At 67.6% G+C, this 56964-nt stretch carries 51 protein-coding genes and 1 pseudogene (1 of these 52 only partly in view); 21 read left to right on the forward strand and 31 right to left on the reverse strand.

What is annotated here, in order from left to right:
* Positions 1-45: 45 nt before the first annotated feature.
* Positions 46-1419: a pyridoxal phosphate-dependent decarboxylase family protein gene (locus jaqu_RS14955; protein WP_043919807.1), complete on the reverse strand. Its 1374-nt coding sequence runs from the start codon at positions 1417-1419 to the stop codon at positions 46-48.
* A gap of 85 nt (positions 1420-1504) precedes the next feature.
* Complete coding sequence (locus jaqu_RS14960; RefSeq protein ID WP_043919808.1) at positions 1505-2290, reverse strand: isocitrate lyase/PEP mutase family protein; 786 nt, start codon at positions 2288-2290, stop codon at positions 1505-1507.
* A 224-nt stretch (positions 2291-2514) separates the two neighbouring features.
* Between jaqu_RS14960 and cysS the strand changes: the two genes are divergently transcribed.
* From cysS to jaqu_RS14980, 4 genes are all read left to right on the forward strand, one after another.
* Complete coding sequence (gene cysS, locus jaqu_RS14965; protein WP_043919809.1) at positions 2515-3885, forward strand: cysteine--tRNA ligase; 1371 nt, start codon at positions 2515-2517, stop codon at positions 3883-3885.
* A gap of 259 nt (positions 3886-4144) precedes the next feature.
* Entirely contained in the window at positions 4145-5752 is a 1608-nt protein-coding gene (gene cimA, locus jaqu_RS14970; protein WP_043919810.1) for a citramalate synthase, read from the forward strand.
* Positions 5749-6477 (forward strand): class I SAM-dependent methyltransferase, encoded by a 729-nt coding sequence (locus jaqu_RS14975; protein ID WP_043919811.1) that lies wholly within the window; start codon positions 5749-5751, stop codon positions 6475-6477. Before cimA ends, jaqu_RS14975 begins: the two co-directional genes overlap by 4 nt.
* Before the next feature lie 5 nt (positions 6478-6482).
* Positions 6483-7256, forward strand: coding sequence for a squalene/phytoene synthase family protein (locus jaqu_RS14980; RefSeq protein ID WP_043919812.1), 774 nt, complete (start codon positions 6483-6485; stop codon positions 7254-7256).
* Between the two features lie 128 nt (positions 7257-7384).
* Here the strand turns inward: jaqu_RS14980 and jaqu_RS14985 are convergent, their stop codons facing one another.
* Positions 7385-7960, reverse strand: a complete 576-nt coding sequence (locus jaqu_RS14985) for a flavin reductase family protein (RefSeq protein ID WP_084629906.1) — start codon at positions 7958-7960, stop codon at positions 7385-7387.
* Between jaqu_RS14985 and speB the strand changes: the two genes are divergently transcribed.
* Together speB and jaqu_RS14995 are read left to right on the forward strand one after the other, a co-directional pair.
* Positions 7954-8916: an agmatinase gene (speB, locus tag jaqu_RS14990; protein WP_043919814.1), complete on the forward strand. Its 963-nt coding sequence runs from the start codon at positions 7954-7956 to the stop codon at positions 8914-8916. The two genes, jaqu_RS14985 and speB, sit on opposite strands and share 7 nt — an antisense overlap.
* 17 nt (positions 8917-8933) lie before the next feature.
* Positions 8934-9986, forward strand: coding sequence for an alpha/beta fold hydrolase (locus tag jaqu_RS14995; protein WP_043919815.1), 1053 nt, complete (start codon positions 8934-8936; stop codon positions 9984-9986).
* Here jaqu_RS14995 and jaqu_RS15000 read toward each other — a convergent pair.
* On the reverse strand, positions 9983-10621 hold the full coding sequence (locus jaqu_RS15000; RefSeq protein WP_043919816.1) for a response regulator: 639 nt from the start codon (positions 10619-10621) through the stop codon (positions 9983-9985). The genes jaqu_RS14995 and jaqu_RS15000 overlap by 4 nt on opposite strands.
* Before the next feature lie 50 nt (positions 10622-10671).
* Positions 10672-12072 (reverse strand): cache domain-containing protein, encoded by a 1401-nt coding sequence (locus tag jaqu_RS15005; protein ID WP_043919817.1) that lies wholly within the window; start codon positions 12070-12072, stop codon positions 10672-10674.
* 224 nt (positions 12073-12296) lie between these two features.
* On the opposite strand from jaqu_RS15005, the gene jaqu_RS15010 reads away from it, so the two are divergent.
* From jaqu_RS15010 to jaqu_RS15025, 4 genes are all read left to right on the forward strand, one after another.
* Positions 12297-13379 (forward strand): TRAP transporter substrate-binding protein, encoded by a 1083-nt coding sequence (locus jaqu_RS15010; protein ID WP_043919818.1) that lies wholly within the window; start codon positions 12297-12299, stop codon positions 13377-13379.
* A gap of 156 nt (positions 13380-13535) precedes the next feature.
* Positions 13536-14477, forward strand: coding sequence for a TRAP transporter small permease subunit (locus jaqu_RS15015; RefSeq protein WP_043919819.1), 942 nt, complete (start codon positions 13536-13538; stop codon positions 14475-14477).
* A gap of 33 nt (positions 14478-14510) precedes the next feature.
* Positions 14511-16868 (forward strand): TRAP transporter large permease, encoded by a 2358-nt coding sequence (locus jaqu_RS15020; protein ID WP_043919820.1) that lies wholly within the window; start codon positions 14511-14513, stop codon positions 16866-16868.
* 64 nt (positions 16869-16932) lie between these two features.
* Positions 16933-18054: a PAS domain-containing protein gene (locus jaqu_RS15025; protein ID WP_052501001.1), complete on the forward strand. Its 1122-nt coding sequence runs from the start codon at positions 16933-16935 to the stop codon at positions 18052-18054.
* 56 nt (positions 18055-18110) lie between these two features.
* Here jaqu_RS15025 and jaqu_RS21690 read toward each other — a convergent pair whose 3' ends face one another.
* From jaqu_RS21690 to pobA, 7 genes and pseudogenes are all read right to left on the reverse strand, one after another.
* Positions 18111-19772 (reverse strand): hydantoinase B/oxoprolinase family protein, encoded by a 1662-nt coding sequence (locus jaqu_RS21690; protein ID WP_084629908.1) that lies wholly within the window; start codon positions 19770-19772, stop codon positions 18111-18113.
* Between the two features lie 45 nt (positions 19773-19817).
* Positions 19818-21869, reverse strand: a pseudogene (locus jaqu_RS21695) (hydantoinase/oxoprolinase family protein); the annotation flags it as partial.
* 25 nt (positions 21870-21894) lie between these two features.
* Entirely contained in the window at positions 21895-22734 is an 840-nt protein-coding gene (locus tag jaqu_RS15035) for a BKACE family enzyme (RefSeq protein ID WP_043919821.1), read from the reverse strand.
* On the reverse strand, positions 22731-23285 hold the full coding sequence (gene pcaG, locus jaqu_RS15040) for a protocatechuate 3,4-dioxygenase subunit alpha (protein WP_089268428.1): 555 nt from the start codon (positions 23283-23285) through the stop codon (positions 22731-22733). Before pcaG ends, jaqu_RS15035 begins: the two co-directional genes overlap by 4 nt.
* Entirely contained in the window at positions 23282-23977 is a 696-nt protein-coding gene (gene pcaH / locus jaqu_RS15045) for a protocatechuate 3,4-dioxygenase subunit beta (protein ID WP_043919822.1), read from the reverse strand. The genes pcaG and pcaH overlap by 4 nt, the downstream gene beginning before the upstream one ends.
* The gene (gene pcaC / locus jaqu_RS15050) at positions 23974-24348 is read right to left on the reverse strand and encodes a 4-carboxymuconolactone decarboxylase (RefSeq protein ID WP_043919823.1); all 375 of its coding nucleotides are present in this window, start codon (positions 24346-24348) and stop codon (positions 23974-23976) included. Before pcaC ends, pcaH begins: the two co-directional genes overlap by 4 nt.
* Positions 24345-25511, reverse strand: a complete 1167-nt coding sequence (gene pobA / locus jaqu_RS15055) for a 4-hydroxybenzoate 3-monooxygenase (protein WP_043919824.1) — start codon at positions 25509-25511, stop codon at positions 24345-24347. Before pobA ends, pcaC begins: the two co-directional genes overlap by 4 nt.
* Positions 25512-25619: 108 nt before the next feature.
* Here pobA and selD point away from each other — a divergent pair, with 108 nt between their 5' ends.
* The gene (selD, locus tag jaqu_RS15060; RefSeq protein WP_043919825.1) at positions 25620-27770 is read left to right on the forward strand and encodes a selenide, water dikinase SelD; all 2151 of its coding nucleotides are present in this window, start codon (positions 25620-25622) and stop codon (positions 27768-27770) included.
* Between the two features lie 55 nt (positions 27771-27825).
* Here the strand turns inward: selD and mnmH are convergent, their stop codons facing one another.
* The gene (gene mnmH / locus jaqu_RS15065) at positions 27826-28875 is read right to left on the reverse strand and encodes a tRNA 2-selenouridine(34) synthase MnmH (RefSeq protein ID WP_043919826.1); all 1050 of its coding nucleotides are present in this window, start codon (positions 28873-28875) and stop codon (positions 27826-27828) included.
* 177 nt (positions 28876-29052) lie between these two features.
* Here mnmH and jaqu_RS15070 point away from each other — a divergent pair, with 177 nt between their 5' ends.
* Both jaqu_RS15070 and cydB read left to right on the forward strand, forming a co-directional pair.
* The gene (locus jaqu_RS15070) at positions 29053-30507 is read left to right on the forward strand and encodes a cytochrome ubiquinol oxidase subunit I (protein ID WP_043919827.1); all 1455 of its coding nucleotides are present in this window, start codon (positions 29053-29055) and stop codon (positions 30505-30507) included.
* A 4-nt stretch (positions 30508-30511) separates the two neighbouring features.
* Positions 30512-31546 carry a cytochrome d ubiquinol oxidase subunit II gene (gene cydB / locus jaqu_RS15075; RefSeq protein WP_043919828.1) on the forward strand — a complete coding sequence of 345 codons (1035 nt, stop codon included), beginning with the start codon at positions 30512-30514 and terminating at the stop codon, positions 31544-31546.
* Positions 31547-31620: 74 nt separating this feature from the next.
* Here cydB and jaqu_RS15080 read toward each other — a convergent pair whose 3' ends face one another.
* From jaqu_RS15080 to jaqu_RS15095, 4 genes are all read right to left on the reverse strand, one after another.
* Positions 31621-32361, reverse strand: a complete 741-nt coding sequence (locus tag jaqu_RS15080) for a TrkA C-terminal domain-containing protein (RefSeq protein ID WP_043919829.1) — start codon at positions 32359-32361, stop codon at positions 31621-31623.
* Between the two features lie 87 nt (positions 32362-32448).
* Entirely contained in the window at positions 32449-33399 is a 951-nt protein-coding gene (locus jaqu_RS15085) for a polyprenyl synthetase family protein (RefSeq protein WP_043919830.1), read from the reverse strand.
* Positions 33396-33917, reverse strand: a complete 522-nt coding sequence (locus jaqu_RS15090) for a hypothetical protein (protein WP_043919831.1) — start codon at positions 33915-33917, stop codon at positions 33396-33398. Before jaqu_RS15090 ends, jaqu_RS15085 begins: the two co-directional genes overlap by 4 nt.
* A gap of 21 nt (positions 33918-33938) precedes the next feature.
* Complete coding sequence (locus tag jaqu_RS15095; RefSeq protein ID WP_043919832.1) at positions 33939-34250, reverse strand: hypothetical protein; 312 nt, start codon at positions 34248-34250, stop codon at positions 33939-33941.
* Between the two features lie 61 nt (positions 34251-34311).
* Here jaqu_RS15095 and jaqu_RS15100 point away from each other — a divergent pair, with 61 nt between their 5' ends.
* Entirely contained in the window at positions 34312-36222 is a 1911-nt protein-coding gene (locus jaqu_RS15100; RefSeq protein ID WP_043919833.1) for an FAD-dependent oxidoreductase, read from the forward strand.
* Here the strand turns inward: jaqu_RS15100 and jaqu_RS15105 are convergent.
* Positions 36177-37517 carry a hypothetical protein gene (locus jaqu_RS15105; protein ID WP_043919834.1) on the reverse strand — a complete coding sequence of 447 codons (1341 nt, stop codon included), beginning with the start codon at positions 37515-37517 and terminating at the stop codon, positions 36177-36179. The genes jaqu_RS15100 and jaqu_RS15105 overlap by 46 nt on opposite strands.
* A 210-nt stretch (positions 37518-37727) precedes the next feature.
* Between jaqu_RS15105 and jaqu_RS21700 the strand changes: the two genes are divergently transcribed.
* Positions 37728-37889, forward strand: coding sequence for a hypothetical protein (locus jaqu_RS21700; protein WP_161793880.1), 162 nt, complete (start codon positions 37728-37730; stop codon positions 37887-37889).
* Positions 37890-37902: 13 nt separating this feature from the next.
* Here jaqu_RS21700 and jaqu_RS15110 read toward each other — a convergent pair whose 3' ends face one another.
* From jaqu_RS15110 to jaqu_RS15160, 11 genes are all read right to left on the reverse strand, one after another.
* A complete protein-coding gene (locus tag jaqu_RS15110; RefSeq protein WP_043919835.1) occupies positions 37903-38490 on the reverse strand; it encodes a LysE family translocator in 588 nt (195 codons plus the stop codon).
* Positions 38484-39455 (reverse strand): Gfo/Idh/MocA family protein, encoded by a 972-nt coding sequence (locus jaqu_RS15115; RefSeq protein ID WP_043919836.1) that lies wholly within the window; start codon positions 39453-39455, stop codon positions 38484-38486. The genes jaqu_RS15110 and jaqu_RS15115 overlap by 7 nt, the downstream gene beginning before the upstream one ends.
* Entirely contained in the window at positions 39452-40435 is a 984-nt protein-coding gene (locus jaqu_RS15120) for a Gfo/Idh/MocA family protein (RefSeq protein WP_052501003.1), read from the reverse strand. The genes jaqu_RS15115 and jaqu_RS15120 overlap by 4 nt, the downstream gene beginning before the upstream one ends.
* The gene (locus tag jaqu_RS15125) at positions 40432-41322 is read right to left on the reverse strand and encodes a DMT family transporter (protein ID WP_236687870.1); all 891 of its coding nucleotides are present in this window, start codon (positions 41320-41322) and stop codon (positions 40432-40434) included. The genes jaqu_RS15120 and jaqu_RS15125 overlap by 4 nt, the downstream gene beginning before the upstream one ends.
* 4 nt (positions 41323-41326) lie before the next feature.
* Positions 41327-42208 (reverse strand): NAD(P)-dependent oxidoreductase, encoded by an 882-nt coding sequence (locus jaqu_RS15130; RefSeq protein ID WP_043919838.1) that lies wholly within the window; start codon positions 42206-42208, stop codon positions 41327-41329.
* 1 nt (position 42209) lies between these two features.
* Positions 42210-43052: a shikimate dehydrogenase family protein gene (locus jaqu_RS15135; RefSeq protein ID WP_043919839.1), complete on the reverse strand. Its 843-nt coding sequence runs from the start codon at positions 43050-43052 to the stop codon at positions 42210-42212.
* Positions 43053-43083: 31 nt separating this feature from the next.
* A complete protein-coding gene (locus jaqu_RS15140; RefSeq protein ID WP_043919840.1) occupies positions 43084-44064 on the reverse strand; it encodes a Gfo/Idh/MocA family protein in 981 nt (326 codons plus the stop codon).
* Positions 44061-45563, reverse strand: a complete 1503-nt coding sequence (locus tag jaqu_RS15145; protein WP_043919841.1) for a UxaA family hydrolase — start codon at positions 45561-45563, stop codon at positions 44061-44063. The genes jaqu_RS15140 and jaqu_RS15145 overlap by 4 nt, the downstream gene beginning before the upstream one ends.
* Positions 45560-47188, reverse strand: a complete 1629-nt coding sequence (locus jaqu_RS15150; RefSeq protein WP_043919842.1) for a TRAP transporter large permease — start codon at positions 47186-47188, stop codon at positions 45560-45562. The genes jaqu_RS15145 and jaqu_RS15150 overlap by 4 nt, the downstream gene beginning before the upstream one ends.
* 1 nt (position 47189) lies before the next feature.
* Positions 47190-48074 (reverse strand): TRAP transporter small permease subunit, encoded by an 885-nt coding sequence (locus tag jaqu_RS15155; RefSeq protein WP_084629904.1) that lies wholly within the window; start codon positions 48072-48074, stop codon positions 47190-47192.
* 110 nt (positions 48075-48184) lie between these two features.
* Positions 48185-49204, reverse strand: a complete 1020-nt coding sequence (locus jaqu_RS15160) for a TRAP transporter substrate-binding protein (RefSeq protein ID WP_043919843.1) — start codon at positions 49202-49204, stop codon at positions 48185-48187.
* Between the two features lie 163 nt (positions 49205-49367).
* On the opposite strand from jaqu_RS15160, the gene jaqu_RS15165 reads away from it, so the two are divergent.
* Positions 49368-50030 carry a GntR family transcriptional regulator gene (locus jaqu_RS15165; RefSeq protein WP_043919844.1) on the forward strand — a complete coding sequence of 221 codons (663 nt, stop codon included), beginning with the start codon at positions 49368-49370 and terminating at the stop codon, positions 50028-50030.
* A gap of 14 nt (positions 50031-50044) precedes the next feature.
* Here the strand turns inward: jaqu_RS15165 and jaqu_RS15170 are convergent, their stop codons facing one another.
* On the reverse strand, positions 50045-50908 hold the full coding sequence (locus jaqu_RS15170) for an NAD(P)-dependent oxidoreductase (RefSeq protein ID WP_043919845.1): 864 nt from the start codon (positions 50906-50908) through the stop codon (positions 50045-50047).
* Positions 50909-50987: 79 nt separating this feature from the next.
* Between jaqu_RS15170 and jaqu_RS15175 the strand changes: the two genes are divergently transcribed.
* The 5 genes from jaqu_RS15175 to jaqu_RS15195 are packed head-to-tail and all read left to right on the forward strand — an operon-like array spanning position 50988 to position 56483.
* Positions 50988-51728 carry an SDR family oxidoreductase gene (locus jaqu_RS15175; RefSeq protein WP_043919846.1) on the forward strand — a complete coding sequence of 247 codons (741 nt, stop codon included), beginning with the start codon at positions 50988-50990 and terminating at the stop codon, positions 51726-51728.
* Positions 51729-51770: 42 nt separating this feature from the next.
* A complete protein-coding gene (locus tag jaqu_RS15180) occupies positions 51771-53543 on the forward strand; it encodes an IlvD/Edd family dehydratase (RefSeq protein ID WP_043919847.1) in 1773 nt (590 codons plus the stop codon).
* 28 nt (positions 53544-53571) lie between these two features.
* A complete protein-coding gene (locus tag jaqu_RS15185; protein WP_043919848.1) occupies positions 53572-54420 on the forward strand; it encodes a fumarylacetoacetate hydrolase family protein in 849 nt (282 codons plus the stop codon).
* Positions 54413-55375, forward strand: coding sequence for a 2-hydroxyacid dehydrogenase (locus tag jaqu_RS15190; protein WP_236687871.1), 963 nt, complete (start codon positions 54413-54415; stop codon positions 55373-55375). The genes jaqu_RS15185 and jaqu_RS15190 overlap by 8 nt, the downstream gene beginning before the upstream one ends.
* Entirely contained in the window at positions 55368-56483 is a 1116-nt protein-coding gene (locus jaqu_RS15195; protein WP_043919850.1) for a mandelate racemase/muconate lactonizing enzyme family protein, read from the forward strand. The genes jaqu_RS15190 and jaqu_RS15195 overlap by 8 nt, the downstream gene beginning before the upstream one ends.
* A 2-nt stretch (positions 56484-56485) precedes the next feature.
* Here jaqu_RS15195 and jaqu_RS15200 read toward each other — a convergent pair whose 3' ends face one another.
* Positions 56486-56964, reverse strand: partial view of an alpha/beta hydrolase fold domain-containing protein gene (locus tag jaqu_RS15200; protein ID WP_052501002.1) — the 3' portion only. Its footprint extends 418 nt past the window's final position; 479 of the gene's 897 nt are visible here — the last part of the coding sequence; the start codon falls outside the window, past its right edge; its stop codon occupies positions 56486-56488.

The raw sequence follows: 56964 nt of genomic DNA on the forward strand, positions 1-56964 counted from the left end.
GCCCGGGGCGGGCGGGGCTCGATGCCCCGGCCGCCCCGCACCCCCTCAGCGCAGCCGTTCCACCGCCTGCGCCACTTCCATCACGTCCGCCTCGGTGCAATCCCACGACCCCACGCTGACCCGGATGACGAAGCGGCCCCGGTGGCGCGTCTGGGTCAGGTAGACCCGGCCTTCGGCATTGATTGCGGTCAGCAGGGCTTCGGTGGCGGCATCGCTCTCCAGCGCGAAGGAAAACAGGGCGAGGCGCGGCTCGGAGGTAATCTCGACACCTTCCATGGCGCGCAACCGCCCGGCCAGCGCCTCGGCCCAGGCGACGTGGTCCCGGATACGCCCGCGAATGCCGTCCAGCCCGTAGGCCCGCAGCACGAACCACAGTTTCAGCGCCCGGAACCGGCGCCCCAGGGGCACCGTCCATTCGTTGAAATTTGTGACGTCCTCGCCCTCGAGGGTGCGCAGGTAATCGGGGCGCAGCCCCAGCGTGTTCACCTGCGCCACCGGATCGCGCAGGAACTGAACGCAGCAATCGAACTGCGCGCCCATCCACTTGTGGGGGTTGAAGACGATGCTGTCGCAGCGTTCCGCCCCGGCCCAGAGCGGCCGAAACTCCTCGCAGACCATCGCCGATCCCGCCCAGGCGGCGTCCACATGGGTCGGCAGGCCCGCGCAGGCGGGCAGGCAGGCGGCGATGTCGTCGAAGGCGCCGACCCCCGTTCCGCCCGCGCAGAACACCACGCCGCAGGGCAGGTGGCCGGCCTCGCGGTCGGCCGCGATGGCGGCGGCCAGCGCGTCCGGGTCCATCGACAGGTCGTCGCGAACCGGGACTTTCACCAGGTTGTCCTGTCCGATCCCCGCCAGGCGGACTGCCTTGTCCACGCTCGAATGGGTCTGCGCACTGGCATAGACACGCAGGCGCGGCCCGCCCGACAGCCCCTCCGTCAGCCCGGCATAGTCCAGTGCGCGCTCCCGCATCGTCAGCACCGCGCAGAGCGTCGCCGTCGTCGCCGTGTCGTGGATCGTGCCGGTGACGTCGTCCGGCAGGCCCAGCGCGTCGCGCAGCCAGCCCACCATCGCCTGTTCCAGCTCGGTCGCGGCGGGCGAGGTCTGCCACAGCATCCCTTGCGCCGCGATCCCGTTGGCGAGTTGCTCCGCCAGCATCGAGGCGGGCGAGGCGTTGGCCGGGAAATAGGCGAAGAAGCGCGGATGCTGCCAATGGGTCGTGGCGCCGGGGATCAGCCGCTCGAAATCGGCAAAGATCTCCTCGACGGGCTCGGCGGCCTCGGGCGCCACACCTGGCAGTTGCGCTAGCAGGTCGCCCGGCGCCACCTGCGCGCGCACGGGGCGGTCGCGCAGGCCCGCATGATAATCGCGCACCCAGTCGGCGGCGCGCTTCGCCCAGAGGTTCAGATCGTCGTGGTCCATGGCCCGCTTGCTGCACCGGCTGGACCGGAGGGGCCAGCCCCCATGCACCGGTCCCCTGCATTTTCGGCCGGGTGAGGGATGCGGGTCAGGGCGTCCCCTTCGCCAGCAGCGCGTCGATCTCCGCCCCCGACGCACCCTTCGCGGTAAAGTCGCCCGCCAGCATCGCGCCCCCGGCCTCCAGGATCGCGCGATGCGTCACCCGCGACAGCGCCGAGCCCAGCGAGACCCGCGCCACGCCGATCTCGGCGAAGTCTGCCAGCGACAGCTGCGCCAAGGGGCCCACGGCCAACGCGTTCACCCGGCCGCCCACCTCCCGCACCAGACGGGCCAGATCGTCCGCCGACCCCGGAACCGGCGCATAGAGCACATCCGCCCCCGCCTCGCGCATGGCCTGGAGCCGGGCGATCGCCTCGTCCAGATCGTAGGCGCCGTGCATGACCCCGTCGGCGCGCGCGCACAGCACGAAGCCCTCCGGCCGTACCGCCACCGCCGCCTCGATCCGCGCGACCGAGGCCACGCGGCCATAAGGCGCGCCAGTCCCGTCGACATCCTCGATGCTGCACCCGGCCAGGCCCGCGCGCGCCGCCGCGGCGACCGTTTCGGCGGCATCCGCGGGCTCCGGCCCGTAGCCGTCCTCCAGATCGGCCAAGACCGGCACGTTCACCGCGCGTGCCAGTTCCGCGCCATGGGCGACCGCCTCGTCGCGGCCGACCTTGCCGCCGTCGCCGACCCCGCGCGTGAAGGCGAACCCCGCCGAGGTCGTGGCGATCGCCTGCGCTCCCATCGCGGTCAGCATCCGCGCGCTGCCGATATCCCAGGCATTGGCCAGCACGAAGGGCGCGCCGGGGCGGTGCATCTCGAGGAAGGTCATGGGCGTCTCCTTGGTCTTGCCGAACGGGTCTGCCGGACACCACCATGCGGGCCGCCCTTGCGCCAACCCGAAACCTGCGCCTTGCCCGGCCGCGTCCGCGCGTGCTAGGCCGCGCCCATGGGCAAGACCTGCATCATCTGCATCCGTCCCGCCCGCTGAGCGTAACTCGGCGGGCCCTCGGGGCACGCCTGCACGCCCCTCCCGCCACATGACAGGAGACGCCGGTGACGATCCGCCTGCGCAACTCGCTGACCCGCCGGGTCGAGCCGTTCACCCCGCTCGATCCCGATCACGTGCGTGTCTATCTCTGCGGGCCGACCGTCTATGACCGGGCGCATCTGGGAAATGCGCGCAATGTCATCCTCTTCGACGTTCTCACGCGCCTCCTGCGCCACGATCACCCGCGCGTGACCTATGTCCGCAACGTCACCGACGTCGACGACAAGATCAACGCCCGCGCCGCCGAGACGGGGCGCCCGATCCGCGAGATCACCGACGAGACGCTGCGCTGGTACCACGAGGACATGGAAGCGCTAGGCAACCTGCCCCCCGACCATGAGCCGCGCGCGACCGAGTGGATCGACCGCATGATCGAGATGACGGCCGCCCTGATCGCCAAGGGCCACGCCTACGAGGCGCAGGGCCACGTCCTCTTCGCGGTGGCGACCGATCCCGATTACGGCAGCCTGTCCAACCGTTCGACCGACGACATGTTCGCCGGCGCCCGCGTCGAGGTGGCGCCCTACAAGCGCGACCCGATGGATTTCGTTCTCTGGAAGCCGTCCACCGAAGCAGAGCCTGGCTGGGACAGCCCGTGGGGCAGGGGACGGCCCGGCTGGCACATCGAATGCTCCGCCATGGCGCGGGAGCTTCTGGGAGAGCGGTTCGACATCCATGGCGGCGGCGTCGACCTGATGTTCCCGCACCATGAGAACGAGATCGCCCAATCCCGCTGCGCCCATGGCTCGGTCATGGCACAGGTCTGGCTGCATAACGAGATGCTGCTGGTCGAGGGGCGGAAGATGTCCAAATCGCTGGGCAACTTCTTCACCGTCCGCGACCTGCTCGACCAGGGCGTCCCGGGCGAGGTCATCCGCTACGTCTTCCTGTCCACGCATTACTCCAAGCCGATGGACTGGACCGAAGCCAAGGCGAAAGAGGCAGAGACCCTCCTCCACCGGCATCTGGCACGGGTCGCTTCGGCCGATCTGTCGGCTGCGCGCGATCTTTCTGCGTCGCCCTCCCTTCTCGGCGCCTTGCGCGACGACCTGAATACACATGCAGCCCTGTCGGCGCTGCATGACGCCACGCCCGATCAATTGGCCCGCGACCTCGTCTTTCTCGGCCTCTATGACTGGGACTCGTTGAAGAACCGTTTAGGCGCGGCCTCCGATGCCGCGGCCGGGCTCGATGCCTGGGCCGACCGCCTGACCGAAGCGCGCGTCGCCGCGATCGAGACCAAGGATTTCGCCGCCGTCGACAGCATCAAGGCACAGCTCACGGCGGCCGGTGTCGAGATCCGAATGACAAGGACCGATATTCAGCTCTCGCCGGGCCCCGACTTCGACGCCACCAAGCTGGAGGGTGCCGAATGACGTCTCCCTTCTCTGCTTTCCAAATATCCCGGGGAGCGCGAGGGGCTGGCCCCTCGCTCCCGCCAGTGCCGTTCTTCCAGACGCGGGGGCACGCGGGGGCACCCAGGCGTCCAGAGATCGCTCCGGTGGACCGATCCGCCTGCAAGCGGGCGAAACTCCGGGCAGCAGGACGGTGCCCTCTGTGCAGACGGGGGGTGCACAGGGGGTGCACAGGGGGTGTACTGGACTTTCGGCAACACGTGCGTGGCGGACGGGCAACATGACCGACCGCATCCACCTCTTCGACACGACCCTGCGGGACGGTCAGCAGACTCAGGGGGTCCAGTTCTCGGCCGCCGAAAAGCGGGAGATCGCGACCCTCCTCGATACGCTCGGGATCGACCATATCGAAGGCGGCTGGCCCGGCGCGAACCCCACGGACTCGGAATTCTTCGACGCCCCGTCCAAGACCCGCGCCACCCTCGTCGCCTTCGGGATGACCAAACGCACGGGCCGGTCCGCGGCCAATGACGACACGCTCGCCGCGGTCCTGAACGCGGGCACTCCATCGGTCTGCCTCGTCGGCAAGACCCACGTGAAGCACGTCGCGCAAGCCCTTGGGATCACAAACGAAGAGAACCTCGACAACATCCGCGAAAGCATCGCGCATCTTGTCGCCCAGGGCCGCGAGGCGATCTTCGATGCGGAGCATTTCTTCGACGGTCATGCCCTCGATCCGGCCTATGCGCGCGCCTGCGTCGAGACCGCGCTCGAGGCCGGGGCCCGCTGGGTCGCGCTCTGCGACACCAATGGCGGCACCATGCCGGCGCAGATCGGAGAGGTCGTCGGCGACTTGATCGCAAAGGGAATTCCCGGCGACCGCCTCGGCATCCATACCCATGACGATACGGGTCAGGCCGTCGCCGGATCGCTCGCCGCGATCGACGCGGGCGCACGGCAGGTGCAGGGTACGCTCAACGGCCTCGGAGAGCGGTGCGGCAACGCCAACCTGACGACGCTCATCCCGACGCTTCTGCTCAAGGAACCCTATCGCAGCCAGTATGTTACCGGCGTTCCTTCACATGCCCTGCCAGAGCTTCTGCGCATATCCCGCCGCCTTGACGACATTCTCAACCGCGTCCCGCGCCGCGAAAGCCCCTATGTCGGCGCCAGCGCCTTCGCCCACAAGGCGGGCCTGCATGCCAGCGCGGTTGCCAAGGATCCCGCTCTCTACGAACATGTGTCCCCATCGGCCGTCGGGAATGCGCGCATCGTGCCGATGTCGAACCAGGCGGGGCTGTCCAATCTGCGGGAACGTCTTGCCGCCGCGGGCCTCTCCGGAAGCGATGCGCAATTGCAACGCATCCTCTCGGAGGTGAAATCGAGGGAAGACCGCGGCTACACCTACGACGGCGCCCAGGCGAGTTTCGAGCTTCTTGCGCGTAAGATGCTGGGAAAGCTGCCAGATTTCTTTGAGGTAAAAAGATACCGCGTTACCGTCGAGCGCCGCAAGAACCGCCGCGACGAGATGATCTCGCTCTCCGAGGCGGTGGTGGTCGTGAAGGTCGATGGGGAGAAGCGCATGAGCGTCTCCGACAGCATGGAATCGGGTGCCGATGCGGGGCCGGTCAATGCGCTGTCGAAGGCGCTGAGCAAGGATCTCGGCCGCTTCCAACAGCAGATTTCCGACATGCAACTCAAGGACTTCCGCGTTCGCATCATGCAGGGCGGGACCGAGGCCGTGACCCGCGTCATCATCGACCACGAAGATGCGTCGGGCCGTCGTTGGTCCACTGTCGGCGTCAGTGCGAACATCGTCGATGCCAGCTTCGAGGCCCTGCTCGACGCGATCCGCTGGAAGCTTTGCGCAGAGGGGGGCGCACGATGAATTGGGATGCCTTTTTTGCCGTCCATTCCGGCCTTTACCGCGAAGGTCCGGGTACGGCGCGTGACGTCGAATGGGCCTGCGCGCAGGCCTGTGTCGCCCCGGATGCCGCGATCTGCGATGCCGCCTGTGGTCCGGGGGCGGACATCTCCGCCCTGCGCGCCGCCGCGCCGCAGGGCCACGTCACCGCCTTCGATAAGCATCTGGGGTTCGTCGCCGAGGCCGCGATCCGCCACAGGCGGGACGATGCCGTGACGGTGACCCAAGGCGTCCTGCTTGGCCCCGACGACCTGCCGGACCCGGTCGATCTGGGGCCATTCGACCTGATCTGGTGCGCCGGGGCGATCTACATCACCGGCGTCGAGCCCGCGCTGAAACGCTGGCGCGGGGCCCTGAAACCCGGGGGCGCGGTCGCCTTCTCGGCGCCGGTCAACTTGGCAGAACCGACCTCCGAGATGCACGCCTTCTGGGAGCAGGAGGTCGATACCGAAGACAGCCTCGACGCCGCGATCCACGCTGCGGGCTTCGGCACGGTGGCCTCCAGCCGCGTGCCCTCCGAAGGGTGGGAGGCCTATTACGCCGGCGTCGAGGCGCGCTGCGATGATCTGAGCCGCTGCGAGGCGCCCGCGATCCGTCAGGCCGTCGCCGAGAACCGGCGCGAGGCAGAGAAATGGCGCGCGCTTCGCGACAAGTTGGGCTATGCGCTGCGGGTCGTGCGCCCTAGCTGACCGGAATGGACATCGACGCCGACATCGCCGCCTGCGCGGATCTCGTCGCGCGGGGCGACCCGCCGCGCTTCCGCGCGACCATGGCGGCCCCCGTCGCGCTGCGCCCGATGCTCTTTCCGCTCTACGCTTTCAATCTGGAGGTCGCCCGCGCGCCCTGGGTCACGCAGGAGCCGATGATCGCGCTCATGCGCCTGCAATGGTGGCGCGACGCTCTGGAAGAGATCGCGTCCGGGGCCGTGGTTCGACGCCACGAAGTGGTCACGCCCCTTGCCGCGGCGCTCGACGCGCAGGCCGCCCGCGCGCTCGACGATCTGGTGGCCGCACGCGAGGCGGATGTGCAAGCCGAGGCGCCGGCGGATCTCGACACGCTCGGCCGGTATGTCGACCGGACCGCCGGCACGCTGCTCTGGACGGCAGCCCGTCTGGCCGGGGCGCCGGACGAGGCGACGGCCCGCGACGCGGGCCTGGCGCAGGGGATAGCGGGCTATCTGGAGGCCGTTCCGGCTCTGGTCGCGAAGGGGCGCCACCCTCTGCCGCATGGGGACCCCGCGGATCATGCCGAGCGGCTTGCCGCGCAGGCTCTGGAGGCGCTAGCCCGCTTCCGCGCGGCCCGGGTTCCGGCCGCCGCGCGCCCGGTTTTTCTGGTCCTTCCCGAGGCCGAGAGCATCCTCCGCCGGATCGCCGCCGAGCCGGGCCGGGTCCTCGACCCGCCACCGCCGGAGCCGGGGTTGAAGACCCGGCTCGCGCTCGGCCTTCGCGCGGCCCTTGGCAAACCCTGAAGCCGGCTTTGCGAGGGACGGATACAAGGAAAGCACGCGGATCGAGGCGCACTATTTGCCTCATCCTGCCCGAAATATCCCGGGGGGTCTGGGGGCAGAGCCCCCAGCGCTCTCCGCCTGCTCCCGTCCTACGCCCGCTCGGCTCGCAGGTAACTGCGCATGCCGTAGATCAACGGCGTCCCGTCCTCCGAGACGCGGACGGCCCGGACGGCGCCTATGATGACATGATGCGTGCCCACCAGATCCGCCGATTGAACCTCGCAATCGAAGCCCGCCAGCCCGTGCAGGACAGGCGCGCCGGTCTCGAGCACCTCCCAGGGCAGGTCGGCGAACCGGTCCGCCGCGTCGGTGCGGCCGGCGAAGGTGTCCGCCACGTCCTGCTGGTGCGCTTCCAGCACGTTTATCGCGAAACATCCGTTGGCCAGGATCGGATCGGCCGCCGTGGCGCCCCGATTGATGCAGACGAGCATGGTCGGTGCATCGCCATCGGCGCTGACGCTTGTCATGGCCGAGACGGTCAGGCCCGCGCGCCCGGCGGGGCCATCGGTGGTCACCACGCTGACACTGGCCGCGCAGCGGCTCATGGCGTGGACGAAGCGGTCGCGCATGTCGTTCATCGCCTGCCACGTAACGCCTGCAACGCCGGTGTCGACCCCTTCCCGCAGGCGCGCTAACGAGAGTGGCAGGAGGACCGCCAATGGCATTGCTTCAGGACGCTCGGGATCAGGTCGATCGTGCCTTTACCGGCGGGTCCAAGGGCCTCGACATGGAGAACGCCTTCGGCGGCGCGCTATCGGCGTTCCGGCGACGGTATACGCGGGATCTGACAGACTACGACCTCGCCATCACCGGCGTGCCCTTCGATCAGGCGGTCACCCACCGGCCCGGCAGCCGCTTCGGTCCGCGTGCCGTCCGCGAGGCGTCGACGCTGCAGGTCTTCGACCCGCCCTGGGGCTGGGACGGCTTCTCTCCGCTCGAGGAGCTGGCGATCGCCGATTACGGGGATGCTGGTTTCGACTACGCGCAGGTCTCGGAGTTTCCCGGCGCCTTGCGTGATCACATCCGGGGGATCCTCGCGCAGGGGGCGGGGTGCCTGTCGATCGGGGGCGACCATTATGTCAGCTTCCCGATCCTTCAGGCCCATGCCGAGAAATACGGACCTCTGGCGCTGATCCAGTTCGACGCCCATTCCGATACCTGGCCCGACGACGACATGGACCGGATCGACCACGGCACGATGTTCTACAAGGCCGTGAAATCAGGCATCGTCGACCCGGAGCGGAGCATCCAGGTCGGCATCCGCACGGTGAATGCCGACCCGTTGGGCGTCGAGACGATCACCGCCCGCGACGTGCGGGAACTGGGCACCGCAGAGGTCGCGGCGCGCATCAGGGCGCGGGTGGGGCAGCACCCGGCCTACCTGACCTTCGATATCGACGGGCTGGACCCCGCCTTCGCGCCCGGCACGGGCACCCCGGTCTGGGGTGGACTGACCAGCGGGCAGGCGGCGGACATCCTGCGCGACATCGCCGGGATCAACCTGGTCGGCGGCGACGTCGTAGAGGTGGCTCCGCAATACGATCCGTCCGGGGGGACCGCCGTCGCGGCGGCCCATGTCCTGATGGAGCTGATCTGCCTCTGGGGCTGGACCCGCCGGTGAGGAGGGTCCTGATCTTCATGGCCGCCTGCCTGGCGGGGCTCTGGGCCGGGTTCCGGATCTCCCAGGGCCCGGCCGGAACGCCTCCGGCGGCCACCGAGTCGCAACAGGCGGCAGCACAGGCCTATCTCGCGCAGAACCTCGCTCCGATGCCCGACGGCTGGGACCGGGACCTGTTTCTGGCCGCCCCCGGCGTCACGCTGGAGGTCGGAACGGCGCCCGCTGCAGGTCCCGCCAAGGGGACGCTGGTCTTCGTTCCCGGCTATACAGCGCCGCTGGACATGTACGGGGCGGAGTTCTCGCGCCTGCGGGCGGCGGGCTGGAACGTGGCCGCCTTCAGCTATCGCGGGCAGGGACGCTCGGTTCGCCGTGGACCGGACCCGCAGATGGGATGGATGGGAGACATGGCCCATCTGGCCGCGGATCTGGCGGCCTATGTGCGGACACTGGATGGGCCGGTCGGCGTCATGGCCGTCTCGAAGGGGGGCCATATCGCGCTGAGGATGGCGATCGACGCAGGCCCCGATGTCCTGGGCTACGCCCTCGTCGCTCCCATGGTGGCGATCCGGACCGAACCGTTTTCACCCGGCCTGGCGCAGGGGCTGGCAATGGCGCTTCCGGTGATCGGCCTGGCCGACACCTACGCGCCGGCGCAGGGGCCGTGGGACGGGGCGGATGTCTTCGACGACCCCGCCGCTCTGGCGGAAGGCGGGACCTGCGCCCGCGATCCGGCCCGCGCCCATCTCCGCGAGGCGCTCTTCACACTCGAGCCGGGGTTGCGCGTGGGCGGGCCGTCGGCACGCTGGATCGCCGAGGTTTTCGAGGCCCAGGACGTTCTGCGCGATCGGGCCGGGGATATCGCCACGCCGGTCTGGATGGCGCTCGCCTCGGATGACGGCAGCGTCGTCACCGAAGCGTCGGAGGCGCTCTGCCGCGCGATGGGGGATTGCGTCTCGGTCGAGGTGCCCGACAGCCTGCATTGCATGATCGAAGACCGGCCAGAGATCCGCGACGCCGTGTTCGACGGGGCACTTGCGTTCTTTGAGGCCCGTCTGGCGGCGGACCGTCCCTAGCGCGACAACCCGGTCCCCTGGAGCACGCCGTGTTCCATCGCGTAGCGCGTCAGGCCGGCGGTAGAGCTGATGCCCAGCTTGCGCTTGAGGTTCTTGCGATGGGTCTCGACCGTCCGGACGGAGATATCGAGCGCGGCCGCCACCTCCTTGTTGGAACGGCCCTGGGCCAGATGCAGCAGGATCGTCTGCTCGCGCGAGGTCAGCGGCTCGGTCCCATCGGCCGGCTCCAGCGCGCTTTCGGCGCCGGGGCAGAGGTAGCGCTCCCCGGACAGGACGACGTCGATGGCACGCCGGATCTCTTGGCTGTCCTGATCCTTGAGGCAGTATCCGGCCGCGCCGTGGCGCAGGGCGGTGGCGACATATTCGCGGGTATCGTGCATCGACAGGATCAGAACCCGGATCTCCGGATGGCGGTCGCGCAGGATCTCGGTCGCCGACAGGCCGTCGACGCCCGGCATGTTGAGATCCAAGAGCGCCACGTCCGGGTGCAATTCGCCCGCGGCGGCGACGGCGGCGGCACCGTCCCCCACCGCGCCGACCACATCCAGATCGTCGTAGGTTTCCAAGAGGGCGCGGATGCCCTCGGCGACCATCGGGTGGTCGTCGGCGATCAGGATGCGGATCGGTCTGTCCATGGCGCGCGTCCTTAGCGGGGCGCACAGGCCCGGCGCAAGCGCCGCGTCGCTCACTCCGCGGCGTGGCGCGGGGTCTCGGCCTCGGGCGCCAGCAGGTGCGACAGAGGCACGGTCGCCTCGATCACGGTGCCACGTCCGTCGGGGCCGGACTTCAGTTCCAGTGTCCCGTCGAGCTGCTCGATGCGCTCGGCGATGTTGCGCAGGCCCAGCCCGCCCCGCGCGCGGCTGCCCAGCCCGATCCCGTCATCGGCGATGCGCAGGGTTGCGCCCTTGCGATGGCCGAAGACGCGCATCTCGACGCGGGTGGCATTCGCGTGGCGCTCGATATTGGTCAGCGCCTCCTGCGCGATGCGGTAGAGCGTCGTCTTCGCCTCGATATCGAGCCGGTTGCGGAAGACGACGGTCTGGAAGGCGACGGGCAACCCGGTGCGCGCCTCGAACGCATCGCACAGCGCCTTGAGCGCCGGGCCCAGGCCGAGATCGTCCAGGACGCCCGGCCGCAGGTCATGGCTGATGCGGCGGACCTCGCCGATCGCCCCCTGAAGGCCGTCCACCGCTCCGTCAAGCGCATCTCCGGCGCGGGGGTCGCCCTTGCCTGCCAGCCGCCGGGCCAGTTCCAGCTTGAACCGGATGCCCACGAGGATCTGGCTGATCCCGTCATGGAGTTCCCGGGCCACCCGGCCGCGCTCCTCCTCTTGGGTGTCGAGCACGCGTTGGGTCAGTTCCTTCAGCTTCACATCCGCCAGCCGGCGTTCTCGTACCGTGATCAGGAAGCCCGACAGGAACACGCCCAGCAGGGCCAGCCCCGTCACTGCCCCGATGGTGAGGAACGTGGCGCGCACCCGTTCGCGCAACTCGCTGCGTGCCGTCACCGTTCGCGCCAGAACGTCGTCCAGAAAGACGCCGGTGCCGATCACCCAGCGCCAGTCCTGAAGGCCCATCACATAGGAGAGCATCGCCGCTTCCTCGCCGGTCGACGGCTTGGGCCAGACGAAGGTGTGATAGCCCGACCCCTCGCGCGAGAGTTCGATCAGCCGGTCGGTGACGGGCGTGCCGGTCGCATCCTCGAGGCCGGACCAGTTGCGGCCGATGAGCCAGGTCTGCCGGGGGGCGACCAGATTGCCGCCATCGTAGTCGAAGACGAAGAAATACCCCTCCTTGCCGTAGGTCATCGCCGAAAGAATCTGCGTGACGCGCAGCTTGGCCTCCTCGTCGTCGGGGGCGGCGTTGCCGTAGATCGTCACGACCGCGTTGCGGGCCAGTTGGACGTAGTTGCGCAACTCCTCCCGCTTGGCGGCGACGAGCGTCTGTTCCAGCGCCGCGATTTCCTGGCTGGCGACACGTTCCGACTGCCACGCCACCAGAAGCGCGATCGCAGCCGCCGCCAGGATCAGCGGCGTCGCGGCGAGCAGCAGCAGCTTCGTGCCGTAAGAGGGGCGGGCGAGGGCCATGACGCGCGATCGAACATCAATCCGGCCGGATTTTCCAGCGGAACCGGCCTGACGGGTGCATCACTGGCCTGTGGGACCGCCCAGGTGCTGGCGGTCGCGGGGTCTGCGTAGTTTACGGTATTTGACTCGCCGTCACCGGTCGCTAGGGTCCGCGCACGCCTGAACAAAGGTTGCGCTTCGACCGGGAGGGTTGGGGCGCCGTAACAAGAAACGGGGAGGATGCAATGGACCGTCGTTCATTCCTTAAGAATTCCACCATCGGTGCCGGTGCTGCCGGCGCGACCGCGCTTGCCGCACCCGCCTACGCGCAGGGCAACCGGACCCTCACGCTGGTCACCACCTGGGGCCGTGGCCTCGCCGGTGTCCACGATTCCGCGCAGCGCGTTGCCGACACGATCACCGCCATGACCGACGGCACGCTGACCGTCGATCTCAAGGCCGCCGGCGAACTGGTCGGCGCCTTCGAGGTGTTCGACGCGGTGACCTCCGGTCAGGCCGACATGTATCACGGCGCCGACTACTACTTCGTCGGTCAGCATCCGGGCTACGCGTTCTTTACGTCCGTGCCCTTCGGCATGACCGCCCAGGAGCTGTCGAACTGGTACTACCATGCCGGCGGCATGGAGCTGCATGACGAACTCGGCCAGATCTTCGGGCTGAAGTCGTTCCTCGCGGGCAACACGGGCGCCCAGGCGGGCGGCTGGTTCCGCAACGAGGTGACCGGCCCCGAGGACTTCCAGGGCCTCAAGTTCCGCATGCCCGGCCTCGGCGGCCAGGCGCTCGGCAAGATGGGCGCTTCCGTCCAGAACCTGCCTGGCGCGGAAGTGTACCAGGCGCTGGCCTCCGGCGCGATCGACGGAACCGAGTGGATCGGCCCCTGGGCCGACGAGAAGGCCGGCTTCCAGGAGATCACCAAGACCTACTACACCGCCGGCTTCCACGAGCCGGGCGCGGGTCTGTCGCTGGCCACGAACCGGGACGTCTTCGACAGCCTGACCCCGGCCCAGCAGAAGATCATCGAGATCGCTTCGGCCGAATGCCACCAGTGGAACCTCGCGCAGTTCCTCATGAACAACGGCGCGGCGCTGGATCGCCTGCAATCCGCCGGCGTGACGGTCCGCGAATTCCCCGAAAGCGTCTGGGACGCCATGGGGACCGCGTCCACCGAGACGCTGGACGAGAACATGGGCGACGAGATCTTCGCCCGCATCCGCGAGAGCTACAACGACTCGATGCGGAAGTCCTCGAACTGGATCCAGCGCTCCGAGTCGGCCTACCGCGCGCAGCGCGACCGGGTGATGGGCTAAGGATCCACTCCGGGGCCTCGGTCCCGGACGACAGGATCGACATAGCGAGGGGATGGCCCGGACCGGGCCGTCCCCGTCCGTGCAAAGACCGGCGCGTCCCCTGCGGGGCGGGCCCAACCGACGGGGCCGAGGCCCCGCAGACGTTGGGGGGACGTCATGCTCGACGCAATCGTGGCCTTCTTCACCGGGCTGGCGCTGGCCGTCGCCCATCTGTTCCAGGCGATCTTCAATCCGGGCAGCTGGCTGGCCTGGATCGGGGGCCTGAACCCCGAGGGCGCGGATCCCGATCAGGTCATCGAGATCAAGCAGTCGCTGATGCGCCTCATCTATTACGGCGCCTCGACGGAGCTGTTCTTCGTCTGTCTCCTCGTATTTCTGATCATCACCGTCGCGGGCTATTTCAGCCGCCGCTTCCTCTGGGGCCTCGTGCGCGGGCTTGAGGCCGGGCTCAACTTCGTGGGCCGCGTCGCCGCCTGGGCGGGTCTGCTAATGGTGCTGCAGCAGACCATGATCGTCTTTCTGCAGCGGATCTTCCGGGTGTCCGAGATCAGCCTCGGGCCGTTCGGATCCACCTTCAGCTTCGATCTGAGCTGGTGGTCGGAAGAACTGAAGCTCTACAACGCGATGATCGTCTGCCTCTGCGTGGCGTGGACCTTCATTCAGGGCGGCCACGTCCGTGTCGACCTGGTCTATTCCGCCGTTTCGCATCGCACCAAGCGGGCCATCGACATGTTCGGCTCACTGGTCTTCATGGTGCCGGCGCTGGTCCTGATCTGGCTCTATTCCTGGTTCTTCTTCTGGCGCTCGATGATCACGCCGGCCACTTCGGCCAGCGATCCGCTCGACCGGATGCTGCTCAAGGCGCGCGCAGTCCGCTGGAATATCGAGACCATCGGCTTCAGCCCGAACGGGTTCAACGCCTACTTCCTGTTCAAGGTCCTGATCCTGCTCTTCGTGCTCACGGCGCTGTTGCAGGCCTGCGCATTCTTCTGGCGCAGCTGGCTGGAATACCGCGAAGGCGAGATGAGTGCGGGCCGCTATCTGGATCGCGACATCCTGGGCGATGAGACGGCCGAGAAGGCCGCGCAAATTCACTGAACCGGGTCAAAGAAGCCCAGGGGGGACGGATACATGCTTTTCGGACTGGACGGGGTCGAAGTCGGCCTGATCATCGTCTTCCTCTGCCTCTTCGGCGCGATCATGTCGGGCTTCCCGGTGGCGTTCTCGATCGCGGGCGCGGGTGTTGTCAGCTTCGGGATCATCGCCGCGCTGGATAGCGCCGGGATCCTGATCCACCAGGCCATCGACACGTCATCGGCGGAATACGCCGCATTGCTGGCCGAGGGCGTCGCGAGGGACGCGATCTCGACCTTCCGATACCCCGAGCTTCCGCGCATCGAGGAACCGCTGTTCCCTGGCGGCTGGGAGCAGGCACTGGACCGCAATATCGGCTTCATCGTCAACCGCATGAACGAACGCGTGATCGCCGGCGCGTCGATCGAGACGCTGCTGGCGGTGGCGATGTTCGTCATGATGGGCATCACGCTGGAGAGGTCCCGCATCGCGGACGACCTGTTGAATACGATGGCGCGGGTCTTCGGCCCGCTGCCGGGCGGTCTGGCCGTGTCCATCGTGATCGTTGGTGCCTTCCTCGCGGCCTCGACCGGGATCGTGGGCGCGACGGTTGTCACGATGGGTCTGCTGGCCCTGCCGACGATGCTGCGCAACAACTATTCGCCCGAACTGGCGACCGGCGTCATCGCGGCATCCGGGACGTTGGGCCAGATCATCCCGCCCTCCATCGTGATCGTGCTGCTGGGGACGCTGGCGGGCGACATCTATTCCACCGCGCAGGAGCAGCGCGCCGCCAGCGTCGGATGCTCCGACGCGCTGACCTATCTGGGCGAACCGGCGGTGGTCTCGGTCGGCACCCTGTTCCAGGCGGCCCTGCTGCCGGGCATCCTGCTGGCCTTCTTCTACGGCGCCTATGCCTTCGGTTTCGCCCTGCTGAACCCGTCCAAGGCGCCGCCGGTCCAGCTTGACGGCGGGCGGGGCAGTGCCACGACGCGCGCCGACGCACTGACCTGGTTCCTGGGCATCCCGATCGCAATCATCCTCGGCGCCATCCTGCTCGGCCAGTTCGGCATCATCGGCGCGCAGGGGATCAATGTCGGGTCCTTCTCGCAGGCCGGCGAGACGGCGAGCCTTCGGACCAACGTGTCCGCCGCGTGTCAGGCCGCCATGATCGAATTGCACGGCCAGGCCGCGTGGGATGCGGCCGTCGCGCAGCAGGCGGCCATCGACGCGTCGGGCGGCGTGCAACTCGCCCGGGAGCTCACGCCGGAAGAGATCGCCGAGCTTCGGGCCGCCGCCGTCGTCGGAGCCGCGCCTATCGGGATCGGCGTCGCGATCCTGTTTCTGGGTCTGGGCCTCGTGCTGTCCGTCGCGCGCGGGGTGAACCCGCTGGCCGATCCGCGGCCGCTCCTGATCGGCGCCGCGGGCATCCTGCTGGCGCTGGTGATCGACATCGCGCTGATCGGGCCGCTCACCTCGTCGGGGACCACATTCGTCCTGATGGCGATCCCGCTGGCGATCACGCTCTTCGGCGTCTGGCCGGCCTTCAAGCGTCTCGCCGACAACGAGCTGCTGCGGGTCGTCTTCCCGCCGCTGGTCCTGATCGTCGCCGTGCTCGGTTCGATCCTCGGCGGGATCACGAACCCCACGCCCGCAGCCGCGCTCGGGGCGTCGGGCGCGATCATGCTGGCCGCGTACCGCAAGCTGAAGGACGAGAACCGCACCGGCGCCACGATCCTGCTCGCTTCGCTGGCGCTGATCGTGATGCTTCTGTTCGGGATCAACTTCGACCTGCGCACCGGGCTCGGGACCACCACGGCCGCCGACTGGATCGCGCTGATCATCGCGCAGATCGCCTATCACGGCGCGTTCCTGGGGCTGCTTTACGCGTGCTACGTGCTGTTACGGACCGGCGTCCTGGGACCCGTCGTCCGCGAGACGGCCAAGGTGACGTCGATGGTCTTCACCATCCTGATCGGCTCGCAGCTTCTGAACCTCGTGCTGATCTCCTTCGGGGGCGAGCATTACATCCAGCAGTTCCTGCGTAGCTTCGACAACGAGATCGTGGTCTTCCTGATCGTGATGCTGGTCCTGTTCGTCCTGGGCTTCGTGCTCGACTTCCTGGAGATCATCTACATCGTCATCCCCATCGTCGGCCCCGTCATCTATGGCGGCACGCTGGATCCGAAATGGGTGACGATCATGGTTGCGGTGAACCTGCAGACGTCTTTCCTGACGCCGCCATTCGGGTTCGCGCTCTTCTACCTCAGGGGGGTCGCGCCGAAATCGGTGACGACGGGGCACATCTATCGCGGTGTCATCCCGTTCGTGCTGATCCAGGTGCTGGGACTGCTGACGCTCTACTTCTTCCCGCAGATCGTGACGATCGTCCCGGACCTCTTGCCCAACAACTGACCCTTTTCATTGGGTTGTTCCGCCTGCTAGTCCCTTCGGGGGCAATGCCGCCGGGATGGGGTGCATGAGGGATCAGGACGCGAGCAATCTTTATCTGGAGGCGGGCAAGCACATGCTGGCCGACCTCCCGCTGTCGATGGTGCTCACCGACCCGAACCGTCCGGACAATCCGATCGTCTACGTCAACAGGGCGTTCGAACAGACGACCGGCTACGCGGCAAGCCATGCGGTGGGGCGGAACTGCCGGTTCCTTCAGGCAGACGATCGCGACCAAGACGCAGTGCGCAAACTACGGGAGGCCGTCGCGGCGCAGAAGCCGACGACCGTCATCCTGCGCAACTACCGCTCCGATGGAGAGCAGTTCCTGAACCGCCTCATGATCGCCCCGGTCACCGACGAGGAGGGCCAACTCTTCGCCTTCGTCGGGATCCAGGTCGTCATCACAGAGAGCGGCGCGGACAGTGGGTCGCCCGAGGCCAGCGACTTCACCGACACGCTTCGCGAGATGCAGCATCGGGTGAAGAACCATCTCCAGATGGTGGCCTCGATGATCCGACTGCAATCGACGTCCGATGCACCGCCGGAGGCGGCCTTCAAGCTTCTGTCCCGCCGGGTCGAAAGCCTCGCCGCGCTCTACGACGAGTTTGCACGCCCGCCCACCGGGAGCCGCGGCGGGGCCTACGACGTGGTCTCGGCCGGGGCCTATGTCGGCCGCGTGGCGAGCACCGTCGCGGCGCTCGACGGGCGCTCCGGCATTCGCCTGACCGTGGACACCGATCCCGTCCACATGGATTCGAGCCGGGCGGCCAGTCTCGGGCTGCTCGTCTCCGAAGTTCTGTCGAATGCGATGCAGCACGGCTTCGACGACCGGGCCGAGGGTCTGGTCGAAGTTCGCCTCAAGCAGGCCGGCGGAGACCGCGTGCGACTGACCGTCACCGATGACGGATGCGGCCTCGGAGACAGCGATTGGCCCAATTCGGGGGGTATGGGCGCGCGGATCGTGCGCGGTCTCGCCGGACAGCTCGGCGGCGACCTGAACGTGGCGACCGGGGCGGGCGGGACCACGGTGACGCTCGATATCGTCAACGAGACGCGGACCTCGCTGGACACGGATGGCGACCGGATGATCACCGGTGACGGGCAGTCCGACCCGCAGCGGGCGCTCGACGACGAGAGCGACAGGTGACATGGGCCAGACGGAAACCGGTTTGCGCTCGACCGGTCTAGACAGGCTGACGTCTCTCAGAGCGTATCGCCCCGGGCCGCGCGGCTCAGGATCGCGTCCACTTCGTCCGGGTCCAATCCGTAATCCCGGATCGCGACCTCGGCACTGACATAGCCGAGCGCGACGTCCCGTGCGACGGCACCGGGCGCGCGATCGCGAGGGTGGCCCGTCCCGCCGCCGCCGGGGAATGCCATCACGACGCGCGCACCCTGTGGCACCGATTGGCGCCCCTTGCCGCGCAGGGGTGTGCCGTCATCCAGCGCGATCCGGGTCGCGCCGCCGGCATGCCCGCCGTGGCGGCCCCGTGCCGGATGCTCCACCCGATCCAGCATCGCCTGAAAATACGCGACGTGACCCGGCGCGGCGCTGACCTCCATGTCCTGGCCCAACCCCCCGCGATAAGCCCCCGCGCCTCCGGAATCGGGGCGCAGTTCCTTGCGGTGGATCAGGACCGGGCCGGATTGCTCGATCGCCTCGACCGGCATGGTCATCACGCCGGAGGGGAAGGCCGTGGCGTTCAGCCCGTCGAGCCCCGGCCGCGCGCCGGCCCCGCCGGAATTGAAGCTCAGCACTTCGGCCCGACGGCCTTCGGACCCCTTGGGCCGGACGGACAGCATGAAGTTGCACAGGCATCCAGCGCCCTCGGCCGGGACGGTGTAGGGCAGCAATTGATCCAGCGCGCCGTAGACGGCATCGGGCACCATGTGTCCGATCACGTGGCGCAGGGCGACCGGCGCGGGATGCGGTGCATTGACGATGCTGCCTTCCGGCGCGCTGAGCGTGAACGGGGCCAGCGAGCCGGCATTGTTGGGAATGTCCGGCGCGATGGCGCATTTGAGCGCGTAGCAGGCATAGGCCTTCGTATAGACCAGCGGGACGTTGATCCCCTTGGGATCGGTGCCGGACGTCCCCGTCCAGTCGGTGTGAACGCTGTCGGGTGCGATCGTGACGCGAACGGACAGGTCGACCGGCGCGGAGTAGCCGTCGATCCGCATGGTCGACGCGGCCTCTCCGGGGGGCAGGGCGCGGATCCGCTCCAGCGTGGCCTCGCGCGAAGCGGTCAGGATGTGCTCGGCCAGATCGCTCAGATCCGGAAGGGCGAATTCGTCCATCATCTCCGCCAGCCGCGCCTGGCCGATCGCGTTGCAGGTGGCGAGCGCGTGGATATCGCCGATCAGTTGATCCGGTTGGCGCGTGTTCGAGCGGATCAGCGCCAGCAGGGTCGGATCGGGGCTGTCCCCACGGGTCCAGCGCATGATCGGGAGGTGCAGCCCTTCCTCGTAGACGCTGTCCGCATCGGCGCCGAAACCCCGACCGCCGATATCCGTCACGTGCGCGGTGCAGGCGAAGAAGCCGACACGGGCCCCGTCGCGGAAAACCGGGGTGACCACGGTGATATCGTGCAGATGCCCCGTCCCCTCCCACGGATCGTTGGTCAGGTAGACGTCGCCCGGCGCCATGTCGGGGATGCGGCGGATGAAGTGGGCGACCGCGTCGGCCATCGCATTGACATGCCCCGGCGTGCCCGTGACCGCCTGAGCCAGCATCCGGCCATCGCCATCGTAGACCCCCGCCGACAGGTCCCCCGCCTCACGAACGGAAGGGGAAAAGGCCGTCCTGATCAGGGCCTGCGCCTGTTCCTCGACCACCGAGATCAGGCGCGTCCACATCACCTGCATCTGAACGGCGCCCACCCGCGTCGCGGCCCGTGCGCCGGTGGCATGAACATCCAGCGTGCCGTCGCCCAGCATCCGGACAGCGCGGGATGCAGGAACGATGACGGTGGTTTCGTCCTCGGTGATGAGCGCGGGGCCGGGCAGGGCGGCGCCGGCCGGCATCCCGGCGCGGGCCGCCTCGACTGCGTCCATCCGCGTGGCCCGCGCGGCATCGTAGAGACGGCGGGGACGGGTCGCGGGGGCTGGGGCGTTTGCGACGGGGGCCACCCGCTCGACCTCCGGGGCCGGGGTCGCGGCGGTGACGGACCAGACTGTGATTTCGATCTCCGGCCCTTCGACGACGCGGCCGAACAATGTGCGGTAGGTCCGCTCGAACGCATTTGCATAGGTATGCAAATCCGGCGAGGCGGCCTCGTCCGCCGACAGGTCCACCGGGATTTCCCAGCCTTGGCCGGCATACCGCATATAGGCCCTGTGGCGCAGCGTGACCTCCGCCTCGGCATCGCAGGACCGGACGAAATCGGCGGCTTCGGTGCCGAGTTCCCCGAACAGTCCCGCGACCCGCGCCGGGTCCATCTCCGACAGGCGCGTGAAGACGGACCTGTTGGCCTCGAACGAGAATGGCGCGCGCAGGAAGCCGATGGCGCTGCCGACCCCGGCCCCCGCCGGGACCAGACAGCGCTCGATCCCCAGCTTCTCGCACAGACGTGCCGCATGCAGAGGTGCGGCGCCCCCGAAGGCGATCATGGTGTAGTCCGACAGGCCTTCCCCATTCTCGACCGCATGGACGCGGGCGGCATTGGCCATCGCCTCGTCCACTGCCTCGGCCACTCCGAAGGCCGCATCCGTCGCATCCAGCCCGAGGGGGCCCCCGACATGCTCGGCCAGCGCCGCTTCGGCCCGGTCGGGGTCGAGCGGGATCGAACCGCCGGCGAAGTTCGCCGGATCCAGCTTGCCGAGCACCAGATCCGCATCCGTGACCGCCGGCCGGGTCCCCCCGCGGCCATAGCAGGCGGGGCCGGGTTCGGATCCCGCGCTTTCGGGGCCTACGGCGATCCGACCCATCGCGTCCACCAATGCCAGCGACCCGCCACCCGCGCCGATCTCGACCATGTCGATGACCGGAATGCTGATCGGCATGCCGGACCCCTTCTTGAACCGGTAGCTGCGCGCCACCTCGAAGACGCGCGCCGTCTTGGGCTTGCGGTCGCGGATCAGGCAGATCTTGGCGGTGGTTCCGCCCATGTCGAACGACAGGACCTTGTCGAGCCCGTGCCGCGCCGCCAGATCGGCGGCAAAGACGGCGCCTCCGGCGGGCCCGCTCTCGACGAGACGGACGGGGAAGGCCGCGGCGCTTTCCAGCGACATCACCCCACCCCCGGAATGCATCAGGAAAACGGGGCAGGCGGCGCCCTCGGATGCGAGCCGGTCGCGCAGCCGGTCCAGATAGGACTTCATCAAGGGCTGGATGTAGGCGTTCGCGACGGTCGTGTTGAACCGTTCGTATTCGCGCATCTGCGGGCTGACCTCGGAGGAGAGCGAGACCAGCACGCCGGGCATCCGCGCCGCCAGCACGTCGCGGATCGCGCGTTCGTGGGCGTCGTTTGCATACGAATGCAAGAGTCCCACCGCCACGCTTTCGTATTCCGCCGCCGCGAGCCTGTCGGCCAGCGCCTCGACCTCGGCCAGATCGAGCGGCGTCAGCACGGCGCCCGCCGCATCCATCCGCTCTGTCACGACGTGGCGGCGGTTCCGCGGCAGCAGCGGCTGGGGCAGCGTCAGGTTCAGGTCATATTGCTCGAACCGGCTTTCGGTGCGCATCTCGATCACGTCGCGGAAGCCGCGCGTCGTGACGAGCGCCGTCTTCGCCCCCCGCCGTTCGATCAGCGCATTGGTCGCGAGCGTCGTGCCGTGAATGATCTGGTCCAGCGCGGCGGGCTCGATCCCGGCGCGGTCGCAGACTCGGCGCATCCCTTCAACGATGGCATCCTCTGGGGCGGCATAGGTCGTCAGGACCTTGATCGAGTGCCGCGCGTCGTCCAGCTCCAGCACGACATCCGTGAAGGTGCCCCCGATATCGACGCCCAGTCTCGCGCGCATGCCCGTCCTCCGTTTGCGGCGGACGCTAGGCGGGGGCGGCGGGAAGGTCCAGAATGGCGCGCGCCTGGGCAGGCGTGGCGACGGGGCGGCCATGGCGCGCGCAGATCTCGGCCGCCCGTTCGACGAGGGCGGCATTCGACGGGGCGAGTGCGTTCCGGTCCAGCCTCACATTGTCCTCGAGCCCCGTGCGGGCATGGCCTCCGGCGGCGATGGCCCATTCGTTCAGCTCGATCTGATGCCGCCCGATGCCGGCGGCACACCAAGGCGCATCAGGACCGAAGAGACGGCGCACCGTGGCCACGTAGAAATCGAAGACGTCCCGGTCGGCGGGCATGGCGTTCTTCACGCCCATCACGAACTGGATGTAAGGCGTGCCCTCCAGCTCTCCGCGATCCGCCATGGCGCGGGCCTGCAGGATGTGGCTCAGATCGAAAGCCTCGATCTCGGGCTTGACGCCGTGGGTGCGCATCTCGGCCGCGAGCCATTGCACCAGATCGGGCGGGTTCTCGTAGACGCGGGTCGGGAAATTGTTCGAGCCCACCGTCAACGACGCCATGTCCGGGCGCAGGGGCAGCATCCCCCCGCGCTCGCGTCCCGCACCGGAACGCCCGCCGGTCGAAAACTGCACGATCATGCCGGGGCAGTGCTTGCGCACCCCTTCCATCAGTCGGGCGAAGCGGTCCGGATCGCTGGTCGGGGTGCCGTCTTCCTTTCGGACATGGGCGTGGAGGATGGAGGCCCCTGCCTCGAAGGCGGCCTGCGTGCTCTCGACCTGCTCGTCGATGGTGATGGGCACGGCAGGATTGTCGGATTTCTGCGGCAGCGAGCCGGTGATGGCGACGCAGATGATGCAGGGCACGGTCACGGGTCGAAGAAGACGGTCTCTCCGTCTCCCTGCAAACGGATGGTCAGGCGGTAGGCCTCGTCCGTGCGGCGCGCGATCAGGCTGTCCCGGCGCACGGGCTGTTCGATCAGGTTCAGCACGGGGTCCGACGAATTGTCCTCGTCCTCGAAGTAGAGCCGGGTATGCAGCCCCTGATTGATGCCCCGCGCGACGATCCAGAGCGCGACATGCGGCGCCTGATCGCCCACCGCGCCCGGCTTGATCGTGTCGAAGACCCACTCCCCGCTCTCGGGATCGCAGGCGGCGCGGCCCCAGCCGCGAAACCCGTCCGCTGCATCGGGCGGGTAACGGCCCTGCGCATCGGCGTGCCATGCCTCGACCAGCGCGTCGCGCAGGGGTGTGCCGGTGCCGTCGAGGATCGTGCCGGCGATGCGGATGCGGGTGCCCGGCACGCCTTCCGCCGCGATCGCGGTGCCCAGATCCAGCAGGCCGGTCCGCGCCGCGCCGGGCGTCAGTCCGATATGGACGAACGGCCCCGCCGTTTGCGAAGGGGTTTCGGGCAGCTCGGTCATGTCTCGAACCAGGTGGCACGGCGACCGCGCAGGACGATGTCGAAGCGATAGGCGATCATGTCGAAGGGCCGCGTCTGGCCCATATCCAGGTTTGCGACCAGCGCATCCACTGCGACCGGGTCGCCGATGGACTGGGCGATGGGGCAGCGGGCGATCAGGGGGTCGCCCTCGAAGTAGCACTGCGTGACGAGGCGCTGGAGGAACGCGGTTCCGAAGACGCTGAAATGGATATGCGCGGGCCGCCAATCGTTGCGGGTGTTGCGCCACGGATAGGCACCGGGCTTCACGGTGCGGAACGCATAGGTCCCGTCCTCGCCGGTCAGGCAGCGCCCGCAGCCGCCGAAATCCGGGTCCAGCGCGCCCACATATCCGTCGCGGACATGGCGGTAGCGCCCCGATGCGTTGGCCTGCCAGACCTCGACCAGCGTGTGCGGCACGGGGCGCCCATTTCCGTCCAGCACCCGGCCGTGGATCAGGATCCGCTCTCCGATCGGGGCGGCCTCGCCATAGTTCGACAGAAGGTCCGCATCCATCTGTCCCAGGTCGTCGGGCCGGAAGACCGGACCGGTCCTCTCGGTCGGGCCCGGGTCGAGCGACAGAAGGGGCAGGCGCGGCGACCGCGTCACGGACGTCTTGTAGGCAGGCGCCAGCGCCGGGGGATGGCGTGCGGGATCGCGGGGGCGAAAGGTCATGCGTCCATCTCGGCATAGACCTCTTTTGCGATGGCGATGGCGCGGTTCGCGCGCGGCACGCCGGCATAGACCGCCGCATGGAGGAACGCCTGCATCACATCCTCTCGACTGGCACCTGTGCGGGCCGTGGCCCGGACATGCATGGCGATCTCGTCGAAATTGCCCGTCGCCGCCAGCACCGCCAGGGTCAGCATGGAGCGTTCACGGGCCGGGATCGTCTCGTCCGCCCAGAGCGTGCCCCAGGCCCCTTCGGTGATCATGCGCTGAAAGGGCGCGTCGAAGGCGTGGGTCGTGGCGGTGGCCCGGTCCACATGCGCATCGCCCAGCACTGCGCGGCGGGTTTTCATGCCTTGATCGTAACGGTCCGTCACAGCGGCAATCCCACATAGTTTTCGGCCATGGCACGCTGCGCCGCCTCGCTTTCCCGCAACAAGGCGACTTCGGCACGCTGCATGTTCCGCTCGAAATCCGAGTGATGCGGAAAGAGGTGCATGAGCGAGGTGAACCACCACGAAAAGCGCTCGTTCTTCCACACGCGGGCGAGGGCGCGCTCGGAATAGGCGTCGAGCGGGCCGTCGTCGCCGCGATAATGCGCCGTTACCCCCTCGGCCAGGTAATGCACGTCGCCCGCGGCAGTGTTCAGACCCTTCGCCCCGGTCGGCGGCACGATATGGGCCGCATCTCCGCACAGGAACAGACGGCCCCAGCGCATCGGCTCGCAAACATAGGACCTCAGCGGCGCGATGGATTTCTCGATCGACGGCCCCGTCACCAGCGCGTCGGCCTGCGCGGGAGGCAACCGGCGGCGCAACTCGGCCCAGAAGGCATCGTCCGACCATGCGTCAGGCGACTCGGAGGCGTCGCATTGAACGTAATAGCGGCTCAGCCCTTCGTTCCGCATCGAGCAGAGCGCGAAGCCGTGGGGGCCGCTGGCATAGATCAGTTCCTCCTCGACAGGCGGCGTTTCGGAGAGGATGCCGAGCCAGCCGAAGGGATATACCTTCTCGTAGTCGCGGCGCACATCGTCGGGGATCGTCGGTCGGCTGACCCCGTGGAAGCCGTCGCAGCCGGCGACGAAATCGCAGGCGATCTCCTGCGGCGCGTCGTCATGGGTGAACGTCACGCGGGGCGCATCGGTGTCGGCGTCATGGATCGTGACCTCGTCCACCTCGAAGAAGCTGGGCGCGTCGGTCGCCTCGCGCGCGTCGTAGAGATCCTGCGTCACCTCAGTCTGGCCATAGACCGTGACGGCATGCCCGGTCAGCCCTGCGAGGTCGATGCGGAACATCTCCTCTCCCCAGGAGACGTTGACGCCTTGATGTCGGAACCCTTCGGCTGCCAGCCGCGCGCCGACGCCTGCCTCGTGCAGCAGGTCGCAAGTGCCGCGTTCCAGCAGACCCGCACGGATGCGGGACAGCACGTGGGCCTTGCTCCGCTTTTCCAGCAGGATCGTGTCGATCCCCTGCCGGTGCAGCAATTGCCCCAGCAGCAGGCCCGCCGGACCGCCCCCGATGATCGCGACCTGTGTGCGCATGGGTCCTCCCGGGCCGAACAATGAGGCAGAGGGAGCGGCGACGCAATCGTGAGCGGTATGTCCGGTGCCGAAAGGGTAATCAGAGTTCGAATCGAGACCGGAGCCGCCATGCAGACCCTTCCCCTGACCCGTGACCTGTTGCTGATCGGTGGGGGGCATGCCCACGCGCTGGTCTTGCGCGCGTGGGGGATGCGCCAGATGGCGGGGGTGCGGGTGACGGTGGTCAATCCGGGTCCGACGGCGCCCTATACGGGGATGCTGCCGGGTCATGTCGCCGGGCATTACACACGCGACGAGCTGGATATCGACCTGATCCGGCTCGGACGCTTTGCCGGGGCGCGGGTCATCGACGGCGCGGTCGACGCGTTGGAAGAGGGGCGCGCCCACGTCGCGGGGCGCGGCTGGATCGCATTCGACGTGGCCTCCATCGACATCGGTATCCACGCCGAAATGCCGGAGATCCCGGGCTTCGCCGAGCATGCCGTGGGCGCCAAGCCTCTGGACCGGTTCGCGCGCGCCTGGCGCGCCTTCCGCGACCGTGCGACGAACGGGAAAGCCCCGCCCGATATCGTCGTGATCGGTGGCGGTGTCGGCGGGGTCGAGCTGTCGATGGCGATGGCCCATGCCCTTCGCGACCGCGGCCCCCGCGTCTCGGTGCTCGAGTCGGACGAGGCGCTGTCGGGCCTCGGCCCGCGCGCCCAGGCCGATCTGCGCGCGGCGATGAACGGCCTGGGCGTCACTGTCGAACAGGGCGCTCGCGTCGCCCGGATCCACGCCGATTCCGTGGACCTCGAAGACGGACGCCGGATCCCGGCTGCCTTCGTTACCGGCGCGGCGGGCGCCCGGCCGCATCGCTGGGTCGCCGGGACCGACCTGCCGCTGGAAGAGGGCTTCATCCGCGTGACGGCCCGGCTCCAGGTCGAGGGACGGCCCAACCTCTTCGCAGCAGGCGATTGCGCCCACCTGACCCATGCGCCGCGGCCCAAGGCCGGCGTCTATGCCGTGCGTGCGGCGCCGGTGCTGCACGACAACCTGCGCGCCGCGCTGTCGGACGGCGTGATGAAACGCTTCGAGCCGCAGCGCACCTACCTCAAGCTCATCTCGCTGGGTGACAAGGCGGCCCTCGGCCAGAAGGGGGGTATCAGCGTCTCCGGCCGATGGCTCTGGCAGTGGAAGGATCGGATCGATCGCCGGTTCATGGACAAGCTGACCGATCTGCCCGTGATGCAGGCGGCATCCCCACCCGCCGAGGCGCCGAAAGATGCTCTGGCGGCGCCGATGCTCTGCGCGGGATGCGGATCGAAGGTCGGGGGCGGCCCGCTGGGCGATGCGCTGGCGGCGCTGCCGGCACAGACGCGCGACGACATCCTGTCACGGCCGGGCGATGACGCGGCCGTGCTGTCGATCGGCGGCCGGCGTCAGGTCCTGACGACCGACCATCTGCGCGCTTTCACCGAAGACCCGTGGCTCATGGCCCGCATCGCCGCCGTGCATGCGCTGGGGGACATCTGGGCGATGGGCGCGGCGCCGCAGGCGGCCTTGGCCAGCCTCGTCCTTCCGCGCATGTCCGAGCCGCTGCAGGCCCGCACCCTGGCCGAGATCATGGGCGCCGCATCGGAGGTGTTTCGGGACGCCGGAGCCGAGATCGTCGGCGGCCACACCACGATGGGGGCCGAGGCGACCTATGGCTTCACCGTCACCGGCCTCGCCGAGAAACCCATCGGCCACGATGGCGCCCGGCCGGACGACGCACTGATCCTGACGCGCGCGATCGGGTCCGGCACGCTTCTGGCGGCCGAGATGCAGGGGCGCGCGAAGGGGCGCGATGTCGTCGCCCTGTTCGAGCGGATGGCGACGCCGCAGGGCGACGCCGCCGCAATCCTGTCTGAGGCTCATGCGATGACCGACGTGACGGGCTTCGGTCTGGGGGGGCATCTCTGGTCCATCGCGCGAGCGAGTGGGGTGGCGGTCGAGCTCGATCCCGGTTCCGTGCCGCTCTATCCCGGCGCGGAGGAGCTGGCGGCGGACGGCATCCGGTCGTCGCTTTACGCCTCGAACGTGGCGGCTGCGCCGATCGAGGGGCTGGGCGACGATCCCCGCGCAGCGCTTATTCACGATCCGCAGACCTGCGGCGGATTGCTGGCCGCCATCCCGGCGGGGCAGGCGGAAGACCTGGTGGAGCGCTTGCGGGGGCAGGGGCACGATGCCGCGCGGATCGGAACGGTGACCAAAGGCGCGCCGGGCGTGAGAGCGGGCTAGCGGATCCCGGATCCGGGCCGCCGGGCGGGGTCCGCCCCGGCGGGGGCCGGGTCGCCTAGCCGGTCATCTTCAGGATGTCTCCGGCGGCACGATCCAGAGCCGCATCAGAGAGGTCGTCCAGATCGAGGCGCCCCAACGCCGTCCTCTCGCCGCGCAGGCCGCCGCGATAGCGGGGATCGTAATGATGCTCGATCAGCTGTTCGGCGAGCATGGCGTAATCCCCGCTCTTCGCGAGGTCGTGCCACGCCGAAATGCGGTCGCGCGGGTTGTAGGGCCGCAGGCTGTCGATGCGGCGGGCCAGGAGGTCGGCATCCTGGATGAGGTCGGGATAGGCCTCGATCAGATGCCGCGCGCGCAGTGCGACGGGCGCAGAGAGTGTGATCACACCCGCGCCGCCCATTGCCGTCCAGAGCGAGGGCGGCAGGCGGATCGCGCCGATAGCGTTGCTTTCGGCTTCGAGAAAGACCGGCCGCGACGGGTCCAGCGCGGCCAGCGCAGCGGCAAGACGGGACTCGAACATCTTCTGGGACGGCTGTCCCCCCGGCAGCCCTCCGAAATTCGATCCGCGATGTCGGGCCAAGCCTTCCAGATCGACCGTCTGTGCCCTACCTGCTGCCAACCGATGCAGAAGACGGGTCTTGGCCGTCCCGGTTCCGCCGTCGATCAGCACGAAGCGATGGGGCAGGGCGTCCTTGTAGAGCCGCCGGCTGATCGCCCGGCGATAGCTGCGATAGCCCCCCTCCAGGACCCGGACCCGCCACCCCACCTGTTCGAGGATCGTCGCGAACGAGCCCGAGCGCTGCCCTCCGCGCCAGCAATAGACCAGCGGGCGCCACCCTCCGTCACGGTCCGCGAGGGGGCCTTCGAGATGGGCCGCCGCGTTCCGCGAGACCAGCGCCGCGCCGACCTTGCGTGCAAGGAACCGGTCCTGCCGGACATAGATCGTGCCGACCCGCGCCCGCTCCTCGTCCGAGAGGACGGGGAGGTTCACTGCGCCGGGCACGTGGTCCTCTGCGAATTCCGAGGGCGCACGGACGTCGATCACCTGATCGAACGGCCAGTCCGCGCCGGGATCGAAGGGCAGGTCGGTAAGCTGAAACCGCATCCGAGAGAGGTGCCCCCGCAACGCGCCGGGGTCAACGTGTTGCATACGTATGCAAGCCTTGCCGCGCAGGTGCTTCAGGCTGCCGCAGGGTGCGATATGTCGCGCCTTGCGACCGTTGTCCGGCCGAGGAACGCGCCCAAATAGTCGACCAAAGTCGTAAAGAAAGAGCAGATCCCGATGTTCGAGAACTTCGACGCCGTGCTGCTGGCGCGCATTCAGTTCGCCTTCACGGTCTCATTCCACTTCATCTTCCCGGCCTTCACCATTGGTCTGGCGAGCTATCTCGCGGTGCTGAACGGGCTGTATTACTGGACGAAGGACCACAAATACCTCGATCTCTTCCGCTACTGGGTAAAGATCTTCGCCCTGGCCTTCGCCATGGGCGTCGTGTCGGGCATCGTGATGTCCTACCAGTTCGGCACCAACTGGTCGGTCTTCAGCGACAAGGCCGGGCCCGTCATCGGTGGACCCATGGCCTATGAGGTGCTTAGCGCCTTCTTCCTCGAGGCGGGCTTCCTCGGGATCATGCTTTTCGGACGGGAGCGGGTGGGCCCTGTCCTGCATATGACCGCCTGTATCGCGGTGGCCGTCGGCACGTTCATGTCGGCCTTCTGGATCCTTTCGGTGAACAGCTGGATGCACACGCCTGCCGGGTTCGAGATCGACGCCGCCACGGGGCAGTTCCTGCCGACCGATTTCTGGCAGGTGATCTTCAACCCGTCCTTCCCGTATCGCCTGACGCACACCCTGGCGGCGACCTATCTGACGACCGCGTTCATCGTGGGCGGCGTTGCGGCCTATCACCTGCTGCGCCGGCGCCGCCGGGGCGAGCAGCCCAGCGAGGCCACCAAGACCATGTTCTCTATGGCGATGTGGATGGCCGTCATCGTGGCGCCGATCCAGATCATTCTCGGGCATGAGCATGGTCTCAACACGCTGGAATACCAGCCGCAGAAGGTCATGGCGATGGAGGGGCACTACAACAGCTACCCCGACGGGGCGCCGCTCTACCTGTTTGGGATCCCGAACGACGAAGAGCAGCGTCTCGACTATGCCATCGGCATCCCGAAGGTCGCGTCCTGGGTTCTGAAGGGCGACCTGAACGCGCCGACGGCGGGGCTGGACACGATCCCCGACGAGTCGCAGCCGCCGGTTATGCTGGTCTTCTGGTCGTTCCGCATTATGGTGGGCATCGGTCTGCTGATGCTGGCGGTCGGCGCTTGGTCGCTGGTCGCGCGGATGCGGGGACGGCTGAACGACGATGTCTGGCTGCACCGCTTCGCCTTGGCGATGGGGCCGTCCGGTCTGGTCGCGGTGCTGGCCGGGTGGATCACGACCGAGGTGGGACGCCAGCCCTACACGATCTATGGCTACCTCACGACGGCCGATTCCGTCGCGCCGCTGGAGGCGCCCGCGGTGGCGGCAAGTCTGGTCGCATTCATCGTGATCTACTTCGCCGTCTTCGGTGCGGGCACGTTCTACATCCTGCGGATGATGTCCAAGCCTCCGGTCTTCGGCGAGAAGCCGATCAAGGAGACCATCGACGGGCCGATCCGGACGGCGGGCACCACGCCCGCCTCCGAAGAGATGGTCCGCCGCAACAAGGGGCCGGCCGCCGTGCCGGGGGAGTGACCGGATGCCTATCGCTGACGGAGTCTCCTTCGACCTGACCCTGATCTGGGGCGGCATCATCGCCTTCGCCGTGCTGATCTACGTGATCCTAGACGGCTTCGATCTGGGTCTCGGGATGCTGTTCGCGGTCGAGCGCGACAAGCGCAACCGCGACGTCATGATGAACTCTGTCGCCCCGGTCTGGGACGGCAACGAGACCTGGCTCGTGCTGGGGGGAGGGGGGCTGTTCGCCGCCTTCCCGCTGGCCTACGCGCTGATCCTGCCCGCGCTCTACGTGCCGATCATCTTCATGGTCCTCGCGCTCATCTTCCGGGGCGTGGCCTTCGAGTTCCGCTGGCGCACCAAACGGTGGGAGCGCGTCTGGGACATGGCCTTCATCGGCGGATCCGCCGTCGCGGCGCTGACACAGGGGATCACGCTGGGCGCCTTGTTGCAGGGGATCACCGTGGATGAGGCGGCGCGGCAGTATGCCGGGGGCTGGTGGGACTGGCTGACGCCCTTCTCGCTGACGGTCGGATTGGCCGTGATGGTGGGTTACATGCTGCTTGGCGCGACGTGGCTCGTCATGAAGACCGACGGCGACCTGCAGCAGCGGATGCGCAAGCGGGCCTGGCCGCTGGGCGCTGCGACGCTGGTCTTCATCGGCATCGTCAGCCTTTGGACGCCGTTCCTTCAGGAGGGGTACTACAACCGGTGGTTCGCGACGTCGCTGGGCTTGTGGCTCGCGGTGGGCGTGGCGGCGGCGGTGGGTCTGTGCGCGGTGCTCATGTTCCGGTCGCTAACGATCCATCACCACGAATACCGGCCCTTCGTGCTGGCGCTGGTCATCTTCGTGCTTTGCTTCGTGGGCCTGGGCTTCTGCATGTTCCCCTACATCGTGCCCACCGAAATCACCTTGTGGGAGGCGGCCGCTCCGCGGAACAGCCAGATCTTCATGCTGATCGGGGCTGCCATCAACATCCCGATGATCCTTGCCTATACCGGGTTCGCCTATTGGGTGTTCCGCGGGAAGGTCGATCCCGAGGAGGGATATCACTGATGACCCGACACTCTCGCGATGAGGCGGGCCACGATGCGGGGCCGTGGTGGAAACGTTTTGGCTGGTTCGTCGCCTTATGGCTGGCGTCCGTCGCCGTGGTCCTCGCCGTTGCCTACGGCATCCGGTTCTGGATCACCTGACGGCGCGGGCGGTCGGGCGACCTCCAGCAGCTTTTCGGTTTGACCGTAGAGGATGGCGACGTCCCCTTCGGCCAGTTGGGCCCGCGCGCCCGGCGCGCCTTCGAAGCTGCCGTCGGCCCGCTCGATCCCGAGGACGAGGATGCCTCTCTCGTGCAGGCCAAGTTGGCTCAGCGTTCCGGCGAGCAGCGGACTCGTGGGACCGATCTCGGCTTCGCTGACCCGCCAATCCTCGCGAAGATGCAGCAGGCCCGCATAATCCCTCAACTCCAGCGTGGCGGAGTTGCGCAGCAATCGCTGGATCAGGGGGCGCGACACGCGGTCCAGCCGGTCGGACCGGGCAAGGGCGATTAGGACTGCCAGACCGGCGAAGAGGACCAGCAGCTTTTCCCAGGTCGGGTAGCTCTCTCCGACGAAGGACAGCATCAGCGTCGAAATCACGGTGACGACGCCCGCGCTGCCCAACCGGATCAGCCAGGCGACGATGCGCCGCCGCGCCGGGCCGTTGACGACGTTCTCGCTCTCACCGGTGGTGAAGCCCGCGCCCGAGAAGGCCGAGAGCGCCTGGAACCGGGCGACGTCATCGCTGATGCCGGTCATCGTCAGGGCGATGGCGCCCACGCGGACGATGACGAAGGACAGGGTGAGGACGGACAGGACGGAGAGGATCGCGATCATGCGACCGGGTGTAGCGCGACGGGCGCAAGAGGTGAAATGATATGACGCAAATCCGCGGGGCCAAGGCCATGATCCGCTTCGGTTTCTTCAGCGTCCGCTCAACGCGCGGGTCTGGAGGATCAGGGGGTCGAGCATCTCCGGCGCCTTCGCGAAGAGCTGTGCTTCCTCGCGGGCCTGTTCGGCGATCTCGTCCAGCCGCGCTTCGGCGGCGGGCAACGCTTCGGTGAAGGCCGCCGCCGTGAGGTCCAGATCCTCGTCGCTGGGGTCTGCCCGGCAGAACGCAACGGAGATGTCCGGATCGGTGATGGCGATCGACGCGGGCAGCGTCAGGATGCCGTCGCGCAGATCCTCCTTGCCTCCCCCGCCCAGGGCGGGCAGGCCGCGCACATCGGCCACGTCGTCGCATCCGTGATAGAGCCGGCCCAACAGGCCGCCGAAGGTCCGCAGACGGCCGCTGCGGTCACCGAGGCAGGCGCAGATCTCGAACATCGACCCGGTATCTTCGCCCGCGATCCGCCACCAATCCTCGTAGCCCAGCGGTTGGCGTCTCAGCCGCCATTGCATGCACTCGGCCACGCCGAGCCGCTTGAGCAGTTCGGAAAAGAGCGTAATCGCCTGAAGGTCGTCGCCAAGTTGCAGATAGCCTTCGGCCACGATGTAGCCCGACGTCATCAGCGCCGAAAGCTCGCCGAAGCGCGTGTGCATCGTCGCCCGGCCGCGGCGTTCGGGGGACCGGTCCACGATGTCGTCGATCACCAGCGAGACGTTGTGGAAGAACTCGATCACCAGAGCCGACGTCATGATCTGCGGCGGGATCGGCCCGGGGCCGTGCGTCGCGCGATGGCAGGCGAAGATGGTGAGCGGGCGGAAATACTTGGACCCGCCGAGAAACTGCCACTCCAGCGCGTCGCGCATCTCGTCGTCGCAGGTCGCGACCCAGTCGGCGATCCGCTCGCGCAGTTCGGTCATCTCGTCCGAGAAGCCCAGCGTGTCGATGACGGACGCGCTGGTGGCGTCGATGCTGGCCGCGGAATTCAAGGCTTCGGGGTCCAGCGGCGCTTGTGGGGCTGGTCGGGGTCGGACGGGGCCGCACCCGACGCGACGGCTTCCCCGAGCTTTTCGAGGTCCTGATCCAGACGACGCGCCTCCTGCAGGGCGGTCTCGCCGACTTCGCGCAGAAAGCTGCGGACGGCTTCGGCGTTTGCGCGATCATCGCCAGGTGCCGTCCCTTGCGGGGTCGTCACGTTCGGCACCATTTCTGAAAGAGCCGCCTGATGGCGCGCGAAGACTTCCGTCAGGCGCTGCCCGTAGCGAAGGGAACTGCCCGAGGCGATGGCCGCCGCTTCGACCAGCGCCGCAGCCGGGCCGATGGCGGGCCGATCGCCTGTCCTGTCGGCGCCGCTCTGACCAGCCACCTGCTGCATCATTCTCGCATAGGCCTCGAGCATGCCCGCAAAGGCGTCCGCCAGCCCGGCCGGCCCTTCTGTGCCGCCACGATCCTGCTGTCCCCCGCCGTCCCGCGCGAACTGGAACGGGTCCGGTCCCGTGCTCGTCATCCTGTCCCCCCTCTGGCGGCTTCAGCCACCGTCCCGGTCGCGTGGATCGGGATCAAACCGCTCCAGATACGCCATGGTCCAGAGCGACGTCGCCCCGCGCAGGCCGTGCAGGTAGCTGCGCTGCGCCTCCAATGCCACGCGCATCGCCAGCTCGGCGGCGAGGCCCTTTTCGGCTTCGGGGGCCCGGATCACACCCGCTGCGGCCTTGGCGATATCCGCCGCTTCGCCCGCCGCCGCACGCAACGCGCGCTCTCCCGTCTCGGCGGTCGCGCCGATGGCGGCCACGTAGCCGCGCAGGGCCACGGTTGCCATTCGGCTGTATTCCGACGTCATGGACAGGCCCCCGATGATCCGTGTTTAGCTGGCACCCTGACCTGCGGATGGGGGCTTGGCAATGATCATCGAGGGCGAAGAGCGGTATCCGGACGCGGCCTCCACGCGGCCGCATGTCATCGTTGTCGGCGCCGGTGTCGCCGGCCTGACGACCGCGCATCGCCTGCTGGAGCGGGGGCATGATATCACCCTGCTCGAAGCGGACTCGTTTCTGGGCGGCAAGCTGGGCGCGCATCAGGACTGGGACGAACGCGATCATCCATCGGCCGGGATCGACCCGCTGCCGCCGATCACGGACGAGGCGGGGCCGTACGGGCGCCGGAAATGCGCCGTCTGCACCGACCCCTGTTGCGAGCGCAAGCGCGCCACCGACTGGCACGAGCATTGCTACCACATGTACCTCAACTGGTATCACAACTTCTGGGCGCTTATGCGGGACATCGGCGCGATGGACCGCTTCGTGCCCATCACCGAGATCTATCACCAGCCTCCGGATCCCGATGCCGACATCCTCAGCGTCGTGAACCCCGGCTCGCCATGGACGGCGCTTCACAACGCGTTCGCGGGCGTGGACCCACCCGCCGACATGTTCCTGCAGAACCAGTCGATGCTGGACCTTCTGGCGAAGCCGGACAGCGAACGGCAGCGTCTCGACAAGATGAGCGTCGAAGCCGTGCTGCTGGAGCATGGCTACACCACCAAGGCATCCCGCGCGGCGAGCCACCGGGTGCTGGCGAAAGCCTTCGCTGCGCCGACCGCGATGGCTTCGGCGCGGACGTTCCAGTCGTTCAACAAGTACAGCGCCCGGCTTCCTGCGCCGACGATGTGGCTTCTGGACGGGGTCACCGCCGAAGCCATATTCACCCCTTGGCTCTGCAAGCTGGCGGAGCTTTCGGGGTCGTTTCGCATCGACGATGATGTCTTGGCGACCCGCCCCGTCTTCAGGGACGCGATCGAGCATTTCGCAGCCCTTGAGCGCGATGAGGAGGAGCGCAGGCGGATGCCGTCCCTGACGGTGATGCCGCTCCGCGCCTTGACGGGGATCGAGATCGACCCGGATACCGGCGAGTTCCTCTTGCGCGTCGAACGTCAGGACCATTCGCGCGGCACCCGGAACCGCTTTGCCAGCAACGAGATCGACCCGGGGGGAGATGTCTGGCGCTTCGACGGTCAGGTCGTCCTGACGGTTCCGCCCCGTCAGCTCGCCGGGCTTGTCTTCACCCGTGCCGAAAGCGGCAAGGCCGACCCCGATATCTGCCTCGTGGGGTCGGATCCGGCGCTCGCGAATGTCGCCCGGCTCGGCAGCGCGCCGATCTTCACGCTGGACATCTTCCTGCGCGAACCGCTGGAGCGGCCGTTGCCCCGCGGCATCATCAATCTGCTGGGGTCGAAATACGAGATGACCCTCTACGACAATACGGAGATGTGGAGGACGGAGGACGCGCCGGATCCGAAGCCCCACATGATCAGCGTCTGCGCATCGGACGTGAAGACGCTGATGCCGTTCGTCGACAAGCCCGGCGGCGTGCAGGTGGTCATCGACAGGATGCTGGCCGAGATGCGGCGATACGTACGCTTCGATCCCGAAACCGATCTGCTGCATTGCCGGACCCATTTGCAGACGAATGCAGGCGAAGAGCTGTTCATCAACGCGGTCGACACGTGGGAGTATCGTCCGCGTACGACGACCGAAATCCCGAACATGACACTCGCCGGAGATTTCGTGCAGACGGCCATCGACGTCGTCACCATCGAGGCCGCCGCGATGAGCGGCGTGATGGCGGCCGAGGCGGTGCGCCGCAAGACGGGCCTCGGGCGGCCTGTCCCTGTCGTCGTTCCGGACACCATTCCGCGCGCCCAGATGTGGGCCGCCGCCATGGCATCGCGCCCCTTCGCCTACCTCGCCAAGGCCGCCTCGGAGGCGGATCACGGGATCCGCGGATCCTTCGTGACGGAGTATCCGGGCGGCTGACCCGCAACCGTAACCGGCTCGGCCAACGTGCAGGTCATGCGCTCGGTCCAGCCGTTCGCCGCGGGTTTCCGGCGGTGCAGATCCAGGCTCCGCAACGTGTCGCAAAGGCACGCCATGCCGCCTGCGCAAAGACAGCCGGCCGCAATGCCCGCCGCGCGGTCCGCCGGCAGGGAAAGGGTCACATCGCCTCCGTACTGCATCCCCTCGCCGGCCCCGCTCCGGGTCAGCAGGGCACGGCAGGCCTCGGTCGGCCCTGCAGGGGGGCCATGCGGCTGCGTCGTCGAGTAGACCAGCGCCGGGACCCGATCACTGCGCCCGGTCCCGAACCGCGGAAAGCCGAGTTGCAGCTTGTCTCGGCGCGACACGGCCAGTGCCTGGGCCGCCCCCAGCCCGAAGCCGACCCGGTCCGCCCCGTAGGCCACATCGAGGCGCGAGCCGGGCGGCAGGGTCCGGTTGTCGTGCAGGTCCTTGCGAATGCCCCAGATCTGGCGCGCCGTGGCCAGCGAGTAGGGATCGGTCACGATCAGACGAAGGAAGATCTGGCCCGGATCGGGGAAGCGCGTCCCGCGCGGCGAGACGGTCAATGTGAGCCCGATCTCCTGCGTGACGCCGAAATCGGAGGCGCGGTAATCCGAGGCGACCAGAGAGACCATCACGCCGCCCCGGCCGACGTCGACAGGCGCAAGGGTGTCGATCGCCTCCTCCGCCAGGTGGCCGCTGTTGCAGGCTTCGGACATCAGGCGGTCCGCGTCCGCTCTGGACACGAACCACGAGGCCCAGGCCTGCGACGCATCACGGACGCGGGCGGGCAGCAGAAAGGGTGCGCGTGGGCCGGTATCCGGCACCGACAAGTCAGCCCCGGCGGACTCGAAGCCCGCGTCCCGCGCAAGCGCGCGGCGCTGACTCTCTGCAAGCGAGGGGTCGACCACCACTGCGGTGACGCTCGGCGCGGGGTCGGTGCCGGAGAGCGCCCGTTCGACCATGTCATGCGTGGGTGAGGTCACGGTGTCGAACTCGTCCACGGCGACCCCGATCGCAGAGGGCGGGACAGCCAGCATTTCGGTCGCCAGACGCGCATAGTCCCGCGCGACCGACCGGGCCATCTGCGCGGTGCCCTCGTGCCCGAGCGTCCCCAGCACCAGGCCATCGGCAATCCGCGCCGCCGTCCCGCCGGCGAGGTCCAGCGGGCGGGATATCATCTGTTCGCCAAGCCGCATCCAGGCGCGATAAAGACGGTAGGTGTCGTCGGAGGTGACACGCTTCCGCTCCAGTTCCGAGGGATCGTGTTCGATCATCGGACATCTCCCCTGCGCCGACGGACGCTGCCTCCTGCCCTGGGTGATAGGCGTGTCACCCGGATCCGCCAAGAGCAGGCGGGAGGACCGTGCCGCAAACCAACTCTTCACGAATGTGCGCGGCGACACAGCCCCGCGCTGCGGCGGATGGCATCATATCTGCACCAAAGTATCCGGATCCGTTCGATCCAGTTAACGAGGAGTAGCGTCATGTCCAACAATCTTGATCGTTTCGCCGTCAGCATCCGCACCGCCATCCGGGGGCTGGTCTGCACCGGGTTCGTCGCCTCTTGGGCGGTCAGTTTTCCCAGCCTTCAATTCCCTGAGAACTGGCCCCCGGAACCGCCGGTCACATCGCCGAAATCGCGCTAGCTGAGCGGCCCGCTCAGCCGGCGAAGACGGCGAGGGCGACCACCAGCAGCATGGAAGCCGCCATCGCGACGTTGATCCCGCGCTGGATGCCGGGCGGCAGGTCCAGACGGCGCAGCCCGATCCCGGCAAAGAGCCATGCGACGTGAAGGACCAGCCAGATCGCGTTGACGATCACCAGCTTCAACGCGATCTCGGCCGCGGGCGATCCGGGCAGGAAGGAAAACCCGGTAAAGAGCGTCGTGTTGACCACGTAAGCCTTGGGGTTCAGCGCCTGAAGTGCGAGGCCACCCCGGATCCCGGGAGCGCGGCTCGCCGGGATGATGGCGATCTTCCCCCCGGCGGTCGCGATGCGGAAAGCAAGATAGACGAGATAGGCCGTCGAGGCGGCGAACAGGACCGTTCGCAGGACGGGGCTTGCCAGCACGATGGCCGCGACGCCGCTGATTACCGCCAGCGCGACGGCATTCGTCCCCAGGAACAGCCCCGCCAAGTATCGCATCCCCGGTCTCGCGCCAAAAGCAGAACCGACGCCCGCCAGGCTCAGCACGCCGGGCCCCGGCGTGACGATCAGAAAGAAGACGGCGGCCGCGAAGGTCAGCATTCGGCCATCTCCTGCGCGCGGATGGCGAGTTCGGTGACCTTGAATGGATGAGGGCCCAGCGGTCCGTCGAGGCCGCAGAGGAAGGCTGAAAAGAAGGGCAACGGATCTCCGGCGGCGTCGATCCGCTCCGGTGGGGCATCGTTGACGAGGATCACGTGGTCGGTCCCCGGCTGCCCCGCCGGATCGACATACTTGCGCAACTCGATCGTGCCCCGCGTGCCGGTCAAAAACAGGCGGCCATCGCCCCATGTCGGCAGGCCGTCGGGCGTGAACCAGTTCAGCAGGATCGTCCCGGTCGCCCGTCCCGCGCGCAGGGCAATGCGTCCCCGGTCCTGGAACGGCGGGCGTAGCAGGCAATCCGCTTCGGCCAGCACGATCTGGGCTTCGTCCGTCCCCGCGAAGTGCAGCACCTGGTCAATCTGATGGCTGCCGATATCGGCCAGGATCCCGCCATTGCGCCCGCGGTCCCAGAACCAGTCCGGCCGGGTGGCGGCGTTCAGGCGATGCGGGGCCAGCAGCGTGACGTCGAGGACCTCCCCGATGGCCCCGTCGCGGACCAGCGCGTCCGCACGGGTGACGCCGGGCACCTCGAACCGTTCCGAGAAATCGACCGCCCAGTGGCGATCCGCCCGCGTGCAGGCCGCGCGGATCTCGTCGAGTTGCGCCCGGCTCAATGCGCCGGGCTTGTCCGACAGGACGTGCTTGCCGGCCTCGAGCGCGGCGACCGCGATCCCCGGTCGATCGCACGGCACGGCAGCCGTCAGGATCAGCGCCACTTCCGGATCCGTCAGCAGGTCTGCAGCCGCGCGCCGCGGCGCATCCGGAAATCGGCGGACCCAGCCGTCCAGCGTCCCCGGTTCTCCGTCTGTGGCCCAGCCGACAAGCCGTCCTCCTGCCGACTGGATATGGGCTGCCATCGTGTAGCAATGGCGGTGGTCGATCCCGATGACGGCGAAGGGTATCATCGTGCCGGTGCCACGGCCGCGCCGTCCCGTGCGCTTATCCGGATCGCGTCGATCAGCGCGTGGGCGGGCAGTGCGGCCGAGGCCGGGATCGCCGGGGCGCGTCCTTGGCGCAAAGCGGCGGCGAAGTCCTCGATCACGGCCTGGTGCCAGGCGTGAGAGAACGCCATCGGATCCGCACCGCCGCCTGTCCCACCGCCTTCTCCGAACGTCTCTTTCGTGCCGTCATGCAGCGACAGGGTCAGCAGGTCGCCTTCCAGCACGGCCGACCCCGCGGTTCCGTTGAGCACAAGCATCTCGGTCCCGCCGGGGAAATGCGTGACGGAGGCCGTCAGCGACCCGACCGCGCCCGAGGCGAAGCGCAGCGCCGCGGCCGCGAAATCCTCGGCCTCCATCCGGTGCAGGGCGGTCGTGGCCGTCATCGCGCGCACCTCTGCGACCGGGCCGGCCAGCCACAGCATCAGGTCGATCGCGTGGATGGCCTGCGTGATGAGGACACCGCCGCCATCGCGTGCATAGGTCCCCCGGCCCGGCGCGTCGTAATAGGACTGGTCCCTCCACCAGGGGACGCGCAACTCGACACTGGCCAGCGTCCCGATCCGGGACAGCCAACCGCGCAACCGGGACGCGGCGGGCCGCATCCGCTGCTGCAGCGTCACGCCGAAGGGCAGGGCGCCCATCCGCTCCACCAGGGCAAGGGCGGCGGCGTGATCCCGTTCCAACGGCTTTTCGGCCAGCACGGGCCGCCCCATCGCGGCCAGCGCGTCTACGTAGTCTGCCCGCGCATCCGGCGGCGTCAGCAGAAGGACGAAATCGCAGGCGGCCATCTCGGCGATGCCGGTGGCCACCTCTCCTCCATGCTCTGCCACGAAGGCCTGGGCGGATGTGCGGGCCAGGACCGGTCCGATTTCCAGCCCCGCCGCGTTCAGCGCCGCCGCGTGAGTCCCCGCCACCATCCCCGTCCCGATCAGGCCGACCTTCACCGCTCCCTCCACCAGATGATCAGGCCCGACGCCGCGATGATCGCCGCGCCAGCCAGCGTTCCGGCATCCGGCACGGTCCCGAAGACCAGCCAGCCTGTCAGCGCCATGTAGAGGAGGAAGGAGTAGCTGAACGGCATCAGCACCGAGGCCGGCGCATAACCGTGAGCCCGCCCGAACAGGTCGTGACCGAACCACGCGAAGGCTCCGATCGCGAAGAGCAGCGCCCAGTCGAGCGGGCCTTCAGGGCTGACCCACACCGCCGCTGCGAAGGGTGCCAGACAAAGCGCCCCGACGATCCCGGCATAAAGCTGCATCGTCCGCGGCGCGGCCACCCCCGCCAGCCGCCGCGTCAGGATCGAGAACAGCCCCAGCGCAAACGGGACCACGCAGGACAGAAGCATCGCCGGATGAAACGCTGCGCCCCACGGACGGACGACGACCAGCACACCGAGAAAGCCCAGCACGATCGCGCCCCATCTCCACGGGCCGACCCGCTCTCCGAGCAAGGGCACCGACAGAAGGCACACGACGACGGGGGCCGCGAAGGTGATCGCGGCGACGACGGCCAGATCCAGATAGCGCAGAGCGAAGAAGTTGCAGATCGTCGCGCACATCAGCAGCCCGCCCCGCGCCAGCATCGCGAGGGCCAGGCTCCGCGGTGCGGTCCAGCCGGAATGGTCCCGCCCGAGCATCGGCCCCGTCGACAGGACCAGATGCACGCCGAAGCGCATGAAGGCCAGCTGCAGCGCCGGGATCCCCGCGAGGCTCAGCCATTTTACGGACGTGTCCACCAGGCTGAAGACCCCCCACGCCGCCAGCATCAGCGCGATGCCCGTCCCGGCATCGTCGACGCGTGCGCGCGCCAGATGGCTGACGGGGGCGGGCACGTGGCTAGCCTCCGAAGCGGTCGGTGTAGAAATCGACCATCTGCGGGACCAGATCGTCGCCGCGCCCGGCCTCCACGGCCTTGCCCAAGGCATCGTCGGCGCACGCGGACATGATCGACGCCGCGCCCATCTCCTCGGCCATGCGCCGGTAATAGCCCACATCCTTGGCGGCGTTGCGGATCGAGAAGGCCAGCTTCTGCGCATCGCCGTCGACGGCGTAGGCCTTGACGAAATCCATCATGCCGGAATGCAAGGGGCCCGCGCTCATCACACCATGGAGATCGGCGCGCGCGATGCCCGCGCGGTCGGCCATGGCAAAGGCTTCGGCCATCGCATTCGCCGTCGTCATGGCGAAGAAGTTGTTGATCAGCTTGATCGTGTGCCCCGCGCCGCTTTCGCCCAAATGGAAGACGTTCTCGCCCAGATCGTCCAGCACCGGACGCACCTTGTCGAAGGCTTCTTTGTCGCCCGCGCCCATGATGTTGAGCTGCCCTTCACGGCCATGGCTGGGCGTCCGGCCAAGGGGGGCGTCCAGATAGGCGGCGCCCGCCTCGGCGCATTCCCCCGCAAGCGTCCGGGTCGATGCCGGCAGCGAGGTTCCGAAGTCGATAACGACGCTTCCCGTGCGCAAGCCGGCGATCACTCCGTCGGCGCCGCGCATCCGTCCTTCCACCTGTTCGGAGGTGCCCATGCAGAGCATCACGATCTCGACGCTTTCGGCCAGTTCACGCGGAGTGGCGGCCTCGGTCGCGCCCCGTTGCAGCGCGGCCTCGACGCCGGTGCGGTCGCGGTTGCCCATGACGGTCATCTCATGACCCCTGTCGAGCAGCCGTTGGACCATGGCGCCTCCCATGAGGCCCAGTCCGATAAATCCGATGCGTGCCATGTCAGGCTCCTTCCGTCGTGTGAATGGGGGCGGGCCGCAGGCGGTCGAGCCGCGGCAACGTGTCGAGGGGATCGGGGACGATCCCGGTATAGGCGGCGAAGCTGTCCATCGCCATGAAGCGGAACAGGTCGAACCCCGTCAGGCAATCCAGGCCGGCACGCACGCAGGCCCGCAGGAACGGGGTGTCGGTCGGCGTGTAGACGGCGTCGAAAGCCCAGGATTGCGGCCCGATCAGATCGGTGTCGAAGGCGGAGCGGGCATCGTCCCCCATGCCCAGCGCCGTGCAATTGACCAGCCCATCGGCCGTTCGGATCGCATGGGCGACGTCGCTTGCCGGGATCGCCGTGGCCCCTGTCCGCGCCGCGAGGTCCTGCGCGGCCTCCGCGTGGATGTCCCAGAGCGTCACCTCCGCGCCCAGCGAGATCAGCGCAGGAACCACGGCGCGTGCCACGCCACCGGCGCCAGCGACCGCGACACGACCCGGCGGACGGGCCATGACATTGGCCCAAGCCGCCAGAAAGCCCGAATGGTCCGTATTGTGGCCCGACGGCGGAGCGAAGATCAGCGTGTTCGCGGCGCCCAGTTCCCGCGCGCCGCCGACCATCGCCTCGCCCGCCCAGATGGCGGCGGCCGGCTTCCACGGATGGGTGACGGTCACGCCGGTCCAGCCGTCGAGGATCAGGGAGGCGACGCAATCGTCGAAATCGAAATCGGGGTCCCCGGCGGTGTCGATGGGCGTGAAGTCCAGCGTCAGATCGTGCGCGTCGCACATGATCCTGAGCGCAGCGGACAGGCGGGATGCGCCGATATGCGCGCCGATCAGGCCGATCCGAAGCGTCGTCATCGCCGGTGCCCCATCGTTGCAGCGCGGCCTGTCATCTCGTGGCCGTCGCTTCGATCCGCAGGATCACGTCCAGATTCGCCCGCCCGTCGCTGCCCGAACAGAGCGGTTCGGCCCGCCCTGCGATCACCTCCGCGAAGTGGCTCAATTGCCGGGCCAGCGGCACCCCCTCCGGCGCCGCCTCCCGGCTTGTTCGGTGTGCTTCGTTCCAATGCGCGGCACCCGTCCACAGCGTCAGGGACGGAAAGGAAATCGCGCCCTCCGTCCCGCCAAGATGCAGGTAGTCCTGCGCCGAGTGGGGGATGTGAGGGCTCTCTCCGGTCGCGGCTTCGAACCCCCAGGGGGTCGGCGTGGTGTCCGCGTAGGCGATGGTCGCAATCGCACCGCTGTCGAAGCGCAGCACCGCACCGCCCGATTCCGGCCGGGCCGTGCCCCGCACCGCGTTCGATCCCAGCCCCGCAACCTCGGTCACCTCGCCCAGAAGCCAGCGCAAAATGTCGACGTCGTGGATCAGGTTCTGCTTGATCGGCGCGCCGTCGAGGCCCTGCCGCCATTCGGGCAGGAAGTAATCGTCCGGCTTGCGCATCAGCCACATCAGGCTGGCCGCGACGGGTTGGCCGATGGCGCCTCCGGTGACCAATTCGCGCAGGCGGGCGACGGCGGGATGGTGGCGCCGGTGGTGGCCGACCAGCAGATGCGTGCCCGCTGTCGCATGGGCCGCGATCATCGCATCCGCCGCCGGCAGATCGTGGGCGACGGGCTTTTCGACAAGCGCGTGCAGGCCGCGTTCGGCGGCGGCAATCGCCAGTGCCGCATGGGTGTCCGTCGGTGTCGCGATCACGAGGCCGTCGGCGTCCGCGTCACAGGCATCCAGGTCCGGGAAGACGGGGGCCGGCATGTCCGGCGCCGGAGCCGGGTCGATCACGCCCGCCAATGTCAGCGCCGGATCCGCCATGATATGCGCCAGATGCCGGATTCCGATCAGCCCGGTTCCCGCCAGCAGGAGCCGGGTCACATCACCGCCCCGATCTGCCAAGGCACGAACTCGTAGTCTCCAAGGCCTTGCGCCTCGGATCTGGTTTGCTCTCCGCTGGCGACGCGCAGGAAGGTGTCGTAGATTTCTCGGCCCTTCTCTTCGACGCTGGCCCCGCCGGTCAGGATCTCGCCCGCGCCGATATCCATGTCCTCGGGCATCCGGGCGAACAAGTCCGCGTTGGTGGCCACCTTGATGGTCGGCGCGGGCTTCGATCCGAAGGCACTGCCCCGCCCGGTGGTGAAGCAGACAAGGTTGCACCCCCCAGCGATCTGTCCCGTGACGCTGGCAGGATCGTAGCCGGGGCTGTCCATGAAGGTGAAACCCCGCGTCATGACGGGTTCCGCGTATTTGTAGACAGCAGTCAGGGGCGTCGTCCCGCCCTTGGCCGCGGCGCCGAGGGACTTTTCGAGGATCGTCGTCAGCCCGCCCGCCTTGTTGCCGGGCGACGGGTTGTTGTCCATCGAGCCAAGATTGCGCGCGGTGTAGTCCTTCCACCACTCCACCCGCTCGACCAGACGGCGGCCCACGGCCTCTGAAACAGCGCGGCGGGTCAGGAGATGCTCGGCGCCGTAGATCTCTGGCGTTTCGGCCAGCACGCCGGTTCCGCCCTGTGCGACCAGCAGATCAGTCGCATGGCCCAGGGCCGGGTTCGCCGTGATCCCTGACCACGCATCCGAGCCGCCGCATTGCAGCGCGACCGTCAGATCCGAGGCGGGGCAGGAGGTGCGCGCCGCCTCGTTCGCGGCCGGCAACATCTCGCGAATGCGCGCGATCCCGGCCTCGACCGTCCGCCGCAATCCGGCGACATTCTGGATGTTCATCACCCGGAAGGTCGGCCCCTGCTTCAGCCCGTAGGCGTCTAGCAGCCAGTCGATCTGGTTCATCTCGCAGCCCAGTCCGACCATCAGGACCGCCGCGTGGTTGGGATGGCGCGCATAGCCCCACATCACGCGTTGCAGCGCCTCGAACCCCTCGCCGTCACCCGCCATGCCGCAGCCTGTCCCGTGGACATAGGCCACGACGCCATCGACGTTGGGATAGGCGGACAACTCTTCCGGCCCGAAGGCATCGGCGATGCGCCGCGCGGCAGTGGCCGAGCAATTGACCGATGTGACGACCGCAACGTAGTTCCGCGTCCCGACCCGCCCGTCGGCGCGGCGAAACCCCTGGAACGTGTCGCCCGAGGCGGGGACGACGTCGCGCAGATCGGTGCCGAATTCGTAGGCGCCCGCCGTCGCCTCGAAAGCGAGATTGTGGGTATGCACATGCTCGCCGGGCGCGATGTCGGTTGAAGCGAGCCCGATCATCTGTGCGTACTTCACGACCCGCTCGCCCGCCGCGATGGAACGGGTCGCGATCTTGTGGCCCGACGGGATCGGACCGGCCGTCGCCACGCCCTCGACCGCATGTCCGGGCGGCAGCGCACGGGTCGCCGTGACGACGTTATCCTCGGGCGAGAGGCGGACCCATTCCGTCAATCCAGAAGCACCTCGATGATCGGCGGCCAGAGCAGCAGGACGCTGAGAGCGCAGATCTGAATGCCGATGAAGGGCAGGAAGCCGCGGAAGATGTCTGTCAGCGAGATATGCGGCGGCGCTACGGATTTCAGGTAGAACGCCGCCGGGCCGAAGGGGGGCGAGAGGAAGCTGACCTGCATGTTCATGCAGAACAGAACCCCGAACCAGACCGACAGGTAGCGCGGGTCCAAGGTGCCGAAGACGCCGATCTCCTCGATGGGCAGACGCTGCACGATGGGTAGGAAGACCGGGATGATCAGCAGCACGATGCCGACCCAGTCCATGAAGGCGCCCATGATCAGCAGGATCAGCATCATCACCAGCAGGATGCCCATCGTCGGCAGGTCGGACTGGACGATCAGGTTGGCGACATAGGTCGGCCCGCCCGCAATCGTGTAGGCCCCCGCCAGCGCAGCGGCACCGATGGTCACCCAGATAATCGTGCCGGTCGATTTCAGCGTCCGCATCAGGCTGTCCCAAACCAGGTCGAACGAGGCCTCGCCACGGAAGACAGACAGGAGGAAGACGGCGACCACGCCCATGGCGGCGGCCTCGGTGATCCCCGAGATGCCGCCATAGATCGAGCCCATGACGACGCCGATCACCACGATGGGAGCGACCAGCCCCTTGCCCATGCCCCACGCGCGCGCCGATCGGGTGCGACCGAAGGCGAAGAAGATCAGTCCGAGGAAGATCGCGAGCGCGATCCCCGTCTGCCAGACATGCTCCGGCTGGCCCAGGGCGATGGGGTCCACACCCTCGCGCACCTCGTTCTGGCCGGTGAGCGTAAAGAATGCGGCCCGCAGGAACAGCGCCGCCGTGAAGCCCGCGCCCAGGATCGACAGGAAGGCGAAGAACAGTTTGGTCTTCTCCGGCGTCGGCGGGTCGTTCGGATCGGCCGGAGGCAGGGGTGCCAGCGACGGATTGAGCTGCGTCCGGATCACGATGTAGGTGATGATAAAGCTGGCAAGCATGAAGCCAGGTACGAAGGCCGCCGTGAACAGCGCGACGATCGAGGTCTCGGTGATCAGCCCGTAGATGATCAGCACGATCGACGGCGGGATCATCGTTCCCAGCGATCCCGAGGCGCAGATCGTGCCGATGGCGAGGTTCTGGTCATAGCCGAGCCGCAGCATCTGGGGCAGGGCGATCAGGCCCAGCAGGACCACCTCGCCGCCGATGATGCCGGACATGGCGGCCATGATGACGGCCATGATCGAGGTGACGATGGCGATGCCGCCACGCGTCCGGCTGAGCCAGACATTCAGGCTGTCATACATGTCCTTGGCGATGCCGGAGCGCTCCAGCAGAGCAGCCATGAAGATGAAGAGCGGGATGGAGATCAGGACGTAACTGGTTAATGTCCCATAGACCTTTTGAGCCAGGATATTCAGTGGTCCCGAGCCGAAGCGCCCGGTCAGCATCCCTTCGCCGAACGTCCAGGGCGCCAGCAGAAGCTCCGGCTCGAAGCGCATCACCAGCACCAGCACCGCGAGGATCGCCGAGGCGAACCCCAACGGCATTCCGATCGCGAGCAGAAGCATCAGCGCGATCAGCAGGACCAGAGAGATCGTTGCGATATCCATGTCAGTCGTCCGCCCGTGGATGGGTCTGCTGAACTCGTCCGCGGGTCACGTCTTCCTCGCCGACCCCTTCGCGGCTGACTTGCTCGCGGAGGCGGCGCAATTCTTCCTCGTCGATGTCGTCGGCGGCACTGTGGACAACCGGGGCGAGGTTCCAGTCGCGGATCAGGTTGAAGATCGCCTGCAACGCCACCAGCGCGACCACGACCAGGATCAGTGGTTTGACCGTCGCCGGGATCGGCGGGTCGAAGGCCGTGCCGAACGTTTCCCAGCGCAGGAACTTGTCCCGCGCCTCGTTGTAGCCGCCCCAGAACAGCATGAAGGCAAACAGCAGGATCAGCCCGGTCGAGATCACGTCGAAGGTCCGCTGCACCCAGCGCGGACAGACGTCGTAGAGAAGATAGATGCGGATATGGCTCCGCTGCTGCATCGCGTAGAGCCCGGCCAGCAGGAAGATGAACACCGCCAGCCATAGCGACATCTCGTTGGCCCAGAGCGTGGGGGCCGCGAACACGTAGCGCGCGATCACCTCGTAGAACATCACGCCCACTAGGATCGCGACGAGCATCATGGCGATCCGGCCGATGAATACGGCCAGCCGGTCCGGGAGACTGAAATCCTCCCATTCCATCGGAGAGCGGCGCGCCGTCGCGACGCCCAGCGCAAACAGGATCGGCGCGAGGATCAAGGCAATCCAGTCCCAGATGTCGGCCATGCCATAGCGCCGGATCAGCGCGGCCTCGGTCGCCTCGGCGCCCGGCGCCGCGATCAGGTAGTTTGCGCCGTTCCAGACGACCCAGCCGAAGACAAGGATGAAGGCGATCGGCATGATCCACTCGATCGCCGTCGCGGTCTTTGCGGCCTGCGGCGTCTTGCTCGAATGTGACATAGGCTCCCCCCGGTGCACATGGTCGTCGCCCCGGCGCGGGACGGACGGCCCCGGCACGAATGCCGGGGCCAGATACGGCCCGGATCGGGCCGCAGGTCAGCGGGCCGAGATCACTCGCCGCCCGAGACAAGGCCGAGCTGGCCCAGATACTCCAGATGCGCCTCGACCAGGGCCTCGGCCTCGGGCGTCGTCGCGAATTCAGGCCAGGTCGCCTGTGCCGCGTCACGGAAGGTCTGCAGATCCTCGGCGGACCATTCGTGGATCGTCACGCCGTCCTCGCGAAGCTGAGCCGCAGCCTCGGCGTTCTTCTTCTCGAAGGTCAGCGCGGTGCGGAGGGCCAGGCTTTCCATCGCGGTCTCCATGATGGCGCGATGATGCTCCGGCATGCCGTCCCAGACCTCCTTGTTACAGGCGAGGTGGTCTGACGGCATCGAGTGGAAGCCCGGATAGTTGGTGTGCTTGCCGATGTCGTAGAGCCCGAGGCCCACATTGTTCGCGATGCCCGACGCGTCGGCGCCGTCGATGATGCCGGTCTCGAGCGCGGTGAAGATCTCGGTGAAATCCATCACGATGGGCGAGGCGCCCAGCTTCTCGAAGATCTTCGTCTCCATCCCGGGGGGCGAACGGAACTTCCAGTTCTGCAGGTCGTCGATCCCCGCCAGCGGCGCGGTCGAGACAAGGCTCTCCTGCCCGTAGACCCACCATCCGATCAACTGCATGCCGTACTGGTTATAGAGCTCCTGCGCGGCATCGAGGCCGCCGCCGTAATAGAGCCAGCTCAGCTGCTGATAGGGGGTGTCATAGCCGCCCATGATGTCGCCGACGAATTGGAAGGCCGGGTTCTTGCCGGTCTGGTATCCACCACCGGTCATGTCGCAATCCAGGATCCCGCTCGCGGCAGCGTCGAAGGTCTCGGTCGGGCCGACGACCGAGGCCGAGAAGAACGGCTCGATCGTGATCTCGCCGTTCGACATGGCCGTGACCTTGTCGAAGAATTCCTGCGCCAGTTGTCCCGAAGGGGTCTCGGGCGCGTAGTGCGTCTGGATGCGCAGGGTCGTCTGCTGCGCGATGGCGGTTGTGCCCATCAGGGCGGCGCCGACGGCAACGGCCGCCAGTTTCTTGAACATCATGCTGTTCCTCCCATTTCGCCGCGTCCGCCCCTTCCCGGGCGCCACGGTCTGACCGAAGCCTAGGCGGGGCCAATACCGGATGCCAAGCGAAAAATGAGATTTGGAATATTTCCGAGATGCGCTACAAATTTTGACATTCTCGGCGAATCCTCGGGGAGGGGAGATGACCGAAGACCTGCGCGCAGCCGGGCGCCTCGATACGCCGGCGATCTATAATGACCTCGAACGCAAGCTCGTCACCGGCGTCTTCGCGGCGGGTACGAAGCTCAAGCCCGGAGAACTTCAGAGCGTCTATGGCTGCTCTGCGAACACTGTCCGCGATGTCTTGCTCCAGCTTTCGAAAGGCGGGCTGGTAGAGTTCGAAATGCAGCGAGGGTTTCGCGCCAGCCCATCCACATCCGCGCGCCGCCGGGATGTGGCTGACTTTCGAATCATGCTCGAACAGGAAGGCGCCGTTCGGTCGATGGAACGAGGTGGCATCGACTGGGAATCACGCCTTTCGGCCGCCCACTACCGGCTTAGTCACATCGAGTCGCAGATCGCACGGCAGGGCATGGCGGAGCATCTGATCGGCCTCTGGTCCGACGCGGAGCGGAACTTCCACGAGACGCTCATCTCCGAATGCGGCTCGCCGCTCCTGATCGAGGCGTTCACGCGGACCTATCTTCAGTTCCGTCAGCAGATCAACGCGCAGCAGCCCGATCTCGGCGCGGGCGATGTCGGCTGGATCATCGAGGAACATCAGGCAATTCTCGCGGCGGCGGTCGGGGGCGTCGCCTCCGACCTGCGCGACGCGATCCGTGCGCATCTGGATCGCCACCTCTGATGGCGGCGCGCGACCTAGCCCTGCCGCGCCTCCAGTTCGAGGAAAAGGGCCGAATGATCCAGTTCGCCGCCCTCCATGGCGTCGCGCAGATGCTTGAAGCGGTCGTTGACGTCTTGGGTGGATGGCAGCGTGACGCCCAGCCGCGCGGCCTCTTCCAATGCGTTGTCGAGATCCTTGATCTGAAACTTCACCAGACCGCCGGGCGCAAAGTCCCGCTCGGTCATGCGGGCGCCGTGCTGTTGCAGGATTGTGCTGTCGGCGAAGCCGCCCTTGAGCGCCTCGCGCACGGCGGCCGGATCGGCACCGCCCCTTTGGAGGAGCAGCATCGCCTCGGCCACGCAGGCGATGGTGTTCGCGACGATGGCCTGATTGGCCAGCTTGGCCAACTGGCCCGACCCGACGGGCCCCACCCGCACGGGATTTCCCAGGGCGCGCAGGATCGGGGCGACGCGCTCGAAGTCGGCCTCCGATCCGCCCACCATGATGGCCAGCGTGCCGGCTTCCGCGCCTCTGGTCCCGCCCGAGACGGGGGCGTCGATATAAGACACTTCGAGATTGGCAAACCGGTCGTGGGCGTCGCGTGCCTCGGACGGTTTGATCGACCCCATCTCGACCCAGATCGCGCCTCGGGCGAAGGCGTCGCTTGCCCCGCGCTGAACCTCGGCAGAGGCGGCGCCGTCCGACAGCATCGAGATCACGACCGGCTTGCCGCGCACCGCCTCCGACGGATCGGCAGCGACGGTCGCGCCGTCGCTCTCCAGCGCCCGCGCCTTGCCGGCCGAGCGATTCCAGACCGTCACGGAATGCCCCGCTTTCAGCAGGTTGCGGGCCATGGGCGCCCCCATCAATCCGGTTCCCAGAAGGGCGATTTCGGTCATGTCGTGCTCTCCGATGTTTGCGCTCACAGTAAAAACGGCCTAGCGGTGCCGACAAGGGTGGAAGCGAGGGAGGATCGCAATGCCGGGACGTCTTGAGGGCAAACGCGCCCTGATCACGGCGGCGGGACAGGGCATCGGCCGCGCGACTGCCGAGGCCTTCGTGGCAGAGGGGGCAGAGGTCTTCGCCACAGATCTCGACCTCGCGTTGCTGGACGGTCTGGACTGCGAGACCTTCGCGCTCGACGCGCGCGACGATGCCAGCGTCCGCGCCGGAGTGGACCGGGCGCAGCCGGACGTCTTATTCAACTGCGCGGGCTTCGTGCATCACGGCAGCGTGCTGGACGCGACCGACGACGATTTCGCCTTCGGCTTCGATCTCAACGTCCATTCCATGTTCCGCACCATCCGGGCTGCTCTGCCCGGAATGCTGGAACGCGGCGGCGGATCCATCGTCAACATGTCCTCGGCCTGCTCCTCGGTGATCGGGGCGCCGAACCGCTTCATCTACGGCGCCACGAAGGCCGCCGTGATCGGCCTGACCAAATCGGTGGCCGTCGACTTCATCAAACAGGGCATCCGCTGCAACTGCATCTGTCCGGGGACGGTCGAGAGCCCATCCTGGCACGACCGGGTCAAGGCGTTGGGCGAGGAAATGGGAAGTTACGACAAGGCGATGGAAGCCTTCGTCGCGCGGCAACCGATGGGCCGGGTCGCGACTGCCGCCGAGATCGCCGCGCTGGTCGTCTACCTGGGCAGCGACGAAAGCGCGTTCACCACCGGCCATCCGCACATCATCGATGGCGGCTGGTCCGGCCAGTGAGTCGCCTGAAGACAATCTTCGCAAGGGGTTAACACGAGCACCATGACCGACCTCCGCTCCCGCAAGTGGTTCGACAACCCCGACAATCGGGAGATGACCGCCCTCTATCTGGAGCGGTACCTGAACTACGGCATCACCCGCGAGGAACTGCAGGGCAACAAGCCGATCATCGCCATCGCACAGACCGGCAGCGACCTCAGCCCGTGCAACCGGCACCATCTGGAACTGGAAAAACGGGTCCGCGACGGCATCATCGCCGCTGGCGGCGTCCCCATGCAGGTTCCCGTGCATCCCATTCAGGAGACAGGGAAAAGACCGACCGCGTCGCTGGACCGGAACCTTGCCTATCTCTCGCTCGTCGAGACGCTGAACGGCTACCCGCTGGACGGCGTCGTGCTGATGATCGGCTGTGACAAGACCACGCCCGCGCTCTTGATGGCGGCGGCGACCGTGGACATTCCGGCCATCGCGCTTTCGGTCGGACCGATGTTGAACGGTTGGTTCAAGGGGCAGCGCACCGGGTCCGGCACCATCGTCTGGAAAGCCCGCGAGATGCATGCCGCCGGAGAGATCGACAATGCGGGGTTCATGGAAATCGTCGCGAGCTCAACGCCTTCGGTGGGCTACTGCAACACGATGGGCACGGCGACCACGATGAATTCCCTGGCCGAGGCGCTTGGGATGCAGTTGCCCGGCTCAGCCGCGATCCCCGCGCCCTACCGCCAGCGGGGCCACATCAGCTACCAGACCGGCCAGCGCATCGTCGAGATGGTGCACGAGGATCTCAAGCCGTCGGACATCATGACCCGGGAGGCATTCGAGAACGCGATCGTCGTCAACTCCGCCATCGGCGGATCGACCAACGCGCCGATCCACCTGAACGGCATCGCGAGGCATCTGGGCATCGAGGTCACGCCTGACGACTGGCAGAAGCTCGGCCATCACGTGCCGCTCCTCGTGAACCTCCAACCCGCAGGGGAGTATCTGGGCGAGGATTATTTCCATGCCGGGGGGGTGCCCGCCGTCGTGGGCGAGTTGATGGCAGCGGGATTGCTGCCGCATCCGGATGCCGCAACCGTCAACGGCGCAACGATGGGCGGAAATTGCGAAGGACGCCGGTCGGAGCTTCCGGACGTCATCAAGACCGTCGCCAAGCCGATGCTCGCCGATGCGGGTTTCCTGAACCTGAAGGGCAACCTGTTCGACAGCGCGATCATGAAGACGAGCGTGATTTCGGCAGAGTTCCGGGAGCGGTACCTTTCGGATCCCGGTGACCCAGAGGCCTTTGAAGGGCGGGCTATCGTCTTCGACGGGCCAGAGGATTACAACGCGAACATCGACGAAGAAGCCCTTGGTATAGATGAGAATTGTATCCTCATCATGCGGGGCGCGGGGCCTATCGGATATCCCGGCGCGGCCGAAGTCGTGAACATGCGGCCGCCCGCCTACCTGATCCGCAAGGGCGTCCACAGCTTGCCCTGCATCGGCGACGGGCGACAATCAGGCACCTCCGGCAGTCCTTCGATCCTGAACGCCTCGCCCGAGGCGGCGGCGGGCGGGGGACTCGCGCTCGTGCAAACCGGCGACCGGGTTCGCATCGATCTGCGTAAGGGGACCGCCGATGCGCTGGTCGATCCCGAGGAATGGGAGGCGCGGCGCGAGAAGCTCGATGCCTCTGCCTACACGCCCGAAAGCCAGACCCCCTGGCAGGAGATCTTCCGCGAGCGGGTCGAGCCGCTCAGCCACGGCATGACGCTGCGCGGCGCAGATCGCTACCGTCAGACCGCGCGCAACCTGCCGCGCGACAACCACTGAGAAATAATATACAACAGGGAGTTACCCCATGAAGCTCGTTCGTTTCGGAGAGCCGGGCGCCGAGAAGCCCGGCATGATCGACCATAACGGGGACCTCCGCGATCTGAGCGAGCAGGTCGATGACATCTCGGGGGCGATCCTCTCGGATGCCTCTCTCGACGTGCTGCGGACGATGGACCAGATGAAACTGCCGCTGGTCGAGGGGAACCCGCGCTTGGGCCCCTGCGTGGGCGATGTCGGCAAGTTCATGTGCATCGGCCTGAACTTCTCCGACCATGCCGCCGAGACCGGCGCGGCCATTCCCGAGCATCCGATCCTGTTCATGAAGGCGACCTCGGCCATCAACGGACCGAACGACGACGTCATCATGCCCCGCGGCTCGACCCAGACCGACTGGGAGGTCGAGCTGGGCGTGGTGATCGGCACCGCCTGCAAGTATGTCAGCGAGGAAGATGCGCTCGATTACGTGGCGGGGTACTGCATCTGCAACGACGTCTCCGAGCGGCACTTCCAGACAAAGCTGACGGGCCAATGGACCAAGGGCAAGTCCTGCGACACCTTCGGCCCGACCGGTCCCTGGCTCGTCACCCGCGACGAGGTGGGCGACCCGCAGAACCTGTCCATGTGGCTGGATGTGAACGGCCAGCGGATGCAGACCGGAAACACCTCGACGATGATCTTCACCGTCGCGCAGTGCATCAGCCATCTCAGCCAGATGTTCACCCTGCATCCGGGCGACGTGATCTCGACCGGCACGCCGCCCGGCGTCGGTATGGGGATGAAACCCGACCCGGTCTATCTGAAGGCCGGCGACGTGATGGAGCTTGGCATCGACAAGCTGGGCCAGCAGCGGCAGGAGGTGCGCGCCGATGGCTAAGATGCCTCTCCTCCAGATCGGCGGGATCACCGACGATATGGCCACCAAGCTGGAGACCGATTTCGCTCCGTTCCCGCTGCTCGAACAGGAGGACCGCGCGGCGTTTCTGGCCGATCGGGGCGCCGAGTTCGAGGCGATCCTGACCAACGGGCATTACGGCGTGCCCGACGACGTCGCCGCGGCGACACCGAACCTGAAAGTCGTGAGCAGCTACGGGGTCGGATACGACGCCATCGACGCGGACGCGTTTGCCGAGCGCGGAATCCTGATCTCCCATACGCCAGGCGTTCTGAACGATGAAGTTGCGGTGACGGCGATCTCGCTCTGGCTGGCCGTCTATCGCGCACTGGTTCCGGCCGACGCCCATGCCCGCTCCGGTGCGTGGGAGAAAGGGGAGTTTCCCCTGACCCGCAGTCCGATGGATCGGAAGGTCGGCATTCTGGGCCTCGGTCGGATCGGCGAGACCATCGCCGCGATGGTGAAGGCGTTCCGCGCGGAGGTGCACTATCACTCGCGCTCGAAAAAGGACGTGCCTTATACCTACCACGCGACGCCTGCCGCACTGGGCGAGGCGGTCGATGTTCTGATCGTGATCACGCCCGGCGGGCCGGAGACGCAGCATATCGTCGACGCCGAGGTGCTGGCTGCGCTGGGGAAGGGGGGCTGCCTGATCAACGTGTCGCGCGGCTCGACCGTCGACGAAGCGGCGCTGATCGAGGCCTTGCAGAACGGCACGATCGCCGGCGCGGGTCTGGACGTGTTCGAGCATGAGCCAAAAATCCCGCAAGCGCTCAAGGACATGCCTGAAAGGGTGGTTCTGCTCCCCCATGTCGGGTCCGCAACGATGGAGACCCGCGCGGCCATGGGAGACCTGACGGTGCGTAATCTCCTGCAATGGAAGAAGGACGGCACGGTCGAAACCCCGGTGCCCGAATGCCGCGTGTTGAATGGCTGATGTTGGGTTCGCGGCGGCGGCCACGGCGCCGCGGATCGTCTCTGTCGAGGCGGCCCTTCACGATATCCCCCTCGACGAAGTGCTGGTGGACGCCAAACATGGCGACCACACGCAATTCCAACTCATCACCTGCACCATTCGCGACGAGGCGGGGGGCGAGGGGACGGGCTACAGCTATACTGGCGGCAAGGGCGGCTCCGCGATCCTGGCCATGCTGCGCGACGATCTGGGCCCCTTTCTTGCGGGAGAGACCGCCGACGATCCGGTCCGGCTGCATGAGGCGATGTTCTGGCATGTTCATTACGTCGGCCGGGGCGGTGTGGCGGCCTTCGCCATCTCGGCTTGCGACATCGCGCTTTGGGATCTGATCCTGAAACGGCAAGGCCGGTCGCTGGTCGAAGCGGCAGGCGGCGCATCCGACCGGTGCGACGCCTATCGCGGTGGCATCGACCTGGGCTACGACCTGCCCAAGCTGCTGGACAGCGTCGACGGCTATCTGGCCGAGGGGTTCGAAGCCGTGAAGATCAAGGTCGGGCGGGACGACGATCTTTCGCGCGCCGAGGCTGTCCGGACCCGGTTGGGCGACGACCGGGGCTTCATGGTCGATGCCAATTACGCTCTGCCGGTCGATCGCGCGATCCGCGATGCAAGCGCCTATCGGGAAATGGGCGTCATCTGGTTCGAGGAGCCGACGGATCCCGACGATCTGGACGGCTATGCGGCGATCGCCGAGGCCACCGGCTGCCCGCTCGCCATGGGAGAGAACCTGCATATTCACGCGGAGTTCGTCGCCGCCGCCAAGCGGGCGCGCCTCAGCTATCTGCAACCGGATGCGAGCAATTGCGGGGGCATCACCGGATGGTTGCGCGTGGCCGATCTGTGTCGCGCCCATGCCTTGCCGGTCTGTTCCCACGGGATGCAGGAATTGCACGTGTCTCTCGTCGCAGGGCAATCGAACGGAGGGATGATCGAGGTGCATTCCTTTCCCATCGACCGCTACACGACACGTCCGTTCCGTCTGCAGGACGGGCGCGCGGTCGCTCCGGACCTTCCCGGGATCGGCGTGACCTTCGATCGAGAGCGGCTGGCGCCGTTCCTTAGGGACTGAAGCTACATCCGATCGAGAAAGGCTGCCGCCCGGTCCAACGACGCCCGCGCCTCGTCCCACCAAGGCGCCCAGAGCTGTCCCATATGCAGCAGGCCCGGCGTGATCTCGATGCCGACGTTGCGCGCTCCGCAGGCCTTTGCCCTTTCGTGAAGCAAAACCGCGTCGTCACGCAGGACTTCGGGCATGCCGACCTCGATCCAGGTCGGTGGCAACAAAGACAGATCATCCATCAGCGGAGACACCTCCGGATCCACCGGATCGAAATCGTCTCCGAAGCACATGCGCGCAAGCCGCGCGTCGTCTTCGTCGTCGACCATCGGGTCGAGATTCGACATGATCGCCCGCGCCTCGTTGCGCCCCGTCCGGTCCGTATTGGGTGAGAAAAGCAGCAGGGCGGGCGGCGGCGTTCCCCTGCGGGCGAAGGCAAGCCCGGTGACCAGCGCGAGATGACCGCCCGCACTGTCCCCCGCCAGAATCGGAA

The organism is Jannaschia aquimarina (assembly GCF_000877395.1).
Lineage (GTDB): Bacteria > Pseudomonadota > Alphaproteobacteria > Rhodobacterales > Rhodobacteraceae > Jannaschia > Jannaschia aquimarina.

Bases quoted from the DNA above. Each gene is read 5' to 3' on its own strand.
- jaqu_RS14955 (WP_043919807.1), bottom strand. From the start codon at position 1,419: ATGGACCACGACGATCTGAACCTCTGGGCGAAGCGCGCCGCCGACTGG.
- jaqu_RS15110 (WP_043919835.1), bottom strand. From the start codon at position 38,490: ATGCTGACCTTCGCGGCCGCCGTCTTCTTTCTGATCGTCACGCCGGGG.
- jaqu_RS15185 (WP_043919848.1), top strand. From the start codon at position 53,572: ATGAAGCTCGTTCGTTTCGGAGAGCCGGGCGCCGAGAAGCCCGGCATG.
- jaqu_RS15135 (WP_043919839.1), bottom strand. From the start codon at position 43,052: ATGACGACGCTTCGGATCGGCCTGATCGGCGCGCATATCGGCGCATCC.
- jaqu_RS15020 (WP_043919820.1), top strand. From the start codon at position 14,511: ATGCTTTTCGGACTGGACGGGGTCGAAGTCGGCCTGATCATCGTCTTC.
- cimA (WP_043919810.1), top strand. From the start codon at position 4,145: ATGACCGACCGCATCCACCTCTTCGACACGACCCTGCGGGACGGTCAG.
- jaqu_RS15025 (WP_052501001.1), top strand. From the start codon at position 16,933: ATGAGGGATCAGGACGCGAGCAATCTTTATCTGGAGGCGGGCAAGCAC.
- pobA (WP_043919824.1), bottom strand. From the start codon at position 25,511: ATGCGCACACAGGTCGCGATCATCGGGGGCGGTCCGGCGGGCCTGCTG.
- jaqu_RS15190 (WP_236687871.1), top strand. From the start codon at position 54,413: ATGGCTAAGATGCCTCTCCTCCAGATCGGCGGGATCACCGACGATATG.
- pcaH (WP_043919822.1), bottom strand. From the start codon at position 23,977: ATGACCTTTCGCCCCCGCGATCCCGCACGCCATCCCCCGGCGCTGGCG.
- jaqu_RS15130 (WP_043919838.1), bottom strand. From the start codon at position 42,208: ATGGCACGCATCGGATTTATCGGACTGGGCCTCATGGGAGGCGCCATG.
- jaqu_RS15175 (WP_043919846.1), top strand. From the start codon at position 50,988: ATGCCGGGACGTCTTGAGGGCAAACGCGCCCTGATCACGGCGGCGGGA.
- jaqu_RS15160 (WP_043919843.1), bottom strand. From the start codon at position 49,204: ATGATGTTCAAGAAACTGGCGGCCGTTGCCGTCGGCGCCGCCCTGATG.
- jaqu_RS15115 (WP_043919836.1), bottom strand. From the start codon at position 39,455: ATGATACCCTTCGCCGTCATCGGGATCGACCACCGCCATTGCTACACG.
- jaqu_RS15090 (WP_043919831.1), bottom strand. From the start codon at position 33,917: ATGACGAGCACGGGACCGGACCCGTTCCAGTTCGCGCGGGACGGCGGG.
- jaqu_RS14975 (WP_043919811.1), top strand. From the start codon at position 5,749: ATGAATTGGGATGCCTTTTTTGCCGTCCATTCCGGCCTTTACCGCGAA.
- selD (WP_043919825.1), top strand. From the start codon at position 25,620: ATGCAGACCCTTCCCCTGACCCGTGACCTGTTGCTGATCGGTGGGGGG.
- jaqu_RS15170 (WP_043919845.1), bottom strand. From the start codon at position 50,908: ATGACCGAAATCGCCCTTCTGGGAACCGGATTGATGGGGGCGCCCATG.
- jaqu_RS15180 (WP_043919847.1), top strand. From the start codon at position 51,771: ATGACCGACCTCCGCTCCCGCAAGTGGTTCGACAACCCCGACAATCGG.
- speB (WP_043919814.1), top strand. From the start codon at position 7,954: ATGGCATTGCTTCAGGACGCTCGGGATCAGGTCGATCGTGCCTTTACC.
- jaqu_RS15105 (WP_043919834.1), bottom strand. From the start codon at position 37,517: ATGATCGAACACGATCCCTCGGAACTGGAGCGGAAGCGTGTCACCTCC.
- jaqu_RS14985 (WP_084629906.1), bottom strand. From the start codon at position 7,960: ATGCCATTGGCGGTCCTCCTGCCACTCTCGTTAGCGCGCCTGCGGGAA.
- jaqu_RS14995 (WP_043919815.1), top strand. From the start codon at position 8,934: ATGGCCGCCTGCCTGGCGGGGCTCTGGGCCGGGTTCCGGATCTCCCAG.
- jaqu_RS15155 (WP_084629904.1), bottom strand. From the start codon at position 48,074: ATGTCACATTCGAGCAAGACGCCGCAGGCCGCAAAGACCGCGACGGCG.
- jaqu_RS14960 (WP_043919808.1), bottom strand. From the start codon at position 2,290: ATGACCTTCCTCGAGATGCACCGCCCCGGCGCGCCCTTCGTGCTGGCC.
- jaqu_RS15080 (WP_043919829.1), bottom strand. From the start codon at position 32,361: ATGATCGCGATCCTCTCCGTCCTGTCCGTCCTCACCCTGTCCTTCGTC.
- jaqu_RS15005 (WP_043919817.1), bottom strand. From the start codon at position 12,072: ATGGCCCTCGCCCGCCCCTCTTACGGCACGAAGCTGCTGCTGCTCGCC.
- jaqu_RS15010 (WP_043919818.1), top strand. From the start codon at position 12,297: ATGGACCGTCGTTCATTCCTTAAGAATTCCACCATCGGTGCCGGTGCT.
- jaqu_RS15150 (WP_043919842.1), bottom strand. From the start codon at position 47,188: ATGGATATCGCAACGATCTCTCTGGTCCTGCTGATCGCGCTGATGCTT.
- cydB (WP_043919828.1), top strand. From the start codon at position 30,512: ATGCCTATCGCTGACGGAGTCTCCTTCGACCTGACCCTGATCTGGGGC.
- jaqu_RS21700 (WP_161793880.1), top strand. From the start codon at position 37,728: ATGTCCAACAATCTTGATCGTTTCGCCGTCAGCATCCGCACCGCCATC.
- jaqu_RS21690 (WP_084629908.1), bottom strand. From the start codon at position 19,772: ATGCAGGTGATGTGGACGCGCCTGATCTCGGTGGTCGAGGAACAGGCG.
- jaqu_RS15165 (WP_043919844.1), top strand. From the start codon at position 49,368: ATGACCGAAGACCTGCGCGCAGCCGGGCGCCTCGATACGCCGGCGATC.
- pcaG (WP_089268428.1), bottom strand. From the start codon at position 23,285: ATGACCGAGCTGCCCGAAACCCCTTCGCAAACGGCGGGGCCGTTCGTC.
- jaqu_RS15015 (WP_043919819.1), top strand. From the start codon at position 13,536: ATGCTCGACGCAATCGTGGCCTTCTTCACCGGGCTGGCGCTGGCCGTC.
- jaqu_RS14980 (WP_043919812.1), top strand. From the start codon at position 6,483: ATGGACATCGACGCCGACATCGCCGCCTGCGCGGATCTCGTCGCGCGG.
- jaqu_RS15095 (WP_043919832.1), bottom strand. From the start codon at position 34,250: ATGACGTCGGAATACAGCCGAATGGCAACCGTGGCCCTGCGCGGCTAC.
- jaqu_RS15100 (WP_043919833.1), top strand. From the start codon at position 34,312: ATGATCATCGAGGGCGAAGAGCGGTATCCGGACGCGGCCTCCACGCGG.
- jaqu_RS15195 (WP_043919850.1), top strand. From the start codon at position 55,368: ATGGCTGATGTTGGGTTCGCGGCGGCGGCCACGGCGCCGCGGATCGTC.
- mnmH (WP_043919826.1), bottom strand. From the start codon at position 28,875: ATGCGGTTTCAGCTTACCGACCTGCCCTTCGATCCCGGCGCGGACTGG.
- jaqu_RS15070 (WP_043919827.1), top strand. From the start codon at position 29,053: ATGTTCGAGAACTTCGACGCCGTGCTGCTGGCGCGCATTCAGTTCGCC.
- jaqu_RS15000 (WP_043919816.1), bottom strand. From the start codon at position 10,621: ATGGACAGACCGATCCGCATCCTGATCGCCGACGACCACCCGATGGTC.